The organism is Micromonospora sp. WMMD729, assembly GCF_049315225.1.
Lineage (GTDB): Bacteria > Actinomycetota > Actinomycetes > Mycobacteriales > Micromonosporaceae > Micromonospora.
In genome coordinates, this window is sequence record NZ_CP186059.1 from 1,720,035 (window position 1) to 1,777,705 (window position 57,671).

Here is a 57,671-nt window from a genome sequence, read left to right on the forward strand (position 1 = left end):
CGTGGACGCGGACGTGGTTGTCGTCGTCGGCGCCGATGGCGTGCTCGCCGACGGCGAGCGGATACCGGGTGCCGGCGCCCAGACCGCTGACCACCCGGATCTCCAACGGACCCGCCGGCCGTGCCGGTGACCCGGACGTGGGACGGTCCAGCTCGATGACGCTGCCCTGCCACAGCGGCGCGTCGGCGAGCGTCAGCCCGGGGTCCAGCGGAGCGCCGGCGACGAAGATCGTCGGCGGTCGGGAACCGGGTTCCGGACGGCGCCCGGCCAACACCTCGGCGAGCTCCGCGACGGTGGAGTCGAGGGCGGCCTCGACCTGGTAGTCGGTTTCGGGGGTGGACTGATCCGTGACGGTGAGCAACAGGCGCACGGGTATCTCCTGGTCGGACGATCCGTCGGGAACACGGTCGGGGCCGCGTGGTGAGCGATCACCACGCGGCCCCGACCGTTCGTTGCGTCAGCGGCTGAGGCTGGCGGCGGTCTGCGTGTCGGTCTCCGAGAAGGCGTCGCTGACCTGCGTGAGGTACTGGCTGATGCCTTCCATGCCGTGCAGGGTCTGGTCGACGCTGCCCTTGTACTCCTCGAAGTACGGCCCGAACTGCTGCTGCGCGCCCGGGGTGTTGTAGCCACCCTGGATCAGCGTGTCGATCTTGCTCTTGGCCTGGGTCATGCCGTCCAGCAGGGTCTGCATGTTCTGCTGCAGCCAGCTCGCGGACTCCTGGATGTCCTCGCTGACGATGTGGTACGTGGCCATGTCACCCTCCCGTTTTCCGGTGGTCTCGCGGGTCGGCGAGCCGGTCCCCTCGTGGACCGTCTTGCGCCGACGCCGCCACCCACACGGATGCTCACGCCATCCGGTTCAGGGCAGGTTCGAATCCGTCCCGGTCGTCCGTCGCGGTACGACGGTGAACCGTTTCGGGACGGAGTCCGTGTGGGTGCCGGACCTGTGCACGAGCCCGGTCCACACCGACATCGAGGTGGAGCGAACATGGTGCAGAGAGCGCGGATCGCGATCGTGGCGATCGGCCTGGTGGCGCTGACCGCGTGCGGGGAGGCCACCGGGGCGGGGGACACCGCGACGCCGACCCAGGGGGGATCCGCGGCCTCGCCGGTCACCGCGAGCGCGGACCCGAGCCCGCAGGTGATCGAGGTCAGCCCGGTGTCGCCGCCGACCGTGGCGAAGACGCAACGCCGCGTCCAGATCTTCAGCGGACCGTCCGACGTTCCCGTCCCTGGTGGTCCGGACCGTGGCCAGGGCAGCAACGTGGTGCAGTTGCGGGCCATGCAGCAGGCCGACATCGGCACGTACGTCGCGGACGGCCAGGGCCGGACGCTCTACCGGTTCGACAAGGACTCGGCGAAACCGCCGAAGGCGACCTGCGCGGGGGACTGCGCCAAGACCTGGCCTCCGCTGCTCATCTCGTCCCCCGGCCGGATCTACCCCGAGGGCGTCGACCCGCAACTCGTCGGGTACGTCGAGCGGGCCGACGGCACCTGCCAGGTGACCATCGGCGGCTGGCCGGTCTACCTGTTCGCCAAGGACACCACGCCCGGCGAGATCCGCGGCCAGGGAGTCGGCGGCACCTGGTTCGCGGTCGCCCCGACCGGTGCAAAGACCACGCCGCTACCGGAGGTCGTCGCCGTGCCGACCGCCACCGCCCGCTGAGACCGTGGAGTCGACGATGAACGCGGACGGCGCGTCCGACCGCCCGGCCCTGCTGGTGCCCCGCTGGAAGCCGGCGCCCCCGCCGCAGTGGGGGCCGGCGGCGAACGTACCGGCGGTGCGCCGCTGGCGGCTCTCGCCGAAACTCGTGCTTGCCGTCGCGGTCCCGGTCGTCCTCCTGGCGGTCGCGGGCACGGTGGTGGCGGTGACCCGGCCCGACCTCCCGCGACAGAAGGTCCTCGACACCGCCGCCCTGCAACGTCAGGTGCTGACCGTGCTCCGGACCGACTACCAGCTGAACGCGGACAGCGTCGCCTGCCCGGTCGACCAGCCGGTCATCGAGGGGCACCGGTTCACCTGCACCGCCGAGGTCGACGGGGCGACGGTCACCACCTGGGTGACGGTCCGGTCCACCGGCCAGCTGGAGGTCGCGCGCCCGAGGTAGTCGGCCGGGTCGGTAAGAGATCGTCACGAGCCTGGTAACTGGCCGGTCGTAGCGTCGGGACCCGGGCCGGTCAGCGGTGCGGTCGCAGGACCGTGTCGGTGGCGGGCCCGCTCGTAGACCCGCTCGCTAAGGACCAGGCACCAGCGATGACAACGGCTCCCCATTCGTGTACGGCGCCCGGCCGGACTCCCGCGCTGGACGAGTTGATGGCCGAGCACACCCAGCCGCTGCTCACCTTCGTCGAGAAGCTCGTGCGGGACCACCATCTCGCCGAGGACATCGTGCAGGAGACGTTCATCCACGCCTGGCAGCAGGGCACCCGCGTCCGCCTCGTCGGTGTTCCGATCCGCGACTGGTTGACGACGGTGGCGCGCAACCTGGCGGTCGCGTCGCTGCGGCAGGTCGCCGTCGGGCGGGAGCGGACCGAGCCGGAGGTCGACGTCACCCAACCGGACCACGCGGACGCGGCAGTCGCCGCCGCCGAGGCGGTCTCGATGTTGCGGCGGCTTTCCGTCGAGCATCGGGCGGTGCTGCTGCACACCTACCTGGCAGGCCGGACCACCCACGAGACGGCCCGCGCACTGGGCGTCCCGGTGCGTACCGTCCGTTCCCGGCATCACCACGCGCTGTACACCCTGCGGACGGGGCGCCGGGCAGCCTGACCGGGTGGCCGCGTGCCCGGTAGCTCAGGCCAGCGAGCGCAACCGCGTACCGGCGGCGTCGACGATCCGCTTCGCGCCGTGCACCCGTACCCCGGTCAGCCGGATGCCGCCCAGCGTGTCGGGGATGTGCGGGTCGGTGGTGAGGACGCCGTCACTGACCTCGAGCCCGAGCATCGTCCGCAGGAAGAGCAGGGGCGCCCCGCTGGCCCACGCCTGGGGGTTGCAGGCGGTGGGGTAGGGCACGGGTCGCCGGCCCAGCGAACGGTCGTACCCGGAGAACGCCTCGGGCAGGCGGTAGTCGAAGTGGGCCGCCGCTTCAAGCATCGCCAGCGCGATGCGGTTGGCCTCGTCCCGGTGGCCGTACCGGGCGAGCCCGGCCGCGATGATCGAGTTGTCGTGCGGCCACACGGTGCCGAGGTGGTAGCCGATCGGGTTGTACCCCACATCGGCGGTCGACAGCGTACGGACGCCCCAGCCGGAGAACATCTCGTCGGACATCAGGTGCCGCGCCACCACGGCGGCCCGCTCGGGTGGAACGATCCCGCTCCACAGCAGGTGGCCCATGTTCGAGGTCATCGAGTCGATGGGTCGTTTCTGCGCGTCGAGGCCGATCGCGTAGTAGCCGCCCCGCTCCGACAGCCAGTAGTCACGGTTGAACCGTTCGCGCAGATCGGCGGCCTCGCCCCGCAGCCGTCGCGCCAACGGGGCGTCGGCCCACGGCCCGTCCGCGAGCTCGGCGGCACGTACCTTCGCGTCGTAGGTGTAGCCCTGGATCTCGCAGGTGGCGACCGGCAGGTCGGGGAGCCTGCTGTCGGCGAACTGCACGCCGTCCGGTGAGTCGCGCCAGCACTGGTTGCGCATGCCGTTCGGCGAGCGGGTGCCGTACTCGACGTACCCGTCGCCGTCGCGGTCCCCGAACTCGTCGATCCACCGCAGCGCCGCGTCGGCGTTGGGCCGCAGCTGCCGCACCAACGCGTCGTCGCCGGTCCACCGCCAGTACTCGGACAGCAGGATCAGCCAGAGTTGGGTGGTGTCGGCCGCGCCGAAACAGGGGCCGTAGGGTTCGACGCCGAGCTGGGTCAGCTCACCCGAGCGGAACTCGTGCAGGATCTTCCCGGGGTCCTGGTCGCTGAAGTCGTCGACGACCGTGCCCTGGTGCGCGGCGAGAGTGACGAGCGCCCCGCGCGCGACGTCCGGGCCGCAGGTGATGCTCTGGTACGCCGTGACCAGGGTGTCCCGGCCGAACACGGTCAGGAACCAGGGCATGCCGGCGGCCAACAGCACGATCCGCTGACCGTTGATCTCCTTGACGATGCGCATCGAGACCAGGTCGACGGCCGATTTGTGGTAGACGTTGCGCAACAGTTCCGATTCCGCGCTGAGGTCCGGTTTGTTGGCCTGCCAGCGGTAAGCCGCGTCGTCGTCGTTGTCGGTGGCCGGCGCCTCGCCGAACACGCGGTGGGCCGGCTCGAAGTCCATCCCCTGACAGTTCAGCAGCACGCGCAACTCGCAACCCCAGGTGTCGCCGCGTTCCAGGCGCACGTCCCAGGCCAACGAGTCGCCCTCGACCCGGTCGGCGGGGGGCGCTGCCTCGACGGTGGTGGCGGCGGACCAGCGCGAGTTCCGGTAGGAGAAGCTGAGGGCGGAGCCGTCCGACCGGTGGCCGCGCCGGATGTCGGCCAGCCGGCTCCGGCCCGCCCGCTTGATGTCGAAGAGGTCGGCGAAGTCCGCGCCGACATCCAGCCGCAGGCGTACGGAGACCGGCTCGACGCCGAAGTACTGCAACACGATCCGCTCGTACATGCCGTCCCCGACGAACCGCTCCCGGCGCAGACCGATCCCGTTCGCCCGCAGGTCCGGCAGCTCCGGGTTGGCGAGAAAGAAGGCGGCCGAGTAGGAGTCGACAGTGCTGGCGCTGAGTACCAGCGGAGCGAGTCCGTCGAGGGTCAGCTCCCAGCGGCTGAGGTAGCGGGTGTCGTCGTGCACCAGTCCGGCGATGGAATTGTCCGGCACGTCGCCGACAGAATTGGACAACATGAAGGTTCGGCCCTCGAAAATGCCGATGGAATCGGAGCCGAGTTCGGGAGGAAGGTCACGGTTGGCGCCGCCGTGCGGGCGTTCCTGCTGTTTCGTCGGACGAGAATTCATGGCACCCGCACCTCCCCCGATGGCAGGGGGCGGCCCCCCGTACAAGCGCAGTCTAGGACCCGAGAGGGCAATGTCGCTGCCGTATCGCCTGCTGTCCACGGCGTCGGCGAAAAGGTGACGAACGGCGTCGGCGCGGCCTTTCGTCGCGTATTCGGCGCGGTGACAATTCTGTCGCCGGGTGCCGTGCTCCGCTATTTCGTCCGGATCGGGCCTCGGTGCCGGGTCGGTCTCGTCGGCACGCACGTAGACTGGGCAGCGCGGTGGCAGCCGATGGTGGCGACGGGTCAGGCGAAACAGGAGATTGAATTGTCGATTTCGACCGATGCCCGCCGCCCAGCTGAGGGACCCCGGCCGATCGACGAAACGCTGCGTTTCGAGATCCTGGGTCCGCTGCGCCTGTGGCGCGACGGTGTCGAGGTGGACGTCGGCCCCCGGCAGCAGGGTCGGCTGCTGGCCCTGCTCCTGGCCCGCGCGGGGCGACCGGTCAGTGCGACCGACCTCATCGAACTCGTCTGGGGCGAGGACGCTCCGGCCAGCGCTTCGAACGTCATCCACAAGTACGTGGGCGCGCTACGCCGCCTGATGGAACCCTCGCTCGCGCTGCGCGCGCCCGGCTCGTACCTGCGCCGGCACGGCTCCGGGTACCTCTTCATGCCCCCGCCCGGCTCGCTGGACCTGTTCCGTTTCCGGGAACTCGTCGGGGCCGTCCGGCAAAGGCTCGCGGGCGGCGACCGGCACGGGGCGCTGGACCACTACGCCCGGGCCCTGGGGCTGTGGCGCGGGCCGGCCGGTGACACCTACGCCCACGGCACCACCGCGATGTCGATCTTCGCTGCGCTCGATCGGGAATTCCTCGACGTGTGCGTGCCGGCGGCCGAACTCGCCCTGTCGCTGGACCGTCCGACGCGGGTGCTGCGGCCGTTGCGGCTGGCCGCCGCGATGGCGCCGTTCCACGAGCCGGTGCAGGCGAGTCTGATCGCCACCCTCGGGGCGGCCGGTCACCAGGCCGAGGCGCTGGAGTTGTTCCGGACCGTCCGCACCCGTCTCGCCGAGGAGTTGGGCATCGATCCGGGCGAGGCCCTTCAGTCCGCGCACCGGCGGGTGCTGGCGGGAACGGCGAGCCCGGTGGGGAGCGACCCGACCCCGGCTGACGGCGGGGCGCGGCGGGGTGCCCGGTCGTGGCCGGTGCCGCTGGTGCGGCCGGCGCAGCTCCCACCCGACCTGCCGGCCTTCGTCGGACGTACCGCCGAACTCGCGACTCTCGCCGGACTGCGTGCCGGTGTGGCCCGCGCGGGCGGGACGGCTCCGCTGGTCGTCGCGCTCGACGGGATGGGCGGGGTGGGAAAGTCCACGCTGGCCGCGCACTTCGCCCACCGGGTCGCCGAGGAGTTCACCGATGGCCAGCTCTACCTCGACCTGCGCGCGGAGCAGCCCGAGACCGACGGTCTGAGCCCCCGGGACGCGCTCGGATCCCTGTTGTCGTCGCAGGGTTTCCACATGTCCAGCGTCCCGGAGACGCTCGCCGCGCGGGTCGGCATCTACCGGAGCCTGACCGCCGGCCGGAAGATGCTCGTGCTTCTCGACAACGCGCTCGACGCCGCCCAGGTGCGTCCGCTGCTGCCCAACTCCCCGGCCTGCCTGGTGCTGGTGACCAGCCGCCGGCCGCTCGTCGATCTCGCCGTCCGCGACGGAGCCCACCTGCTGCACCTCGATCCGCCGGACATGCCGACCGCCCGTCGGCTGGTCCAGCGTCGGCTCGACGACGCGCCGAACCGCTCCCCGGTCGATGACGCTCCGACGCCGGAGACGCTCGACGAGATCATCGAGATGTGCGGCCGGCTGCCCCTCGCGTTGGCGATCCTGGCCGGCCGGCTGAGCGCGCGTCCGCGACTCGCCCTGCAGGACGTCGCCGCGGAACTCCGTGACGGCGCGCGACGACTGACCGCCTTCTCCGGCAGTCCCGGCGTGTGCGATCCGCGCGCCGCCTTCGCGTGGTCGTACCGCCAGCTCAGTCCGGACGCAGCCCGGCTCTTCCGGCTCTCCTCCGCCGCCATGCCGGCCGGCATCTCGGCCGAGGCGTTCGCCAGCATGTCGCTGACTCCGCCGACCCGGACGCGGGGACTGGTGCGGGAGATCACCGACGCCGCCCTGCTCGACGAGGACGACAGGGGACGGCTCACCTCGCACGTCCTCGTCCGGGCGTACGCGCAGGAGCTGTTCCTGGCCGAGGAGTCGGTCCACGACCGGGAAGCGGCTGTCGGCCGGCTCCTGCACCACTACCTGCACAGCAGCTACCAGGCCGCGCTGCGGCTCGTGCCGACGAGCCCGGCGGCCGCTCCCGTCCCGGCCCCGGCCGGCGTCGTCGCCGAGCGACCCGATTCGTACGACGCCGCGATGCGGTGGTTCGACGATCACCAGGAGATCCTGTTCGAGGCGGTCCGCCGTGCGGCGGAGGGCGACTTCGGCGTCCCGGCCTGGCGGCTGGCGCTCACCATCTGGCCGTGGTTGCAGCTCGCCGGGCGATTCCACGACTGGCAGGACGTGATGCGGGTGGCGCTGCGTGCTGCCAGTGACAGCGGGGACGAGGTGGGCGCGGCCCACGCCAGGTGGAGTCTGGCCGACTCCTGCTACCACTTCGCCACCTACGACGAGGCGCTCGACCTGCTCGGCCGCGCCCGAGAGATCTTCGCCGAGCGCGGCATGATCGCGGAGCTGGGCGGTGTCCACAGTGCCCTGCAACGGATCCACAGTCAGCTGGGCCGGCACGAGCGCGCACTGGCGGAGAACGAGCGGGCGCTGTCCCTCCACCGTGCCGTCGGTTTCGAGCAGGGCGAGATCTGGGCGTCGGTGGCCCGGGGCCGCTCACTGGTTCGGCTCGGTGCTCCCGGCGAGGCCATGGCGTGCCTCAACGAGGCGTTGGCCCAGAGCGAGAAGTTCGGACCGGGGACGGACGAGGCAGCGATCCGCGTCCTGATCGCCGAGTGTCTGGCGTTGCTGGGGCACCAGAGCCAGGCCCGGGACCAGCTCGAGAAGGGGCTCCGAGCGGCCGGCGAGGCGCACAGCCGGATCGGCGTCTTCGAAGCGTCCACCCGGCTCTGCGCGACACTCCTGGATCTCGACGACGTGCCCGGCGCCTGCCAGGCCTGGCGGCACGCCTGCGACGCCATGCACGCCATGCAGAACGGTGGGACCCGCGCCATGCGGGACCTGGTCTGCGACCTGGGGGACAGGCTGACCGAGGTCACCGAGTTCGGCTCCCGCTCCGCGGACACGCAGCGGTGACACCCGGACGGGCCACACTCCGGCCGGCCGTCTGACCAGCGCTGCGGCGGGTGACCGAGGGCCCGAACCGCCCGCTGTGGTCGGTTGCGCGGCACTCGGCCGGTTGAGCATGTTATCGATAACATGCTATGTTCCGGCGCGGGGAGCGAAGGGCACGCTCCCAGTCACCGCAGTCAGTCGGCGCAGGCATGCCGAGGGCCCGCCCTCCCGCCGCCTCACCGGTCGGTGACCAGTCCGGGCCGCTCCGCCACTGCCAGGCGACCGCGCGGTCGTCGGACGCCCCCTCCGGTCCGGCTGCACGCTCCGCATTCCATGCCCCGTCGCGGACAACCCCGGCAGCGACGGTACGGCCCGTACGCCACCCGTGTACGCCGCACCGGCCGCAGCAGCATGCCGGCCCGCAACGGAAGGACGTCCCCTCACCGCACCTCGCCGGTCGGCCCTCGTCCGCCCGCGCGGGCGAGTACCCCCCACCGGCACGAACCGGCTCGAGGTGCATGTCGTACGCACGATCAACGGCAAGGAGTCGAGCAATGGTCAGACGGAGACAACTACTGACGATCGTCGCGGCCGCGGCGGCTCTCGTCGTGGCGACCGGCGGCGCGTTGAGCGCCGGTTTCCGCGGCGAGGCGGTGGCCGCCACGAACGGCACCCTGGCGGCGACCGCGGGCTGCGGTAAGGCGCCCACCCTCACCAGCGGGACCCGCACGATCACCAGCAGCGGCCAGAGCCGCACCTACATCCTCCAGATCCCGAGCGGGTACGACCGGAACCGTCAGTACCGGCTGGTCTTCGGTTTCCACTGGCTGAACGGGTCGGCCAACAACGTCGCCTCGGCCGGCTACTACGGCCTCGCGCCGCTGTCGAACAACAGCACGATCTTCGTCGCGCCGCAGGGCATCAACGCCGGGTGGGCCAACACCAACGGTCGGGACCTGACCCTTTTCGACGACATCTCCCGCCAGGTCGAGAACGACCTCTGTGTCGACACGACGCAGCGTTTCGCCCTGGGCTGGAGCTACGGCGGAGCCATGAGTTACGCGGTGGCCTGCGCCCGACCGAACGTCATCCGCGCGGTCGCCGTGCTGTCCGGCGCGAACCTCAGCGGTTGCAACGGTGGCACCGCGCCGGTCCCGTACTTCGGCATCCACGGCATCTACGACAGCGTGCTGAACATCTCCCAGGGTCGGGCGTTGCGGGACACGTTCGTGCGCAACAACGGCTGCACGGCGCAGAGCCCCCGCGAGCCCAGCCGGGGCAGCCTGACCCACATCACCACCACCTACTCCGGCTGCCGCGCCGGGTATCCGGTGCAGTGGGCCGCGTTCGACGGCGACCACACCCCGAGCCCGGTGGACGGGTCGGGCAGCCCCAACGACTCGCGGACCTGGACCTCGGGTGAGATCTGGCGGTTCTTCAGCCAGTTCCAGTCGACGACCCCGCCCACCACGCCGCCGCCGACCACGCCTCCGCCCACGACGCCGCCGCCGACCACCCCGCCGCCGACGACGCCGCCGCCGACCACCCCGCCGCCGACCGGTGAGCCGGGCACCTGCGCCGCCACCTACCACGCGGTGAACAGTTGGCCGGGTGGCTTCCAGGGTGAGGTCACCGTCACCAACCGCACCAGCGGCACGATCAACGGCTGGGCGGTGGGTCTGACCCTGGCCGGCGGCCAGGCCATCAGCAGCCTCTGGAGTGGCGTCAACACGGGGACCACCGGCAACGTCACCGTTCGCAACGCCCCCTACAACGGCGCCCTCGCGCCGAACGCCTCGACGACCTTCGGCTTCACCGCCACCGGAGACGGCGCCACCCCGCCCAGCAACGTCACCTGCACCAGTTCCTGAACACCGGTGCCCCGGGTCCGGCGCCATTGGCTCCGGACCCGGGGCATCGCCCGCCGGGCGCGGCGGCGGTCCCTCGACGGGTCGCCGCGAGCACGTCGCGGCATCGGTGCGGTCGTGCCGCTTTATGGGTGAATGTCGATGTTAGCGTCGACCATTCCTGGGTGCCGGGCAGGCCGACGTGGCCGTCGGGGGGTGGCGGGGGATCGGGCGGCAGGCGTACGACCGGCGTCAATGGCCCGGCGCGCCACGCCGGCCCTCCTTTGCGCGGATGTTACGTCTTGACGAACAGCATGTTATCGCTCACAGTCGATGGTCAAGGACGACGTCGGATGCGATGTTCCGCCGGCCGACTTCGTCGACCGTGAATTCGACGTGCGTCCGCCGCCCACCGGGATCGTGTTAACGCGAACATTCCCACCGTGTGCGCCCGGTCGCGGGTCGCGGTGCGCCCAGCCTCGGGTAGCCGTTCGGCTCCCCGGTCAATGAGGAGGATCATGTCCGCCATTGGTACGTCCCCGGCGATAGCGCCACCCTCGCGACGGCGAGCGTGGTTGGTACGAGCGGCAGCCGCCAGCGCGGCGGCGGTGGTGGTCGCCGGCGCCGCCGCGATGGCGGTGTCGTCGCCCGCGGCCGCGGCGACCGTCGACACGAACGCGTGGTACGTGCTGGTGAACCGCAACAGTGGCAAGGCGTTGGATGTCTACAACCTGGCCACGAACGACGGTGCGCGGATCACGCAGTGGACGCGTAACAACGGTAACCAGCAGCAGTGGCAGTTCGTGGATTCCGGTGGTGGTTACTATCGGGTCAAGTCGCGGTTGTCGGGCAAGGTGTTGGACGTGTCCGGCCGGTCGACCGCCAATGGTGGGGCGATCGTGCAGTGGTCCGACAACGGTGGGACCAACCAGCAGTTCCGCCTGGCCGACTCGGACAGTGGTTATGTGCGGTTGATCAACCGCAACAGCAACAAGGTCATGGAGGTGCAGGGCGCCTCGACGGCCGACGGTGGCAACATCGTGCAGTACGACGACTGGAACGGCACCAACCAGCAGTGGCAGTTCGTCCGTGTCGACGGCGGGGGCAACCCGACCACGCCACCGCCCACCACGCCGCCCCCGGGTGGCACCTGTGACCTGCCGTCGTCGTACCGGTGGTCGTCGACCGGGGCGCTGGCGCAGCCGAAGTCGGGCTGGGTCTCACTCAAGGACTTCACCGTCGCCCCCTACAACGGCCAGCAACTCGTCTACGCCACCACCCACGACTTCGGTTCGTCGTGGGGCTCGATGAACTTCGGCCTGTTCAGCAACTGGTCCCAGATGGGCTCGGCCAGCCAGAACACCATGAACAGCGGCACCGTCGCACCGACCCTGTTCTACTTCGCGCCCAAGAACATCTGGGTCCTGGCCTACCAGTGGGGCGGCCCCGCGTTCTCCTACCGCACCTCCACCGACCCGACCAACCCCAACGGCTGGTCCGCCGCCCAGACCCTGTTCACCGGCAGCATCTCCGGCTCCGGCACCGGCCCGATCGACCAGACCCTCATCGCCGACGACCAGAACATGTACCTCTTCTTCGCCGGCGACAACGGCAAGATCTACCGAGCCAGCATGCCCATCGGGAACTTCCCCAGCAGCTTCGGCTCGAACTACACCACGATCATGAGCGACAGCACCAACAACCTCTTCGAAGCACCCCAGGTGTACAAACTCCGCGGCCAGAACCGCTACCTCATGATCGTCGAAGCCATCGGCAGCCAGGGCCGCTACTTCCGCTCCTTCACCGCCACCAGCCTCAACGGCTCCTGGACCCCCCAGGCCGCCACCGAGAGCAACCCCTTCGCCGGCAAGGCCAACAGCGGCGCCACCTGGACCAACGACATCAGCCACGGCGAACTGATCCGCACCAGCGCCGACCAGACCTTCACCGTCGACCCCTGCAACCTCCAACTGCTCTACCAAGGCCGATCGCCCTCCTCCAACGGCGTCGACTACGGCCTGCTGCCGTACCGCCCGGGCCTGCTCACCCTGCAACGCTGACCTGACGCACGACCAGAGGGGCGGGCCCGGCACCACGCCGAGCCCGCCCCGCTTGACGTCCATCGGCCCCCGCCTCTGCCAGGCTGGGGCATGCCCTTGAGCGCACACCACCTCAGAACATCGGTCGCCGTGTCCGACATCGCGCGGGCGGTCGCCTTCTACGAAGGCAGGCTGGGCCTGCGGTCGCTGCGGTCCGCGCCCAGCGCCCACATCCCCGACGGCAGCCGCATCTACGCCTCCGGCGGCGGGCCGGCCCTCAACGTGTACCAGTCGGTCACCGCCGGGACGACCGAGGCGACGCTGGCGACGTGGTACGTCGACGACCTCGACGAGATCGTCGACGAACTCACCGCCGCCGGCGTCGACTTCGTGCGGTACGAGCAGTTCGAGCACGACCCGAAGGGGATCACCGCACGGGCCGGCGGTGGGCGCATCGCCTGGTTCCAGGACCCGGACGGCAACACCTTCGCCATCGAGGCGGACGTCTGACCGACCGCCTGCGCCACGGACGCCGACCCGGCGGCGTCCTTCTCCCACCGTGCCGCGATGTCAGGTTCCTCGACTGAATTCGACCGTCGTGTCGATCTCGGCGGCTCGACCTTCGTCGGACCAGTGACAGCACCGGCGGTCGAGTAGGGAGATTGATGACCATGCGCAGCAGGCTGTGGGGACTGATATCCGCGCGTGCGAGCATCCTGCGCCTGATGCCCAGAGCGGGTTTCGGCCTGTTCGGCGCGCTCCTGCTGCTCAACCTCGTCCTCGCCGCGCTGCCGATCGCCTTCGTGGTCACGTCCAGCGTGGTGCTGGGCAAGGTGCCCGGCGCCGTCGAGGGGGGTCTCGACTCGACGGCCTGGCACGAACTGGTGCCGGTCTTCGCGGCTGCGGCCGGCTTCTTCGTGTTGCAACAGGTGCTCGCCCCGGCGCAGCTCTCGCTGGGCGAGCTGCTGGCGCGGCGGATCGACGGCACCGTGGTGGACGACGTGATGCGGGCGTCGATGCGCAGCACCGGCGTCGGGCCGATGGAGGACCAGGCCGTCCTCGCCGACCTGCGGTACGCCGCCCGGGAGCTGGAGCACGGCCTGCAGATGTGGGGACCGGGCAGCGCCTGCGCCGGCACGCTCGCCCTGATCGCGCGGTACGGCCAACTGGTCGGCTTCGCGGTGATCATCGGTGTCGTCTACTCCTGGTGGGCCGCGGTGGCGCTGGCCGTGACCGTGCTGTGGTTCCGCAACGTGCAGCGCGGCGGCCTGCGCCGGTATGCCGACGCCCGTTACCGCCTGATGGGTCGGCAGAACAAGGTGGAGTACGTCCGCAACCTGGCCGTGCAGTCCCCGGCGGGCAAGGAGATCCGGGTCTTCGGGCTGGCGACCTGGATGGACGGCCAGCTGCGGGCGGCGTACCACGACTGGTTCACGCCGCTGTGGGCCGCGCGACGACGCGTCTACCTGTGGCCCGGCGTGTGGTCCACCGGGTTCAGCCTGCTGGCCTGCGGGGCGATCTTCGCGACGATCGGCGCCACCGCCATCGACGCGCTGACGCTCACCGAGTTCGTGCTGATCATGCAGGCGGCGCTGGGCGCCATCCGGCTCTCCGTCTTCTACCCGGAGGCCGACCTGGAGACGTCCATCGGCACCGAGACATACCGGGCGGTACGGCGGTTCTCCGACCACATCGACAGGTACGCCGTGCTGGAGCCGGCCGGCTCGGGCGACGCGGTGCCGGAGCCGGTCAGCGAAATCCACTTCGACGACGTGTCGTTCCGGTACCCCGGTCAGGAGCGGCCGGTGCTCGATGGGCTGGACCTGCGCATCCCGGTGGGCCGCTGCACCGCGATCGTCGGGCTCAACGGTGCGGGCAAGACCACCCTGGTGAAGCTGCTGGCCCGGCTCTACGAGCCCGACCACGGCGCCGTACGCCTCGACGGCATCGACGTCCGGAGCTTCGAGCTGGCGCGGTGGCGGGCCCGGCTCGCCGTCATCTTCCAGGACTACCTGCGGTACGAGTTCTCCGCCGCGGACAACGTGGCGTTCGGCGCGGTCGGCTCGGTGGACGACCGGGAGGGCGTCCGCGAGGCGGTGGCGGCGATGGGCCTGACCGAGAAGCTGGAGTCGCTGCCCCGCGGTCTGGACACGCCGCTGGCCACGCACGTCAGCGGTGGCGGGGAGCTGTCCGGTGGCCAGTGGCAGCGGTTGGCGCTCGCGCGGGCCCTGTTCGCGCTGCGGCACGGCGCGTCGGTGGTCGTCCTCGACGAACCGACCGCGAGCCTCGACGTACGCGCCGAGGCGCAGTTCTTCGACCAGTTCGCGGCGCTCACCCAGGGCGCCACCACGCTGCTGATCTCCCACCGGTTCTCCACCGTCCGGCATGCCGACAAGATCGTGGTGCTGCACGACGGCCGGGTGGCCGAGGAGGGCTCGCACGACGAACTCCTGGCGCGCGACGGGCGCTACGCGCAGCTGTTCCGGTTGCAGGCCGACCGCTTCGCCGACAACTCCGACTCGGACCGGGACGAGGTGCTGCTGTGAGGGTCATGTTCGCCGGCATCGGCCGGCTGCTGTCCGCGGCGTGGCGCATCGACGCGCGCAAGACGGTCGTCGCCTCGCTGCTCATGCTGTCCCTGGCCGCGTCCGCCGCGCTGCTCGCCGTCGCGCTCGGCGCGATGACCGACGCGGTCATCGGCGGCCGGACCACCGAGGCCGGCGTGCTGGGCGCGGTGGTCGCCCTGCTCGCCATCCTGGCGCAGTCCTCCGGTCAGTTCGCCATGATCGCTTACTTCGAGCTGTCCGAGCTGATCGAACTGGACCTGCACCGCGAGTTGCTGGCCGTCTCGAACGGCTCCGCCGAGGTCGGCCATCACGAACGCCCGGAGCAGGCCGACGAGTTGACCGTCCTGGTCCAGGCCAGCGGGCAGTTCCGCAGCAGCATGCAGTCGCTGTTCGAGGCGGCGACCATGGTGCTGGCCGTGGTCCTGGGCGCGGTGATCCTGGCCCTGCAGAGTCCGTACCTGCTGCTGCTCCCGGTGGCCGCGGCCGTACCGCTGATCACCGGCCGCCTGGCGGAGAGCGCCCTGGAACGGGCCAAGACGACGATCGCCGAGCCGACCCGCGTCGCGCTCAACCTCCTGCACGCCACGACCACCGCCCGCTACGCCGGTGAGCTGCGGGTTTTCGGCGTCGAGAAGGAGCTACGGCGGAGGTACGCGAGCCTCTGGCGGACCGCCACCCGTGGCCTGCACGGCGCGCACCTCAGGGCGATGGCGCTCCGCGCGGCGGGTCAGGTCGTCTTCGGCCTCGCGTACGTCGGGGCGGTGTTGCTGGTCGTCCGCAACGCCATCGCCGGGCAGCAGAGCGTCGGCGAGGTGGTCCTGGTGATCGTGCTGGCCACCCAGGTCAACCAGCAGGTGACCGGCGCGGTGACCCAGTTGCAGCAACTGCAACGGCTCGCCAACACCTACGTCCGGCTGGACCGGCTGCGCGACGCGGTCGGCGGCGCGGGGCAGGTCTCCGACGAGCCCGTCCCGGACCGGCTGGTCACCGGGATCGCCTTCGAGAACGTGAGCTTCAGCTACCCGAACGCCGAGCGGCCGACGCTGCGCGACGTCAACCTGACCCTGCCGGCCGGCAGCACCGTGGCGATCGTCGGTGAGAACGGCGCCGGCAAGACGACGCTGGTCAAGCTGCTCTGCGGCTTCTACCAGCCCACCGCCGGCCGGATCCTCGTCGACGGCGTCGACCTGCGACGGCTGCCCGTCGAGCGGTGGCGCGAGCGGATGGCCGCCGGCTTCCAGGACTTCGTGCGGTACGAGTTCCGGGCGCTGGAAGCGGTCGGCGTCGGGGACGTGGCGCGGGTGTCGGACCAGGACGCCGTGCACGACGCCCTGGTGAAGGCGCACTCCACCGACGTCCTGCGCGCCCTGCCGGAGGGGTTGCCCACCCAGCTCGGCACGTCGTACACCGATGGGGCCGAGTTGTCCGGCGGGCAGTGGCAGAAGCTCGCGCTGGGCCGGGCGCTGATGCGGGACAACCCGATGCTGCTGCTGCTCGACGAGCCCACGTCCGCCCTTGACCCGCAGGCCGAGCACGAGCTGTTCGAACGCTACGCGGAGCACGCGAGACGGACCAGCGCGCAGACCGGCGCGGTCACCGTGCTGGTGTCGCACCGCTTCTCCACGGCCCGGATGGCCGACAAGATCATCGTGGTCGGTGACGGGCAACTGCTCGAGGTGGGGGACCACGACACCCTGATGCGCGCCGGCGGCTCCTACGCCGAGATGTTCGCCATCCAGGCCAAGGCGTACCGCTGACACGATCACGCGAGGGAGAGAGACATGGGCCACCGGATCCGGGTATCCGTCATCATCGCGACCTACAACCAGGCCGACCTGCTGGCGGAGACGCTGCGACACCTCGCCCGGCAGACCCTGCCGACCGACGAGTTCGAGGTGATCGTCGGGGACGACGGGTCGAGCGACCACACGACGGAGGTGGTGCGGTCCTTCGCCGACACCCTCCAGGTCAAGTACGTCTTTCAGGAGGACCGGGGTTTCCGGGCCGCCGCCGCGCGCAACGCCGCCGCCCGGCTGGCCGCCGGCGCGCTGCTGGTCACGCTCGACACCGGGTCGATGGTCGGCCCGGACTTCCTCACCGCGCACCTGGCCGCCCACGCGGGCGGCGACGGACGACGGGCGGTCATGGGCCTCAGCTACGGCTACACCCCCGACGAGCCGAAGCAGGAGGTGCAGGAACTGCTCGCGCAGATGCTGCCCGAGACGGCCGTCGAGCGGTTCCGCGACATGCCCGACTTCCAGGACGTCCGCCAGTCCTACTTCGCCGACTGTGAGCTGGACCTGAGCCGGCGACGGGTTGCCTGGCAGGCGTTCTGGACCTTGAACTCGTCGGTGCGGACGGACGACTTCCGCCGGGTGGGCGGCTTCGAGGAGAAGTTCCAGGGCTGGGGCGGCGAGGACATGGAGCTGGCGCTGCGGTTGCTGCGCGCCGGCCTGACCCTGCACGTCGCGCCGGAGGCGTGGGTCGTGGTGGCCCCGCACGACCGCGACCCCGAGGCCAACCTGGAGGCCCTGTTCGCGAACATGCGGATGTTCCTCGCCAAGTTCCCGGAACCGGTGGTCGAGCTGGGCCTGGGCGTGATGCTCGACAAGGGCGACTTCTGGGGCTGGGAGCGGACGTACGCCGAGCTTCTCGACTGGCAGCAGCGGGTCCGCGACCTCAGCGTCCGCGACGAGATCGCCAAGGCCCTGGTGGACGTACCGGCCGACGAGTCGGTCGCCGTCATCGGGTGCGGTGCCGACGTGCCCACGACGATGGCCGGCGCGGTCCTGGTCGACTTCGACGAGGAACTGCTCGCCCGCGCCGTGCGCTCCGGTGACCACAGCGGCTACCACGCGGTCGGGCTGCACACGCTGCTCGCCGACGACAGCGTCGACACGGTCGTCATCACCTCCCGGATGACCGGCCTCTGGGCCACCTGGAGCGCCGAGATCCTGGCCGAGGCCGACCGGATCGGCCGGCGGACCGTCTCGTACGCCGCCCCGGCGACCTCCTGAACCCGTAGTCCCCGACCATTCGAAGGAGAACCATGGGCCATCGGCGGCGGGTATCCGTCATCATCGCCACCTACAACTCAGCCGACCTGCTCGCCGAGACGCTGCGCCAGCTCGCCCGGCAGACGATTCCCCGAGACGACTTCGAAGTGATCGTCGGTGACGACGGCTCGACCGACCACACCGCCGCAGTGGTGCGGTCCTTCGCCGACGTGCTGCACATCGGGTACGTCTTCCAGGAGGACCGGGGTTTCCGGGTCGCCTCCGCCCGCAACGGCGCGGCCCGGACGGCGGTCGGCGCGCTGCTGGTCATCCTCGACACCGGGTCGATGGTGGGGCCGGACTTCCTCGCCGCGCACCTGGCCGCGCACAGCGGTGACGAGCGGCGGGCGGTGATCGGGCCCAGCTACGGCTACAACCCGGAGGTGCCGATGCTGGGCGTGGACGAACTCCTCGCGCAACTACCGCCCGAGGGCGTGGTGGAGCGCTACCGCCATCTCCCCGAGTTCCAGGACGTCCGGCAGCCCTACTTCGTCGGCTGTCAGATGGACCTGAGCAGGCGGACGATTCCCTGGAAGGCATTCTGGACCGGGAACTGCTCGATCCGTACCGACGACTTCCGTCGCCTCGGCGCCTTCGAGGAGCGGTTCGAGGGCTGGGGCGGGGAGGACATGGAGCTGGGGTACCGGCTGCACCAGGCCGGCCTCACGATCGCACTCGCGCCGGACGCGTGGGCGGTGGTGGCCCCGCACGACCGCGACCACAAGGCCAACTTCGACGAGTTGTTCGCGAACATGCGGATGTTCCTCGCCAAGTTCCCCGTACCCGTGGTCGAGATGGGCCTGACCGTGATGGTGGAGACAGGCCAGTTCTGGCAGTGGGAACCGATGTACCTGGAACTCCTCGACTGGCAGCAGCGGGCGCGTGACGTCGACGTCCGCGACGAGATCGCCGCCGCCCTGGCCGACCTGCCCGACGGCGAGACGGTCACCGTCATCGGGTGCGGCGGTGAGCTGCCCGCCACGCTGACCCGCGCGACCCTCGTCGACTTCGACGAGGAACTTCTCGACCGCGCGGTGCGTTCGGGGGACCACAGCGGCTACCACGCCATCGGCCTGCGCACCATGTTGGCCGACGGCAGCGCCGGAACCGTCGTCGTCACCTCCCGGATGGCCGGGCTGTGGGACAGCTGGGGCCCGCAGATCCTGGCCGAGGCCGCGCGAGTCGGCCACCGGACCATCTCGTACGCCGGCCCGGCCCCCCGGTCGGCGGATCCGCAGGAAATCCAATCGGAAGGGAGAGCCGCATGACGACCCTGGTGGTGTCACCGCATCTCGACGACGCGGTGCTGTCCTACGGCGGGCACCTCGCCCAACTGGTCGACGCCGGTGAACGCGTCGTCGTCTACACGGTCTTCGCCGCAAGCCCCGTCCCGCCGTACTCGCCGGTCGCGACCACGTTCCACGACCAGTGGGCGATCGTCGGCGACCCGGTGGCGGCGCGGCGCGACGAGAACGTCGCGGCCCTCTCCACGCTCGGCGTCGAGCCGCCGTACCTGTGCGGCCCGTTCCTCGACGCGATCTACCGCCGTTACCCGGACGGCGGCTGGGTCATCGACGACGAGAACCCGATGGACCACCACGCCGACGACGAGGACGACCTGGTCGCCGACATCGCCGCCGACATCGAGCGGGTGATCGGCGCGTACTCCGCCGATCGGGTGGTCACCTGCGCGGCGGTCGGCAACCACGTCGACCACCGCCGCACCCGCGACGCCGTCCTCGCCGCGGTGGCCCGGACCGGCTCGCCCCTGTCGCTCTGGGACGACTTCCCGTACCTCGCGTGGCCGGGGGTCAACGTCATGCCGGCGTTACCGGCGGGCGTGCGCGTGTCGGAACCGGTGGCCGTCGCCGTCAGCGACGACGACTGGGCCCGCAAGCTGCGGGCGGTCAGCGCGTACGCGAGCCAGATCGCCATGCTGGAGAGCGGCGGGCAGACCATGAGCGACCAGTACGCCGACGACTGCGCCAACCGCCGCGCCGGCCACGGGGTCGAGGGGTTCTACGAGACCGTCCGCGAGGTGCTGGCGCTCACAGATGCCGCTGCACTTCGGTCAGCCGCTCAGTGAGAAACGCACGTTCGACGTCGTTGTCGGTGAGGGTCAACGCCTCCTCGTAGGCCGTCCGGGCCTGCGGCCACTGCCCCAACTGGCGCAGGAAGTCGGCCCGGGCGGCGCTGAGGTACCCGTACGTGGCGAGGGACGGATCGGCGAGCAGTGGGTTCAGCGCGTCGAGGCCGGCCCGGGGACCGTCGCGCAGCCCGATCGCGACGGCCCGGTTGAGGTCGACCACGGGGGAGGGCCAGATCCGGAACAGCGTGTCGTAGAGCGCGACGATCTGGGTCCAGTCGGTGTCCTGCCAGGTCGGCGCCTCGGCGTGCAGGGCGGCTATCGCCGCCTCCAGCGCGTACCGGGTCGGGGGCCGGCGACGCAGCGCGTCGGCGACCAGAGCGCGGCCCTCGGCGATGAGTTGCCGGTCCCAGCGCGAGCGGTCCTGCTCGGACAGCAGCACCAGCCGCCCGTCCGCGGATCTGCGGGTGTCCTGGCGGGCGACGTTGAGCAGGAGCAACGCGAGCAGTGCGCTGATCTCGGCGTTGGTCGGCATCAGCAGGTGCAGCATGCGGGCCAGCCCCACCGCGCTGTCCACCAGGTCGTGGCGGACCAGTTGGGCGCCGAGCGGCGCCGTGTGACCGGTGGTGAAGATCAGATGGACGACCTCCAGGACGGCGCTCACCCGTTCCTCGAGCTGGTCCGGGCCTGGCACCCGGTACGGGATGCGGGCCGCGGCGATCTTCTTCTTGGCCCGGGTGATGCGGGCCGCCATGGTGGCCGGCTGCACGAGGAACGCGCGGGCCACCTCGGGCGTGGACAGCCCGCACACCAGGCGCAGCGTCAGGGCGACCTGGGCCTCCCGGGCCAGGGCCGGGTGCGAGCAGGTGAAGATGAGGCGCAGACGGTCGTCGACCAGGCCGTCCTCCGGCCCCGGCGTGGTCTCGTCGGCCACCAGCAGGGGCATCTTGCGACGGAACACCGACTCGCGGCGCAGGACGTCACGGGCCCGGTTGCGCGCGATGGTGGTCAACCAGGCGCCCGGCCGGTCCGGGATGCCGGTCTGCGTCCAGGTCTCCAGGGCCTGCGCGAACGCGTCCTGTGTGCACTCCTCGGCCAGATCGAGGTCGCGGGTCAGGTGGGCCGTGGTGCTGAACACCTGGGCCCAGTCGCGGCGGTGCGCCTGGGCGACCGCCGCGACGACCTCGTCCTTCGTCCGTGGGTCGGTCACGTCAACCGTGGTCGACCACCGGGCGGATCTCCACACCGCTGTGCGACGCGCGCACCTCGGGGAGCAGCGCCGCCAACGACAGGACGTCATCCAGGTCGGTGGCCTCGATGAGGTAGTAGCCGCCGAGCGCCTCCTTGGTCTCCAGGAACGGCCCGTCGGTCGTCTTGATCTGGCCCATCGAGTCCGAGCGCAGCGTGGTGGCCGTGGGCGACATCTCCAACTGCTGCCCGTCGATGATCTGCGTCCCGGCCTTCTCGGCGAACGCCGCGTGCGCGGCGTCGTGCGCCTTCCACTGCTCGTCGGTCATCGCGTCCCACTGCTGGGCGTCGCCGTAGATCAGAATCATGTACTTGGCCATGGCTCAAGTCCCGTCCGTGTGCCGGCCCCCTCGTGGTGGCCTCTACATTACGACGGGCCGCGCCGGCGGTAGATCGACAGCCACGCCGAAAATCTCGTCCCCGACATCGGGCCGAGGTCAGTCGCCGGCGTGGCTGAGCAGACGGTCCAGGGGTTCGAGGTCGAACGGGGTGTCCAGGCTGAGGATGACGTGGGTCGCGCCGGCCTTGAGGTAGGCGTCCACCTCGTCCACCTCCGCCTTCTGGATCATTGTGGTGCGCTCGATCTCGGCGGGGTCGCGGCCCTGCTCGGCGCACCAGCGGTCGAGGACGGCGCTCTTGTGCGCGAAGCGCTCGGCCGAACCGAAGTCGTTCCACATGTCCGCGTACCGGGCCACGATGCGCAGGGTCACCTTCTCCCCGCCACCACCGATCAGCAGCGGCACCCGTGACGCTGACGGAACCAGCGCGGCGAGGCGGGACCGTACGGTCCGGACCCCGTCCTCCAGAGCCCGCAGCCGTTCGCCGGCACTGCCGAACCGGTAGCCGAACTCGGTGTAGTCCCGCTCGAACCAACCCGCGCCCAGGCCCAGGATCACGCGACCGTCGCTGATCTGGTCGACCGTGCCCGCCATCGCCGCGAGCAGGTGTGGGTTGCGGTAACTGTTGCAGGTCACCAGCGAGCCGAACCGGGCCCGACGGGTGTCGGCGGCCAGCGCGGCCAGCGTCGTCCAGCACTCGTAGTGCGCGCCGTCCGGGTCGCCGTACAGCGGGTAGAAGTGGTCCCAGGTCCAGATGCTGTCCACACCGAGTTCGTCCGCCGCGCGCCAACTCTCGCGCAGTTGGGCCATCCGGCAGTGCTGGGGCGTGAACAGCACCCCGACCTTGAATCGAGCCATGACCATCTCCTCGACGTCGACGCGTTATCGAGTAGAGGATGCCCGCGGTGGAGTTGCAAAACCTCTTCGAAATTGCGGTGCCGGTCCAATAAGGGCACGCGTGGAGTGGACTCGCCCGCTCGGCATTCGAGAAGAAATATGCGGTCGGCGCGGTCATTAGTTTCGGCGGCAGATACCGCTCTTCGCGCCACCGGATACGGCCCGGTGCCGTGCACCCGAACCATGGAGGCCCGCGATGGGTAAATGCCCGATCATGCTCGATCCCGAGGGACGTGACATTCATGCCGAAGCGGCCCGGATCCGCGCCGAGGGCCCGGTCACCCTCGTCGAGGTTCTCGGCGGCTACCACGCCTGGTGCGTCACGTCGTACGACATCGGCAAGCAACTCCTGTCCGGCAACCAACTCTCCAAGAACGCCAAGCAGGACTGGCCCCCGTTCGTACGCGGCGAGGTGCCGCACGACTGGGAGCTGATCACCTGGGTGGCGATGGACAACCTCACCGTCCGCGACGGCGCGGACCACGACCGGCTGCGCAAACTCGTCTCGCACGCCTTCACGCCGCGGGAGGTCGAGAAGGCCCGACCGCGGGTCGAGGCGATCGTGCAGCGGCTGCTGGACGAGATGGAGGCCAACACCCGACCGGGTGAGACGGTCGACATCAAGGGCCAGTTCACGTACGCGCTGACCGCCACCCTCATCTGCGACCTCTTCGGCGTTCCCGAGGAGGTGCGGGAGGAGGCGCTCAAGGGCACCAAGCAGAACAGCCTGACCAACCACACCGGCGAGATGGCCGCCGCGAACCTCGACCAGTGGCACGACGCCATGTCCAAGCTCGCCGCCCGCCGTCGGCAGGACCCGGGGGACGACCTCACCAGCGTGCTGATCGCCGCGAACGAGGACGGCGAGACGCTCTCCAACGAGGAGCTGATCGGCAGCCTGCACGTCCTGCTCGGCGCCGGCTCGGAGACGCTGAGCAACGTGCTGGCGCACTGCATCATCGACCTGAGCACCCACCGCGACCAGTTGGAGCTGATCCGTTCCGGCCAGTACACCTGGATGGATGCCTTCGACGAGGCGGTCCGCAAGGACGCGGCCGTCGCCCAACTGCCCTTCCGGTACGCCAAGGAGGACATCCACGTCGGCGGCGTCACGATCGCCAAGGGCGATCTGGTGCTGATCGCGTACGCCGGGATCGGCCGGGACCCGGCGCTGCACGGCGACACCGCGAACGACTTCGACATCACCCGCCCCGACAAGACGAACCTGTCGTTCGGGCACGGCGAGCACTACTGCCTGGGCCGTCCGCTGGCCACGATGCAGTCGATGGTGGCCCTGCCGGCCCTCTTCGAGCGGTTCCCCGACCTGACCCTGGCCGTGCCGCGCGAGGAGTTGCCGCCGCAGGGCACGTTCATCATGAACGGCTACGACCGGGTGCCGATGTACCTCACCGCCGCGGTCCCCGCGGCCGCCTGAGCCGGTGCCGACAGACATGGCGGTGGCCACCACGAGGGTGGCCACCGCCATGCGGACGTTGACGGTGCCCGCTGCGGCGCGCGCCGAGGGCGACTCAGGGCAGCGGCGTCAGACCGGCGCCGGAGAGCAGGTGCACGTCGCTGGCGGGTTCCGCCTCGCCGCCGAGCCGCAGGAAGGCCGTACCGGCCGTCGCCGGTGTCAGCAGCGGACGCATCGGCGCCACGAACGTCTCGGCCGTGACACCGGCCCGCCCGGCGTACGCCTCGACGGCTGCCCGACCGAGGCCGGTCTCCGGGGTGAGCTGCGGCAGCACCGTGCGGAACGTGATGTCCAGTCCGGCGCGTACGGCCTCCTGGGCCGCGTAGTCGGCGAGGAACCGCACGGTCGCCTTGCCGCCGGCGTAGCCGCCGCTGAGCACGGAACCGCGCAGCGCCGCGCCGCTGCTGGTCACGATCACCCTGCTGCCGGGTGTCAGGGGCAGCCGCAACACCTCGCGCAGCCAGAGGAACGCGATGCGGACGTCGGTGTTCCACGGGGTGGAGAAGGTGTCCCAGGTCTGCTCGGTGAGCGGGCGCAGCTCGGGTGCCGCGCCGGCCATCAGGGCGAGGACGTCCGGTGACTCGCGGCGCAGCACGTCGAGGCTGGCCGGGTCGGTGGCGTCCGCGTCGACCAGACGCAGGGTGCCGGGCCGGTCGGTCAGCCCGACCAGCGGCGTCGTGTCCCGCGACAGCGCGGTCACCGTCGCGCCGGCGGCGAGGAAGGCCTCGGTCACCCCTCGGCCGAGGCCACGGCTCGCACCGACCACGAGCACCTTGCGTTCGGACCACGCACTCATAGCGTCCACCATTCGTGATGCCGTTCGTCAATTGGTCACCATAAAGCTACGAGCCGGGCCGAGGCCGTACTTCTTTCAGAGTGCGCGGTTCCCGCAGACGTTCCCGTTTGCCTTTTCCGGCCGGCCGGCAGGGGTTAACGTGACGTACCGAATTCCGGTAACCACCCTTTCGCGCTTCATGCAGCCGCCCGTTTGCGCCCTCCGCTTCCCCGCGGGGGCACGATGGGGCCGTACCCGAAGGAGACCCCGTGCAGACAACCGAGACGTCGCACCGAGCCGATCTGACGAAGAGGGCGGCCGAGATTGTTCCGGTGCTCCGGAAGAATTCGTTGTGGCAGGAGGAGAACCGGCGGCTCGCCGACGAGACCGTCGAGGCGATGACGGCCGCCGGCATTTTCCGGATGCGTACCGCGGCCCGCTTCGGCGGTTACGAGGCGGACGCGCACACCCTGTTGGACGTCGGCATCGAGTTGGGGCGCGGCGACGGCGCGGCGGCGTTCGACGTCGCCGCCTGGTGGATCACCACCTGGAACGTCGGCCTGTTCCCGGACGAGGTGCAGGACGAGATCTTCGCCGACCCGGACGCCAGGATCAGCGGGACGCTGGCGCTCAACGGCACCGGCGTTCCGAAGGACGGCGGCATCGTGGTCAACGGCCAGTGGGCCTTCAACAGCGGTGCCGCGCACAGCGGCTGGAAGCTGCTCTCCACCCTGTTCATCCCGTCCGAGGGCGAGCCCGAGCCGGTGATGGCCGTGGTGCCGATGAGCGCGCTGCGCATCGTCGACGACTGGCACGTGTCCGCGCTCTCCGGCACCGGCAGCGTCACGGCGGTCGCCGAGGACCTGTTCGTGCCCTCGGCCAACGTCATGCGGATCGCCGCGTTCACCGCCGGGGAGTACGCGTCGGTCCGCAACGCCGACCTGCCGATGTTCCAGTCGCCGCTGGTCGCGGCGGTCGCGGCGTCGACCTCCGGCAAGATGATCGGCATGGCGCGCGCCGCCGAGGAGCAGTTCTACGCCCGGATCGGTGAACGGCCGATCTCCAACACCAACTACGAGCGCCAGGCGGACGCGCCGATCACCCACCTGCAGGCGGCCGACGCCTCGCTGAAGATCGACGAGGCCGAGGGGCACGCCCGGCGGCTCGCCACCCTGGTGGACGAGCGCGGGTTGACGCGCGAGCCGTGGACGATCCGGGACCGCGCCTACGCCAGGGCGGTGGCCGGTCGGGTGCCGCAGTTGACCGCCGAGGCGGTCGACATCCTGGCCGGCGCCTGTGGGGCCTCGTCCATCTACACCCGGGAGCCGATCCAACGGATCCGGCGGGACGTGCGCGCGGTCACCCTGCACGCCCTGCACCTGCCGACGACCACCATGGAGCTGTACGGCCGGGTGCTGTGCGGCCTGGAGCCCAACACGTTCTTCATCTGACCGAGCCCGCACTCCTCGGATGCCCGCCGGCCGTGTCGGCGGGCATCCGTACGCGGGCACACCCCCGGGTGGCGGGGGCCGTTGCCCGCGGTCCCCGGCGGGCCTGTCCGGCGGCGTTTCTCGGTCCGTGCGCGGTAGCGCCCGGCGCACGCTGGAAGACGCCGAGACAGCCCGGCTGCGGCCACGATGGTGACCAGGCGCCACCGACCGACGACCGACGGAAGCGGGTAGCAGATGACCACGAAAACGGAAGCTCCAGTCCTGGGCGGCTCGGACCAGGCGGCGATCGGCGCCGTGTCGGCCCGCATGGTGAAGGCCTGGGCCGCGCACGACGCCGACGCCTTCGCCGAGCTGTTCGCCGAGGACGGCACCCTCATCCTGCCGGGCGTCTACGTCAAGGGACGCACGGCCATCCGGGACTACATGGCGGACGCCTACCGGGGCGTCTACGCGGGCACGACGGTCACCGGCGCGCCGATCGACGTCAAGCCTCTCGGGCCTGGCGCGGTAGCCCTGCTGACGGTGGGCGGCGTGATCGCGGCCGGTCGTACCGAACTGGCCGACGGGGACGCCATCCGCGCCTCCTGGATCCTCGTCAAGCGGGACGACGCCTGGCTGCTCTCGGTCTACCAGAACTGCCCGCGCGACCCGGCCTGAGCGGCGCCGTCCGGGCCGGCCCCGCGAGGGCGGCCACCATTCTCCGACACAGGCGCCGACAGGGGGCCGGCCAGCTGGCCGGCCCCCTTCCCGGTCTTTCGAGGGCCTGGGGAGCTGCCGTGTCGGGCGGCGGAACCGGCGACGGGCTGCGGGGGCCGTCGGTCCGGTCCGGGCTCGGCGGGTGGGGCGGACGTCGGCGACGTCGGTGTCACGAGTGGTCGCCGTCGTCGGCCGCTCCCGGATGGGCCGGGACAAGGCCGAAGCGGCGGGACAGGTGATGCTGCTGCCCGAGCTGGCGCATGGCCGCGAACGCCTGGTGCAGCAGGACGTTGCGCGCGAGTGCCTCGATGCGGGCTGTCTGGTCGGTCGCGATCCGGCTGACCTCGTGCCGGGCGAGCCGGTCGGCCGCGTCCCGGTAGACGTCGAGGAAATCTGGATCGCAGTCGCAGCCCAGGCGTCGCATCGCGGCGAGCGTGAGGGTGAGGTGGGAGCGGGCGGCAGCGTCCGCCGGGACCTGCCAGCCGGCCGACTCGATGATGCGGTCCGCGTCGGCGCGGGCGAGTTCGAGGCTCTCGTCCTCCTCGGCGGCGGTGTCCTTACCCGCCATCGCCACCTGGTTGAGCACCTCGAACAGCTCGATCGGCGGCAGGTGCTCGTCCTCGGCGGCGATCAGCAGTCGTCGTACCGACGTGAGGTCGAACTCACCGAGGGAGGTGAATATCTTGATCAGCCGAAGGCGTCGCAGGTGGTTCTTGTTGTAGAGCGCCTGGTTGCGTCCGGTCGGTTCCCCCGGTGGGAGGAGTTGTTCGCGCAGGTAGAACTTGATTGTCCCGACCGGCACGCCGGCCTGCCTGCTCAAGTCGGATATTCGCATCGTGGCTCCCCGTGATCAGCGTGTCAGGCCCGTGGATCGCGACCGCTCGGGCTAGCCGTGGTTGCGCCGCGGAGTCATCGCGGCGGTTGCGGCGTCGCTGCCGGCGGAGGTCGTCGTGGTTGTCCTGGGCTGGTGTGGACCGAGAAGCACGGGTGATCGGCTCCTTCCGAACCTGGTGCCGGATGCGCAAACGAGGGGCTGATGGATGCGCCGTCCGATAGGAGACTAGGAGACCCGGACATACTTCGGCAACCCTTAATTACCGCACAAACACTGATAGTAACCAAAGTTCGTGCACCAATCACCTTCGTCGGTGCTCTAGGGCTGGTTGGACGTGATCACCATCGCGCGTCGATCCCGTTGTGGCGACCTCCACCTAAATAGAACTGTCCATCGTGAAAAGCCCTGGCTGCGACGCCGATCTGAGGTCGCAACACGTCGGTCATCGTCAATCTGAGTGGCACTCCCGCGGCATCGCCGGACGGTCTGACGGCGGGTGGCGCAGGCGGACGACGCCCCTGCGGACGGTTGTGGGAGGCTTCTCGTCGGCAACCCGGTGTGACCGTCGGTCGGATACGCTCAGCAGCCAAAACAGAGATCAACAATAGCTCTGCGTCATGGTGGCCGGTTTGCTCGGGGCGATGGGGCCGCGCCGGCCGTGAGGTGGGCATACATCGGTAATACACGCTATCCATATCCAGTAGCGCCAATACCCGCCGCTTCTCCACGATTGCGTCCCGGGCTCGGCCAGGGTTGATTGCGGTCGAGGTGTCGGATAGTGTTGCCATAAGTCGGGTAGATCATCCGGCATAAATTGTTGCACTGTTTTGGCTTGGAATTCAACTGTCGGATAGGTAATCCTTATCTGATTGCCACGAGTTGAATGGTTCACCGAAACGGTTCCTGGGGGAGTGCGATGAAAGACGTTTCCGAACAGGCGGTGCTGCGCGCGGTCGCGGCGATGCACGACCGAATGGGCGAACAACTGACGGTCGACGACATGGCCCGTGCCGCGATGTTCAGCAAATTCCACTTCACCCGCCTCTTTCGGCGGGTGACCGGTGTGTCGCCGGCCCGCTTCCTCTCCGCGTTGCGGCTGCAGAAGGCGAAGGATCTCCTCGTCACCACGTCGATGAACGTGGCGGACATCAGCGTCCGGGTGGGGTACAACAGCGTCGGCACCTTCAGTTGGCGGTTCAGCCGCAGCGTCGGCATGTCGCCCACCGCGTTCCGCCGGCACGCCGGGTTCACCCAGGCCATCCACCCGCACCACGAGTGGCGCTCGGGGCGCTCGGCGACCGGCCAGGTCTCCTGCCAGATCCGTCTCGCGGACGACGACGAGGATCCGTTGATCTTCGTGGGTCTGTTCGGCGGTCGGATCCCGGAGGGACGCCCGGTGCGCTGCACCGTGCTGCAACGACCCGGCCGGGTGCACTTCGACTCGGTCCCCTCGGGCTCCTGGTATCTGCTGGCGCAGTCGGTGTCGGCCGGTGGCGCCGACGTGGCCGATCGCGCCGTGTCGGTGGCGACGTACGGCCCGCTCACCGTCCGCGCCGGCGTGAACGCCACCGCCGACGTGGTGCTGCGGCGCAGCAGCGCGCTGGACCCGCCGGTGCTGCTCGCTCTGCTCGACGCCCGCAAGTACGCCCTGAGCCGGATGCAACATGCCGGTACCGGGGTGTTGGACAGGGTGGGCATGGCCGCCTGAGCGGATCGCGGGCAGTGCGCTGGCCACACAGCATGCGGCTTGCGCCACCGGCGGGTTCCGGGGCCCGGCGAGAGCGTTCGGCGAATCCGACGCGGGAGGTTCAGATGGTGGCGAGAAAGGTCGCGTCCTCGGTCGCGCAGAAGCACGTCCGGTACCTCACCGTCGTGCCCGCCGCGACAGCGCGGGGACTGGTCGCGGCGGTGTACCGCCAGGTCGCCGAGGAATATCAGATCGTCGTGCCACCGGCGTTGCTGCACTCGCCGTCCGACGACGTCCTGGCCGCCTACTGGGCTCTGACCCGGGAGCCGCTGTTGCCCGGCGGAGCGGTCGAACGTGGGGTGAAGGAGGCGGTCGCGGCGGCGGTCTCCGTGGCCAACACCTGTCCCTACTGTGCCGACCTGCACGTCGCCGGACTCTTCGACCTCTCCGGCGAACACGACGCCGAGGCGATCGGCGCGGGCCGGCCCGACGATATCGCGGACGCCCGGCTGCGCTGCTTCGTCGAGTGGGCCCGCGACGCGCACCGTGTCGACGGGCCGCCGCTGCCACCCGGGTTGTCCGATGTGGAGCGCGCGGAGGTGGTCGGGGTCATGGTGGGCTTCCACTACCTGAGCCGCGTGGTGAACGTCTTCCTCCCCAACCCCCTGTTGCCGCAGGGCCTCGGGCCACGCTCGCGGCGACGGTTCAACCAGGGACTCGCCCGGATCCTGCGGCCCACCTTGCGCGGCCAGCACTCCGCCGGTCGGGCCACCCGTCTGCTCGAGACGGCGGTGCCGCCGTCGGACCTCGGCTGGGCCACCGGGAGTCCCCGGGTCGCGGACGCGGTGGCACGCGCGTACCGCGTGTTCGAGGCTGCCGGGGACCGATCGCTGGACCCGCTGGTCCGCAGCCTCGTGCTGACCCGACTCGACGGCTGGGACGGCGAGGACGCGGGCCTCGACACCCGCTGGTGCGAGGAGCTGGTGGCGCCGCTGGCCGCGCCGCAGCGGGCCGCGGCACGCCTCGCGCTGCTCACCGCGTTCGCGTCCTACCGGGTCGGACCCGAGGTCGTCGAGGAGTTCCGGCGACACCACCCGGCGGACACCACGCTTGTCGATGTCACCGCCTGGGCCGGGTACGCCGCGGCCCGACGAATCGGTGCCCGATACAGCGCACACGAGAAGAAGAACGACGAACGTCGACGGCGTGACAATTGCGGTGCCGCACCTCACCGGTCGTGAAGGGCGTGCGGAGTGCTGGCATCCCTGCTGCGTCTGCGGCGCGCGTGAAGCACATCCCACCGGAATAGGAGAGACGAATGGTGGTCGCACCGATTCGTACGCTCAACCATGCCCATCATCGAGCAGCTCTCACGGGCTTCCTGGTGATCACGCTCGCACACTGGGCCGAACACCTGGTGCAGGCCTACCAGATCTGGGTGCTCGGCTGGGCCCGCCCGCAGGCGCGGGGCGTGCTCGGGCAGTTCCTGCCCTGGCTGGTGACCTCGGAGTGGATGCACTACGGGTACGCGCTGGTCATGTTGGCCGGGCTCTTCCTGTTGCGTCCGGCCTTCGTCGGCCGGGCCCGGACCTGGTGGACCGTCGCCCTGGTCATCCAGTTCTGGCACCACATCGAACACTTCCTGCTGCTCCTGCAGGCACAGCTGCACACCACCTTCTTCGGCGCGGCGGTGCCGACCAGCATCCTGCAACTGGTCTACCCACGGGTCGAGTTGCACCTGTTCTACAACTCGGTCGTCTTCCTGCCGATGGTCATCGGGATGTACCTGCACCTGCGCCCGAACGAGCAGGAGCTCGAGCGGATGGACTGCAGTTGCCTGACGACGCAGACGCAGCCCACCGCCGTGGCGGCCTGAGCGCGTGTCCCGTCGGACCCGCCTGCTCGTCGCGGCCGTCCTGGTCCTGCTGCCCCTGGGCTGGCTCGTCACGGTGACCAGCCGCGCGCCGACGGTACGGCTCATGGACAGCTCACCCGCCGAGGCGCAGGCGCTGACGACAGCGCCGACCGAGGCGCGGTTGGACCTGTCGGCGGAGGCCGATCCCGCGCTGTCCCACCTCTCGGTGGTGGACAGCGCGGGTCGGCGCGTCGACGCCGGCGCCGTGACGGCCGGGCCGGGTGACGTCCTGCGCGTGCCGATGCGCATCGAGGCGGTCGGCACGTACACGGTCGTCTACCACGTCATCGGCCGCGCCGGCGGGGAGACCAGCGGCGTCATCCGCTTCGCGGTCGGTACCGGTGCGTCCGGCGCGGTACCCGCCGACGCGCCGCACGAGCACGGTGGCGTGGACGGTCTCAGCGCGATACTTCTCCTGGTCAACTTCGCCACGGTCGTCGTCCTGGTGGTCCTGCTCGTCCGTCGTCCGGCGCCCCGCCGGGCCCCGCCGCGGTGATCGCCGGGTGAGCCGCGCAACGGCGAAGGCCCCGGATGTCGGACGACATCCGGGGCCCAGGGCGTACGCGTCAGCGGCGCAGCGTCGCGAGGAACGAGCGCAGATCACCGACCAGCAGGTCCGGCTGCTCCATCGCGGCGAAGTGGCCGCCCCGGTCGAACTCGGTCCACTGCACGATGTTCGGGAAGCCACGCTCGGCGAAACGCCGTACCGGCTGTCCGGGATCGCGGGGGAAGATCGCCACGCCCAGCGGCACCGGCAGCGGGGGCGGGGGCGGCGGCGGGGTCTTGGCGATGGGCAGCAACTCGGCGTTGTCGTAGTAGAAGTGCGCCGACGACGCGCCCGCCCCGGTCAGCCAGTACAGCATCACGTTGGTCAGGATCCGGTCCCGGTCGATCGCCTCCTCGGGAACCTTCGTCGAGTCGCTCCACTCGTGCAGCTTCTCGACGATCCAGGCGAGCTGACCCACCGGCGAGTCGTTCAGGGCGTACGCCAGCGTCTGCGGTCGGGTGGCCTGGATCTTCATGTAGCCGGACTGGTCGTCGACGTAGTTCATCAGCAGCCCCAGCCGAGCGCCCTCCACCTCGGTCAGACCGGCCAGGTCGGCGGGGTCCGCCGACGGCGGCGTCGGCAGGAAGTTCACATGCGCACCGATGACGTGCTCGTGGTCGAGGCCCGCCAGCACGAGGCTGATCCACGCGCCGAAGTCACCGCCCTGGGCGACGTACCGCTCGTAGCCCAGCGTCGCCATCAGCTCGGCCCAGGCCGCGGCGACCCGCGGCATCGTCCAGCCCCCACCGGTGGGGGCCGGCGAGAAACCGAAGCCGGGAATGCTGGGAACGACCAGATGGCAGGCGGTCGCCGGGTCGCCGCCGTGCGCGCGCGGATCGGTGAGCGGCCCGATGATGTCGACGAACTCGGCGAACGAACCGGGCCAGCCGTGCGTGACGATCAGGGGAGTGGCGTCGGGTTCGGGAGAGCGGACGTGCAGGAAGTGCACGGTCGTGCCGGACACCTCCGCCGTGAATTGCGGGAACGAGTTGAGCCGAGTCTCGGCGGCACGCCAGTCGTAGCCGGTCCGCCAGTACTCGGCGAGCTCGCGCAGGTAGCCCGCCGGCACGCCCCGGCTCCAGTCCTCGGCCGGAGAATCGGCTGGCCAGCGCGTGTCTGCGAGGCGGCGGTGCAGGTCGTCGACCGCGTCCTGCGGAATGTCGATCCGGAACGGTTTCATGCGGCAATCCTCACTCTGCTGAGGGCATGGGAACGCAATTCTTCGCGACGTGCTCGATCGCGGTGGCGTCCGCGGACCATGCTAGCAATTAAAGGGTTGACCGAAAGGGTCGGACAGCACCATTTTCCACAGAGCATTCTGGAAGAAGAAATGACGCTCGTCATCGATACCATAGCTGACAGCAATTGATTCTTACCCACTCCAGGAGGCAGACGGAAATGGGCGTTCCGCAGATTGCGCACGCGGTGGTTCTCGGCGGCAGCGTCGCCGGATCACTGGCGGCCCGGGTCCTGTCGCCGGCCTGCGAGCGGGTCACCGTCGTGGACCGCGACGATCTCTTCGGGCCGGTGGAACCACGCCAGGCGGCACCGCAGGGCCATCACATCCACGCCCTGCTGGCCCGAGGCCAACAGATTCTGGACGAGCTGTTCCCGGGTTTCACCGACGAGTTGGTCTCCGGTGGCGTGCCGATCGGTGACTTCGGCACCAGCCTCAGCTGGTACTTCAACGGCCAGATGATCCGCAAGGCCGAGACCGGACTGGTCTGCGTGGCGAGTGGACGGCCGCTGCTCGAGTCGCGGGTACGCGCCCGGGTCCGGGCCCTGGGCAACGTCACCTATCGGGAGCGCACCGACATCGTGGGCCTGGTCGCCTCGCCGGACCGGCAACGGATAGCCGGCGTCCGGGTGCAGGAGCAGACACCGGGCGCGCCCGAGGAGACCCTCGACGCGGACCTGGTCGTCGACACCACCGGGCGCGGCTCGCGGACCCCGCGCTGGCTGGAGGAGCTGGGCTACCAGCGGGTGCCGGAGGAGCGGGTCAAGATGGACCTGACCTACACCACGATGGACTTCCACGGCCCGCTGTCGTTCGACCCGATCGGGGCGGACATCGCGCTGCTTCCGGTCGCCACCCCGGCGCAGCCGCGCGGCGCGATCTTCGCCCGCATGCCCGACCGGTACGCCATCTCGCTGACCGGCATCCTGGGCGACCGGCCCCCGACGGACCGCCAGGGCTTCCTGGCCTACGTGCAGTCCCTGCCCGTACCGGAGATCTACAAGGCGGTGCGCGACGCCGAGCCGATGGGCCGGGCCAACTCCTTCCGCTTCCCGGCGAGCATCCGGCGGCGCTACGAGCGACTGACGCGGACGCCGGGCGGACTGATCGTCCTGGGTGACGCCGCGTGTGTCTTCAATCCCGTCTACGGCCAGGGCATGACGGTGGCGGCGATGTCCGCCCGGCTGCTCGGCGAGCACGTACGCTCCGGCCCGCCGTCGCCGCGGGCATTCTTCCGTGACCTGTCCCGGCTCATCGACGCCCCGTGGGACATGTCGGCCGGCGCGGACCTCGGCTTCCCCGGTGTCGAAGGACGGCGGACGGCGAAGGTGCGGATGGGCAACCTCTACATCCCCCGCCTCCAGGCGGCGGCGGCGCACGACGGTGTGCTGACGACCGCCTTCCTGCGGTCCGCCGGCCTGGTCGACCCGCCGCAGGCGCTGATGCGCCCCTCGATCATCTCCCGCGTCCTGCGCTCGCGGCGCTGATCCGCGGTGTGCCCGTGACGCTGACCCCTCGCTGTGTGCTCGTGACGCGGACCCCGCGTCGCGCGCTCGCGGTCGCCGACCCCGCGCCGCGTGCTCGCGGCGCGGTGCTCCGATCCAGCCCCTCGACACGAAGGACAGCCACATGGATGCAGCTCAGCTCGCCGGCACCGACGCGCCGCCGGACTCGCGCCGTTGGTGGGCGCTCGTTCTGCTGTGTACCGCGAACTTCATGGTCATTCTCGACACGCAGATCGTCATCCTGGCGCTGCCGACGATCGGCGCCGACCTGCAACTGGCGCCCGGCACGGCGCAGTGGGTGCTCAGCGCCAACCTCGTCACCTTCGGTGGTCTGCTGCTGCTCGGTGGCCGCGCCGCCGACCTGCTCGGGCGTCGGCGGATGTTCTTCACCGGCACTGTGCTGTTCCTGTTGGTGTCGTTGGCGTCGGGCTTCGCCTGGAACGGTGAGGTGCTGATCGCGGCCCGCGCCCTGCACGGCGTCTCGGCGGCCCTGATGGCGCCCACCGCGCTGTCGATCCTCACCAGCATGTTCCCCGAGGGCCGCGAGCGGCACCTCGCGCTGGCCGGCTGGGCCGGCATCGCCGGTGTCGGCGCGACCGTCGGTCTGCTCATCGGCGGCTGGCTGACCAGCAGCTTCGGTTGGCCCGCCGTCTTCTTCGTCAACGTTCCGGTGGCGCTGCTGATGCTGGTCCTCATCCCGGTCCTGCTGCGCGAGAGCCGGGACCTGAACGCCCGGCGTACGTACGACGTCGCGGGCGCCGTCACCAGCACCGCGGCCCTGGTCCTGGTGATCTACGGACTCGTCACCGCACCGTCGGCGGGCTGGCTCAGCGTCCAGACCCTGGCGACCTTCGCCGGCGCGATCGTCCTGGCCGCCGCGTTCGTCGCCATCGAGGCCCGGTCCAGCGAGCCGTTGCTGCCGCTGCGCCTGCTGCGGTCGCCGACCCTCGTCGGCGGCAACCTCGTCATGGTCACCATGATCATGTGCGCCTTCGGGATGTCGCTGGCGATCGCCCAGTACACCCAGGGCCCGCTGGGCGACACTCCGCTGGAGTCCGGCATCCGGCAGTCGATCATGCCGCTGATGGCGTTGATCGGCTCGTACGCCGGGCAGTCCTTCATCACCCGCTACGGCTTCCGCCCGGTGGCGGCGGTCTGCCTCGTCCTGCTCGGCGGCGGCAGCCTGCTGCTGGCCCAGGCGGTGGCCGCCGGAGGGTCCTCCGTGGGGCTGTTCGTGGGGCTGTTCGTCTTCGGCACCGGGCTGGGGCTCGGCACGGTCGCGGCCTCGGCGGCGGCTCTCGCCGGTGTCGCCGAGTCCGACCTCGGCCTCGCGTCGGGGATGAACACCGCCGCCCAGCAGATCGGCGGCGGCCTGGGCATCGCCATCGTGTCGACGGTGCTGGTCTCCTTCGCCAGTGGCACCGGACCGGCGGTGCTGACCGCGGGCTTCCGTCCCGCCTTCGTCACCTGCGCGATCTTCACCGTCATCGGACTCGTCATCGCCATCGCCCTGCTGGGCGGCCGTCGGCGACTCGCGCCGACCGAACTCGCGACCGTACCCCGTCATTGAGCGCGCCACCCGCGCGTCGTCGACCCCGAGAGGCAGAACCATGAGCGAACACCACCAACCCAAGGTGATCTCCGATCTGGCGGCCGACGGCGCCGATCTCGACCGGCTGGTCAGCGGCCTCGACGCCGCCGACTGGGCGCTGCCGACCCCGGCGCCCGGCTGGACGGTGGCACACCAGGTCGCTCACCTCGCGGCCACCTTCCGGATGGCCGGCCTGGCGGCGGCGGACCCCGACAAGTTCGTCGCCATGACCGGGCGACTGGGCGCCGACTTCAACGCCAACGTGACGGCGGCGCTGTCGGGCTACCTCGCCGAGGAGCCCGCCGAACTGCTGCGGCGCTGGCGTGAGGAGCGGGCCTGGGCCGAGAAGTCGCTCGGTGACCTGCCGATGAACCAGCTCGTCCCGTGGCTGGTGCGCCCGCTGCCGGCGGCGGTGCTGGCCATGGCCGGGATGATGGAACTCTTCGCCCACGGCCAGGACATCGCCGACGCGCTCGGGGTGCGGCGTACCTTCACCGACCGGATTGGGCAGGTCGTCGGGTTCGCCGTGCGGACCTGGGACTTCGGCTACCAGGCACGCGGTCTCGAAACCCCGGACGTCGAGTTCCGGTTCGAGATCACCGCGCCGTCGGGTGCGCTGTGGCGGTTCGGTCCGGTGGACTCGCCGCAGCGGGTGACCGGGCCGGCGGAGGACTTCTGCCTCCTGGTCACCCGCCGTCGGCACCCCGACGACCTCGCGGTCCGGGCCGAGGGAGACCTCGCCACCCAGTGGCTCCAGATCGCCCAGGCGTACCGGGGCCCGGCCGGTCCGGGCCGGACGCCGGGTCAGTTCGCCGACGCGAGTCGGTGAGGCGTCGCGTCGTCGCCGGGTTCGTGCGCCCGGCGACGACGCGCGCCCGTCGAAACGCCCATGTTCAGACCCGCCGTGGACCGGAACTGACCGGGCACGTAGAGAGACGCGCAGCTCACCCGGCCCGGCGAGGATGAGAATCGCCCCGGTGACCGACACCGCGGCACCGAACGAAGGATGGCCGGTATGTCGAGAGTTTTCGGATCGATGCGCCGTATGGTCCTCGCCCCCACGCTGGAGCAGGTCTCCTTCGCCGCGCTCGGATTCCCCGTCGAGGCGTCCGCCACCACGGTCCACCTGGAGGCGATCCCGCAGGCGGTGGTCTGCGGCTTCGAGTGGGCCATCGCGGGTCCGCGCGTCGCCGAGCTGGAACGCCGGCTCGCCCTGGTGGACCCGGAACGGCGGGGCTTCGCGTACGAGGGCGCGACGATGGCCTACACCGTGCTCGACGCGACGGCGGGCGGCTCCCGTACCCGGGAACTGCTCGACGGGCCGGGCCGCCCGCACTACTTCCTGGCCTGCATCGGCATCGGCTTCGCGATGGCCCGGCTGCCCCGGGTGCTGTGGCGCAAGGTGCTGCCCGACCTCGCCGACAACCCGTACCACCCGACGATGAGCTGGCTGGCCGTCGACGGCTACGGCTTCGACAAGGCCTACTTCGACCAGGCCACCTGGATCACCGGCCAACGGCGGCCCCGGCCGTACCCCTGGCAGGGGCGGGCCGACTACTTCCCGCAGGCGTTCGACCAGGGGATCGGCCGGGCGCTGTGGTTCCGGCACGCGGCCGACCCGGCGGCGGTGGCGGCGACCGTCGACAGCTTCACCACCGCGCGCCGCGCCGACCTGTGGAGCGGGGTGGGCCTGGCCGCGACGTTCGCCGGTGGCTGCGACAGCGCGGGCTTCGAGACGCTGCGATCGCTGGCCGGGGCGTACGGGCCGCACCTCGCCCAGGGGTCGGTCTTCGCCGCCAAGGCCCGGACCTGGGCCGGCTACTGCCCGGAGCACACCGACGTCGCCGCCCGGGCGCTGACCGGACTGTCGGCGCAGGCCGCCGCCGAGCTGGCCGACGCCGCGGCCGCCGACGCGGACGCCGGCGGGCTCGCCTACGAACAGTGGCGGCGGGTGATCCGCGAGCGGATCGCCCAGCCAGCCACCGTCAGCGACTGAAGGAGTCCTGCGATGTCCATGAGCGATACCGATCCGGTGGCGCTGGCGCCTCGTGATCTCGCCATCCTCGTCAAGCGCACCCCGCTGCCCGAGGTTCGTGCGCTGATGAGCGGGGAACGGCGGGACGCCCTGCTGCGGGAGGTCTTCCGCCGGATGCCGGACGTGTTCCGGGCGGACCGGGCCGAAGGGCTCGACGCCGTCATCCACTGGGTGATCGGTGACCGGCCCGACGGGGGCGCCGACCGCTACCAACTCGAGATCGCCGACGGTGTTTGCCAGGTGTCGCCGGTCGCCGACCGCGAGCCGAGGCTCACGCTGACCATCGGTGGCGCCGACTTCCTGCTGGTGGTGACCGGAAACGCGCATCCGGTCGTGCTGACCATGAAGGGCCGGCTGCGGACCCGGGGCGACCTCGCGTTGATCGCGAAGTTCCCCTCCCTGTTCGACGTGCCGAAGGTCTGAGGAACACCGATGCGGGCCCGGCCTGAGGTGGCCGGGCCCGCATCGTGGCGCGTCGGTCAACCGGCCGCTTCGTACGCCCTGGCCAGCACGTCGCCGTGGCGTCGCGCCGCCGTCAGGGCGGCCCAGGCCGCCAGGCCGAGCACCTCAGCGTCGCCGTGCCCCCCGGCCTGCACGGCGGCCACCGCCGAGTCCGGCACCCGGTACGAGGCGAAGGCGACGAGCATCGCCAACCGCCCGCTCGGCCGGTCCGTCGGGGACAGGCCCGCCAGCCGTGCGTCGAGCCAACGCGCGGCCTGCGTGAGGTCGTCGGGGGCGGCGGTGCCGTCATGAAGGCACTCCCGGACGAGCTGCCGGACGGCAGCTGGCACCGACCGCTGGCCGGCGTCCTCGACCACCGCCGCCGCCCCCGTCATGGCGGCGGCGACGTGCGGCAGGTTCGCCGCCCACCGCAGGTCGTCCGGCAGGCGTCGCGCCGCGGCGACCGTGTCCGGCAGCAGCGGTAGGGACTGCCCGGGCGCCGCCTCCCGAGCGGCCAGTCGCCCCATCAACCGGGCCGCCGCGCCGCGGGCACCCCCGAGCAGCGCGGCCGGTACGACAGCCAGCGGCGAGTCCCGCAGGAAGACGTTCACCATCCGGTTGAGGTAGTGGAAGTCGACGGCCACCCCGATCAGCTCCGGCGACAGGACCGCTGGCAGCGCCGTCGGCGCGTTCCCGCCCCCGAGCCCGCGCACGGCGGCCTGGTGCACGTCCACGCAGTAGGGGCAGCTGTTGGCGGCCGACACCGCGGCCGCCACCGACTCGCGTTCCCGGCGGCTCGTCGTGCCGGGTACGAGCAGTGTCTCGCGCAGGATGCACCAGGCGGCGGCGAGCAGGCCGGGCGCGGCGGCGTGCAGCGCGATGGGTGGCGCGAGCAGGCCGAAGTCCCGTTCGACCTGCTCGTACACCCGGCGGACCGGCGGCGGCGCGGTCGCCGGGGGAACCGGCGCGACGTGCCGTAGGTGGGTGAAGGCCGCCCGCCTGCTGAGCCTGGCGACGGTCGAGGTCATGACCGCAGGCGGGCGACCGCGCGTCGTCCCGCGGTCTCGCCGTCCGGCGACGGCGCGCCGTAGGTCACCGCGACGCCCCGGGCCTGGGCGGCCCGGACGATGCCCGGCATGGCGCGTTCGGCCAGGGCCGCGATCGTCGAGGCCGGGTTGACCGTCAACGCGCCGGGCACCGCCGATCCGTCGGTCACGAAGATGCCCGGGTGGCCGCGGAGCTCGTGGCCGTCGTCCAGCGCCGACGTCGCCGGGTCGTCACCGATCCGGCACGACGCCAGCGGATGCACGGTGTACGCGCCCACCAGGTCGTTCGTCCACGGCATGACCCGGGCCAGCCCGTCGCGTTCGAGGATGTCCTTGACGTCGGCGTCGGCCAGCGACCAGCCGCGCCGGGTGTTCGCCGTCGGCCGGTACCGCAGCGGGCCGTGCCCGAGCATCTGCTGGGAGAAGCGGTGGGCGTTGCCCGTCTCCGGCGGCGGGCCGAAGACGCCCTCGTTGTCGTCCTCCGACATGGTGAAGATGGTCAGCCACGACTGCCAGCGACGCAGCATCTCCTTCTTACCCAGGCCGAACCAGCTGGGGCTGGCGTCGGGCACCTGCGCCAGGATGGTGCCCAGCGCGGGCGGGAAGTAGAGCTGTTCGAGGGAGTAGCGCTCGAACTCCGGCAGCGTGCCGTCGAGCCGGTCCCAGCTCGCGACCGTCGGGCCCCGCCCGATCTGGTACGCCTCATAGGCCCGACCGTCCGGACGCGACAGTTTCAGCACCTCCCGGACCCGCTCCTCGTCGAAGACGGCGGTGTTGAGCCGCTCGCCGTTGCCGGAGAAGTACCGGCCCACCGCGTGCGGCATCGGGCCCAGGTGGGGCGCCGACCGTTGCAGGATCACCGGTGTGGCCCCCGCGCCGGCGGCCAGGACGACGATCTTCGCGTCGATCGTCCCCTCGCCGTGCAGGACCCGGTAGTCCTCGTCGTCGACGATGCGGTAGTGCACCCGGTAGCCGCCGTCGGCGGTGCGGGTCAGGTGCTGCACCTCGTGCAGTGGCCGGATCTCGGCGCCGTGCGCCAGCGCCGCCGGCAGGTAGTTCAGCAACAGCGAGCGCTTGGCGTCGAACCGGCAGCCGGCCATCATCCAGTTGCAGTTCGTGCACATGTCCACGTCGACGGCCGACGGCGCCGCGTTGGCGGTACGGCCGGCGTGGTGGCAGGCGGCGGCGAACAGGCCGCCGCCGTACGGGACCCGGTCCCAGGTCTGCGGGGTGATCGGCAGCGCCTCGGCCACCCGGTCGTACCAGGGGTCGAGGGTGTCGCGGTCGATCGCGGCGGGCCACATGCGCCGGCCGATGCTGCCGTGGCGCTCGAAGACGAACCGTGGCGCCCGCGGCATCGTGGCGAAGTAGACCACGCTGCCGCCGCCCACGCAGTTGCCGCCCAGGACGCTCATGCCGTCGCCGATCACGAAGTCGAAGACCCGGGTGTACGACGCGCCCAGCTTGAAGTCGTGCTCGAAGTCGTCGGCCTTGAGCCACGGGCCGCGCTCGAAGACCTTCACCCGGGCGCCACCGGCGGCGAGGTGGTACGCGGCGATCGCGCCACCGAAGCCGCTGCCGATGACCAGAACGTCGGTGGACTCGGTGGCGGTCATGCCGGACTCCCGGTGGCAGTGGTGGACGGGTGCGGGTTGGCGAGCTGCCGGCCGTACGAGAAGGCGGGAAACCGCCAGAGGCCGTCCGCGTCGGGTGTCTCGTAGCCCATCGCCAGCAGGCCCGGATGCCCGGCGGCCAGCGCCTCCACGGTGTGCATGTGTGGCGCGCTGTCGAAGGCCATGTTGCAGAAGAGCGCGAGGCCCACCCACATCTGCTTGTCCGGATGGTCGGGGCTGGTCAGCTTCTCGACGAGCGCCGTCCGGGCGTCGAACGGCAGGCCCACGAAGGGCGGCAGGTCCGGGTCCAGGTCGAGTCCGGTGGCGGCGGCGTGCTCCCGGGCGTACTCGTCCAGCTCGACGCAGATCGTGTCGAGCGCGGGCGCGATCCCGCCGGCGGGGTGTTCGAGCAGTTCGATGGCCCCGGCCGCCACGGCGCCGCCGCCGGTGTCGACGCCCGCGATCGCGGCGTCGTCGGGACCGCGCTTTTCTCCCGGAATGATGGTGTCGGCAAATGCTTCCAGAACCATCGTGCGTATCCGGTGCTCGGCCGCTTCGTCGAATTCCACGGCACGCTCCTTCGAGGAAGTCCGGATGTCAATTCCGGAGAGGTCGTTCGGATGCCAGTCATCGTGGTATCGGTGGCCCCTGCGCGTCCATCTCTTGCGTTGCGCTAACCGGTCGGTAATGGCTATTTCTGCTGTCCACTATCCACTCGCCATCCTTGTAAAGCCTGCTAGCTGCGGATATGCGCCGCCGTCGGCAACCGCCGCAATGCAGGAGAAGTTCCGTCGCGGATAGTCGCGTAACAATGAGGTCTCACCGGGAGGGCCGACGATACGATGAGTTCACTGCACAGGCTGCGACGACGTATTTTGACCCCCGACGTGCGCGAGACCAAGCTCAGCACGCGCGGATTCCATCTCAAGAACGAGCAGGCTCGCGAGCGCCTGGAAACGGTCGGCAGCTCGTTCCTGCACGGATTCGGTGCGGCCGCCGAGGCCACCGGACCGGCCGAGGCGGCGCCCTCGGTCGAGGCGACGCCGGCGGCGTACCGGGGCTTTGCCTACGAGGGCGCGGCCATGGCCTTCGCCATCCGCGACGCCCTGCCCGGGCGTTCGCGCCATGTCGCGCGGTTCCTCGCCGACCACGACGAGCACGTCTACATGGCGTACGTCGGGGTGGGCTGGGCCATGGCCCGCCTGCCGCGGCTGCTGTGGTCCCGGCTGTACGCCCCGGATCCGCTGCTGCGCTGGCTGGTCCTCGACGGGTACGGGTTCCACGAGGCGTACTTCAAGACCGACCGGTACGTGCGCCGCAGGCAGCGATCCGCCACCTTCCCGTGGCCGGTTGACGGTCCCCGGGACTATGCGGTCCGCGCCATCGACCAGGGCATCGGACGGGCCTCCTGGTTCGTGGCCGGTACCGACCCGGTGCAGCTCCTGCGCCTGCTCGACGCGTTCCCCGCGGACCGCCGCCGGGACCTGTACGCCGGCGCCGGACTCGCCGTCTGCTACGCGGGCGGCGCGACCGAGCAGGAACTCAACTGGCTCGCCGAGTGCGCCGGACCGTACCGGTCGGACCTGGCGCAGGGCGCGTCGTTCGGCGCCGCGGCCCGGCTGCGCGCCGGTCTCGTCATGCCGCACAACGAACTGGCCACCCGCGTCCTCTGCGGCATGACGGTGAGCGACGCGACCCGGGTGACCGACGAGGCGCGGGACGGGCTGCCCCCGGACGGTGCCCTGCCCGCCTACGAGGTGTGGCGCCAGCGCATCAGGAACGCCTTCGACCCGTCGCCCGCGACACGAAAGCTGAGTGAGCAATGACCAGTATCGCCGTGGTCGGGATGGCGTGCCGCTACCCCGACGCCCGTTCACCGCAGGAGTTGTGGGAGAACGCGGTCGCCGGTCGCCGGGCCTTCCGGCGGCTCCCCGACGTTCGGATGAACTCCGCCGACTACTTCGACGCCGACCCGGCCGCGCCGGATCGCTTCTACGCCCGCAACGCGGCCGTCATCGAGGGTTACGAGTTCGACCGGGTCGGCTACAAGGTCGCCGGCAGCACGTACCGGTCGACCGACCTGGCCCACTGGCTGGCCCTGGAGACCGCTGCCACGGCCCTGGCCGACGCCGGCTTCCCGGCGGGCGAGGGGCTGCCCCAGGAGCGTACCGGCGTGATCGTGGGCAACACGCTGACCGGTGAGTTCTCCCGCGCCAACCAGATACGGCTGCGCTGGCCCTACGTGCGCCGGACGGTGGCGGCGGCGTTGCGGGCCGAGGGCTGGGACGACGAGAAGCTGTCCGACTTCCTCGCCACCTACGAGCAGCTGTACAAGAGCCCGTTCCCGCCGGTGAACGAGGACACCCTCGCCGGCGCGCTGTCGAACACGATCGCCGGGCGCATCTGCAACCACTTCGACCTCAAGGGCGGCGGCTACACCGTCGACGGCGCGTGCTCGTCGTCGCTGCTGTCGGTGGTGACCGCGTGCCGGGCACTGCTCGACGGCGACCTGGACGTCGCGGTCGCCGGTGGTGTGGACCTGTCCATCGACCCGTTCGAGGTCATCGGCTTCGCCAAGACCGGCGCCCTGGCCTCCGGCGAGATGCGGGTCTACGACCGGGCCTCCAACGGGTTCTGGCCCGGTGAGGGCTGCGGCATGCTCGTGCTGATGCGCGCCGACCAGGCCGCCGAGGCGGGTCACCGCATCTACGCCTCGGTGGCCGGCTGGGGTGTCTCCTCCGATGGCCGGGGCGGCATCACCCGTCCCGAGGTCGACGGCTACCAGCTCGCCCTGCGTCGCGCGTACGGCCGGGCCGGCTTCGGCATCGACACCGTCGGCCTCTTCGAGGGGCACGGCACCGGCACGAAGGTCGGCGACACCACCGAGTTGACGGCGTTGTCCAGCGCCCGCGCCACGGCCAACCCCGACGCGCCGCCGGCCGTCATCGGCTCGGTCAAGGGGATGATCGGTCACACCAAGGCCGCCGCCGGGGTGGCCGGTTTCATCCGCGCCGCGATGGCCGTGCACCACGAGGTGCTTCCGCCGAGCGTCGGCTCCGTCGACCCGCACGAGATCCTGACCGGCGACGGGGCCCGGCTGCGCACCCTGCGCAAGGCCGAGGCGTGGCCGAGCGAGGTCCCGGTGCGGGCCGGCATCACCGCCATGGGCTTCGGCGGCATCAACACGCACGTCGTGCTCGAACGGCACGGCCCGCGCCGATCCGTCCCGGACCGCCGCACGCGTACCCTCGCCACCTCCGCCCAGGACGCCGAACTGCTGCTGGTGGACGCGGCCTCGGCACCCGAGCTCGCCGACCGGCTCGCCGAGCTGAGCGCCTTCGTGACCGCGATCTCGTACGCGGAGCTGAGTGACCTGGCCGCGGCGCTGCACCGTGACCTGCGCGACCGGCCGTTCCGGGCGGCCGTCGTGGCCTCGTCGCCCGAGGAGGCCACGCGGCTGCTGACCGCCGCCCGCGACGCCGTCGAGTCCGGCGAGACGAGCCTGATCCGCCCCGACGGTCGGTTCCTGCTCGGGCACGTCGGCGGCCCGGCCCGGATCAGCTTCCTCTTCCCGGGGCAGGGCTCCGGACGCGGCGTCAGCGGCGGCGCGTTGCGGCGACGCTTCGCCGAGGTGGAGGACGTCTACCTGCGCGCCGCCCTGCCGACCGGCAGCGACGTGGTCGCGACCGAGGTCGCGCAGCCGCGCATCGTCACCGGATCGCTCGCCGGGCAGCACGCCCTGTCGATGCTCGGCATCCAGGCGTCCACCGCCATCGGGCACAGCCTCGGTGAGATCGTGGCGTTGCAGTGGGCCGGCGTGATGGACGAGGAGACGCTGCTGCGCGTGGCGGGCGTCCGGGGCCGGACCATGGCGGGGCACAGCCAGGCCGGCACGATGGCCGACATCGGCGCGCCCCCCGAGACGGTCGACGGGATCATCGCCGGGCTCCCGGTGGTCGTGGCGGCGTACAACGGCCCCGAACACACGGTCGTCTCCGGGTCGGTCGACGCGATCGAGGCGGTCTGCCACAAGGCGCGCACCGCCGGCCTGAGCGCGACGCGCTTGCGGGTCTCGCACGCCTTCCACTCGCCGCTTGTCGCACCGGCCGCCGACACGTTCGCCGACGCCCTCGCCGACGAGCGGTTCCACCAGGTCGGCGCGCGGGTCGTCTCCACCGTCACCGGCGAGCCGCTGCCCGCCCGCACCGACGTGCCCGGGCTGCTGCGCCGCCAGATCACCGACCCGGTCCTGTTCCACCAGGCCGTCGCGCTCGCCGCCAAGAACACCGACCTGTTCGTCGAGGTCGGACCGGGCCAGGTGCTCACCGGGCTGGCGACGACGGTCACCGACGTACCGGCGGTCGCCGTGGACACCGACAACGACTCGCTGGCGAGCCTGCTGCGGGTCGCCGGCGCCGCGTACGTCCTCGGCGCGGCCCCGGCGCCGGCCGCGCTGTTCGACGGCCGGTTCGTGCGGCCGCTGGAGATCGGCGCCGAGTTCTCCTTCCTGACCAGCCCCTGCGAGCAGGCGCCGGAGCTGGACTCGGCGATCGAGCGCGGGTCCGCCGTGTCGACCACGCCCACCGCCGCCGTCGAACCGGCGGGGGTCGGACAGGAGTCCACCGAGGACCTCATGCGGCGGCTCACCGCCGAGCGTGCCGAGCTGCCCATCGAACTCGTCCGGCCGGACAGTCGGCTCCTCGACGACCTGCACCTGAGCTCGATCACGATCGGCCAGGTGGCGAACCAGCTCGCCCAGCGTCTGCAACTGCCACCGGCGCAGATGCCGGTCAACTTCGCGACCGCCACCGTCCGGGAACTCGCCGAGACGATGGACACTCTGGCACGTACCGCCCGGGACAGCGACGCCGCCGCCACGCCGCAGGTGGCGGGGGTGGCCGCCTGGGCACGGCCCTGGCGGGTCGACCTCGACGAGGTCCCGTTGCCGGCGGTCGCCGTCGACGCCGCCGGCGCGACGGGTCCGTGGCACGTGCACGCCGCCGCGGACCACCCGTTCGCCACCGCCCTCGCCACGGCACTCGAACGGGCCGGGCTCGGCGGCGGCGTGCTCGTCTGCCTGCCGCCGGACTGCACCGAGGAGCAACTGGCACCGGCCCTGCGGGGCGCACAGCAGGCGCTCGCCACCGGCAGCACCCGCTTCGTCCTCGTCGGGCACGGCCGGGGCGCGGCGGCCATCGCCCGGACACTGCACCTCGAAGCGCCGTCCGTGCTGGTCACCGTCGTGCACCTGGCCGACACCGGCGACGCGGCCGTGGAGCAGGTGGTGCGGGAGGTCGCCGCGACGACCAGCTTCACCGAGGTGCACCACGACGACGGGGTACGGCGGGTGCCGACCCTGCGCGCGATGCCGGTACGCCCCGCCACGACGGTGTCACCGCTCGGCGCGGACGACGTGCTGCTGGTGACCGGCGGGGGCAAGGGCATCACCGCCGAGTGCGCCCTCGCGCTGGCCAGCGACAGCGGCGCGAGCCTCGCGGTGCTCGGCCGCTCCGACCCCGCCCAGGACACCGAACTGGCCGGCAACCTGGCCCGGATCGCCGCCGCCGGGGTGCGGGTGCGCTACGCCCGCGCCGACGTCACCGACGCGGCCGCCGTCGCGCGGGCGGTCCGGGACCTCAGCGCCGACCTCGGGCCGGTCACCGCCGTCCTGCACGGCGCCGGCCGCAACGATCCCGCCGGCCTGGCGAGCCTGGACGAGGCCGCGTTCCGCCGTACCTTCGCGCCGAAGATCGACGGCCTGCGGGCGGTGCTCGACGCGGTCGACGCGTCCCGGCTCCGGCTGCTCGTCACGCTCGGCAGCATCATCGGGCGAGCCGGCCTGCGCGGCGAGGCGCACTACGCCACCGCGAACGACTGGCTGGCCGAGGAGACCACCGCCTTCGCCCAGGCGCACCCGGACTGCCGCACCCTGTGCCTCGAGTGGTCGGTCTGGTCCGGCGTCGGCATGGGGGAGCGGCTGTCGGTGGTCGAGTCGCTCAGCCGCGACGGCGTCACGCCCATCACCCCGGACCAAGGCATCGCGATCCTGCGGCGGCTGGTCGCGGACACCACGACACCGACCGTGGTGGTGATCAGCGGACGCACCGAGGGCATCCACACCGTGCGGTACCACCAGCCGGCGCTGCCGCTGCTGCGCTTCGTCGACCGCGCGCTGGTCCGCTACCACCAGGTCGAACTGGTGGTGGAGACGGAACTGAACGTCGGCACGGACCGCTACCTCGAGGACCACGACCTGGACGGCAACCTGCTCTTCCCCGCCGTCTTCGGGATGGAGGCCATGACGCAGGTGGCCGCGGCCCTGTCCGGCGCGGACGTCCTGCCGGTCATCGAGCAGGCGGAGTTCCTGCGACCCATCGTCGTCGCGCCGCACGGGCACACCCGGATCCGGGTCGCCGCCCTGGTCACCGACGACGACGTCGTCGAGGTCGCGATCCGCAGCGAGGAGACCGGCTTCACCGCCGACCACTTCACCGCCCGGCTGCGCCTCGGCGCGGACACGGTGCCCGACGGTCCTCCGGACCAGGTGCCGGACGGGCTCGCGCCGGTCGCCCTCACCCCACTGGACGACCTGTACGGCGGCACCCTGTTCCAGGGCGGCCGGTTCCAGCGGCTCCGCCAGTACCACCGGGCCGCCGCCCGGCACGTCGACGCGGTGGTGCAGGCCGACGACACCACCGCGTGGTTCGCCCCCTACGTCTCCGGCACGCTGCTGCTGGGCGACCCCGGCGTCCGCGACGCGCTCATGCACGGCAACCAGGTGTGCGTGCCGGACGCCACGCTGCTGCCCGTCGGCGTGGAACGTATCCACCCCGGCGGGGAGAAGCTGTCGTCGGCCCGCGAGCTGCGGTACTGCGCCACCGAGCGGGAACGCGACGGCGACACGTACGTCTACGACATCGCCCTGCGGACCGAGTCCGGGGTGACCGTCGAGCGGTGGGAGGGGCTGCGGCTGCGCGCGGTCCGCAAGCAGGACGGCGCGGGACCCTGGGTGCCGCCGCTGCTCGGCTCCTTCCTGGAGCGTGGGCTGGGCGACCTGGGGCTGCCCGGGGTGGCCGTCGCCATCGCACCGGACGCGCCGCCCGCCGACCCGGACCCGGCGTCACCGGAGGGCGGCGACCACCTGGCCGTCCGCCGCCGCGACAGCGCGAACGCGGTCGGGCAGGCGCTCGGACGCCCGGTCGAGATCAGGTACCGGCCGGACGGTCGACCGGAGGTCGACGGGGAGCACACCGTCTCGATCGCACACGGTGCCGGGGTGACGCTGGCCGTCGCCGGGACCGGCGTCCTCGGCTGCGACCTGGAGAGCGTGGCGCGGCGCAGCCCCGAGGAGTGGCAGGGCCTGTTGGGCCCGCACGCCGCGCTGGCGGACCTCCTGGTCGCCGACCTCGACGAGGACGCCGACACCGCCGCGACGCGGGTCTGGACCGCCGTCGAGGCGATGCAGAAGGCCGGCCTGCCGATGCGCGGCCCACTCGTCCTGGGCGGTACGGCCCGTCCCGGCTGGGTGCTCTTCGCCGCCGGTGGGGCCCGGGCCGCCTCGTTCGTCACGAGCCTGCGCGGCGTCGACGGACGCGTCGTCATCACTGTTCTGGCCGGTGCGGAGGGATGAGCATGGAGAGCTACTACGAACTGCGGCACACCGTCGGGTTCGAGGAGACGAACATCGTCGGCAACGTCTACTACGTCAACTACCTGCGCTGGCAGGGCCGCTGCCGGGAGATGTTCCTCAAGGACCGGGCCCCGGCCGTCCTCGCCGACCTGCAGAACGACCTCAAGCTGTTCACCCTGAAGGTCGACTGCGAGTTCTTCGCCGAGATCACCGCGTTCGACGAGATCGCGGTCCGGATGCGACTGCTCGAACTGGCCCAGACGCAGCTCGAGTTCGGGTTCGACTACGTGCGGACCCATCCGGCGGGGGAGACGCTCGTCGCCCGGGGCGTCCAGCGTGTGGCCTGCATGCGCGGCCCGAACAACCGGACCGTGCCCACCCGGGTTCCGGAGGCGCTGGAGCGCGCCCTGGAGCCGTACGCCGCCGCCGGGGTCCGGCGATGACGACCTTCGGTACGGACGAGCCGTCGGACCCGATGCTGATGCGTCGCGTCTGTGGGACCTTCGCCACCGGCGTCACGGTGGTCAGCGTCGGCGGGGACGAACCGCACGCCATGACCGCGAACTCGTTCAGCGCGGTGTCCCTCGACCCACCGCTGATCCTGGTGTGTGTCGGCCGGGACGCGCTGATGCACCAGGTGCTCAGCAGGGCCGGCACGTTCGGTGTCTCCGTGCTGGCCGCCGACCAGGAGCCGGTGGCGCGCTACTACGCCAACCGACTCCGCCCGCTCGGCCGGGAACAGTTCGAGTTCGCCGAGTGGCGGCCGGGCGCACGGACGGAGGCGCCGCTGCTGGCCGGTGCCGTCGCCCACCTCGAGTGCGAGCTCTGGCGGTCGTACGACGGCGGGGACCACACCATCTTCCTGGGCCGTCCGTGTGGCATGCGCCGGTACGAGGAGGGTGACGGCGACGCCCTGGTCTTCCTCGGTGGCCTGTTCCGCCGGTTGGAGAGCGTGCCCGCCGCGGTGGTGACGTCATGACCGCCGTCGCGCGTCCGGCGCCGTCCCTGCCCGGCCCGTCGCGGGCCTCCGCCGTCAGCATGCTCATCACGATGGGTCGGGACCGGCTCGGCATGATGACGTCGGCGGCCGACCGCTACGGCGACGTCGCGCTGCTGCCGGTCGGTCCGAAGGCGCTGTACTTCTTCAACCACCCCGAGCACGCCAAGCACGTCCTCGCCGACAACGCGGCCAACTACCACAAGGGCATCGGCCTGGTGCACGCCCGCCGGGCGCTCGGCGACGGGCTGCTCACCAGCGAGGGCGAGCTGTGGCGCAAGCAGCGCAGGGTGGTGCAGTCGGCGTTCCAGAGCCGACGCATCGCCCAGCAGGCCGGCATCGTCGCCGAGGAGGCGGCGGCCCTCGTCGGGCGGTTACGCACCCTCGGCCGCCACGGCCCGGTGGACGTGCTCGAGGAGATGACCGGGCTGACCCTCGGCGTGCTCGGGCGCACCCTGCTCGACACCGACCTCGGGCGGTTCCCGTCGATCGGCCGTGACTTCGCCGTGGTGCAGGACCAGGCCATGTTCGAGTTGGCGTCGTTGAGCGCCGTGCCGCCCTGGGTGCCGCTGCCGCGTCAGGTGCGGTTCCGGCGGGCCCGCCGACGACTTCAGGCGATCGTCGACGAACTGGTCGCCGAGCGTGGGGACCACACCGGTGACCGCGACGACGTGTTGTCGCGGCTCATCGTGTCGGCCCGGGCCGAGCCCGACCCCCGGGTCGGCCGGCAGCGGTTGCGTGACGAGTTGGTGACCCTGCTGCTCGCCGGGCACGAGACCACCGCCAGCACGCTGAGCTGGGCGCTGCACCTCATCGACAAACATCCCGAGGTACGTGCCCGGCTGCGGGACGAGGCGGTCACGGTGCTCGGCGACCGGCTGCCGACGTTCGAGGACCTGACCCGGCTGCGGTACACCGCGATGGTCATCGACGAGGTGGTGCGGCTGTACCCGCCGGTGTGGATCCTGCCCCGCAAGGCGCTCGCCGCCGACACGGTCGGCGGGTACCCGGTGCCGGCCGGCGCCGACGTGTTGATCTGCCCCTACACGCTGCACCGCCACCCGGACTTCTGGGACCGGCCGGACCGCTTCGACCCGGAGCGTTTCGACCCGGCCCGGCCCACCGACCGCCCGCGGTACGCGTACATCCCGTTCGGCGCCGGACCACGGTTCTGCGTCGGCAACCACCTCGGCCTGATGGAGGCCGCCTTCGTTCTCGCCGTGCTGGCGCGGGACCTGACGCTCACCACGGTCCCCACGCACGACGTCGTACCGGAGCCGATGTTGTCGCTGCGGATCCGCGGCGGCATGCCGATGAACGTGCGTCCAGCCGACTGAGGACACGCCGGGTGACCGCGCGGCGGTCACCCACGACCCGTACCACCCGAGAGCTCGACCCGGTCAGGTCGGGCGTCACCCAAGGGGGAGCGTTGCCACCGAAACCAGTGGGTCCGCTACGCAGACTCATTCCCGTCGTCTTCGTCCTGGTGCTCGTCGCGGGGCTGTTCACCGTCTCGCGGCTGCCGTCCGCCTCCGCGGAGGACCGGCGCGCGATGGCGTCGCAGTTCGCGTTCACCGAACTGCCCATCGCCCTCCCACCGGGTCTGCCCGAGCGCACGATCCGTACGGTCAACCCGAAGTACCAGCACATCCGGTCCTGGATCTCGTCGGTGGGCGCGGGCGTGGCGGTCAACGATCTCGACGGCCGGGGCGGATCCAACGACCTCTGCCTCGTCGACCCGCGCAGTGACAGCGTCGTCGTCACCCCCGCGCCCGGCGGTGGCGCGAGCTACCCGCCGTTCGTGCTGGATCCGAAGCCGCTGCCGATGGGCTCGGCGATCGCCCCGATGGGCTGCACGCCCGGCGACTTCAACCTCGACGGAAGGATGGATCTGCTGGTCATCTACTGGGGACGGACGCCGGTGGTGTTCCTGCAGAAGGCCGGCGGGTCGAGCCTGAGCCTGGCGTCGTACCACCCGGTCGAGCTGATCCCGCAGCAGCAGACCGCCGACGGGCGCTACCGGGGGCCGCTGTGGAACAGCAACGCGACCGCCGTCGCGGACTTCGACGGCGATGGCCGGCCCGACATCGGGATCTTCAACTACTTCCCGGACTCGCAGGTGCTCGACGCCAAGGGCCTGCCGAACGTGCAGATGAACCACTCGATGTCCCGCGCGCAGAACGCCGGCGGCGCGCACATCCTGCGCTGGACGGCGGCCACCAGTGGCGCCGAGCCGAGCGTCACGTACGAGCAGCAGACCGCCATCGACCCCCGGTACGCCACCGGCTGGACGCTCGCCTCGGCCTCCGCGGACCTCGACGGTGACCTGCGCCCCGAGCTGTACGTGGCGAACGACTTCGGCAACGACCGCTTCTTCCACAACGCGTCCACCCCTGGACAGATCAGGTTCACGCTGGCCGAGGGCCGCCGTGGCCCGCTCGACCCCAAGTCGCTGGTGCTGGGGCACGACTCGTTCAAGGGGATGGCCGTCGACTTCGCGGACCTGGGTGGCCGGGGCCGGTTCGACGCCTTCGTCAGCAACATCACCGAGTCGTGGGGCCTGGAGGAGAGCAACTTCGTCTGGCAGAACACCGCGGCGACCCCGCAGGAGGCGCGTGACCGCCTCGCCAACGGCATCGCACCCTTCGAGAACAAGGCGTCGGCCAAGAACCTGGCCTGGGTCGGCTGGGGTTGGGACGCCAAGATGGCCGACTTCGACAACAGCGGCCGGCTCGTCGTCGTGCAGTCCTGCGGCTTCGTCAAGGGCACGGTCAACCGGTTCAACTGGCTGCAGGAACTGGCCGCCAGCAACGACCTGATGCTGCGGGAGCCGGACATGTGGCCCAACGCGCAGCCCGGTGACGACATCGCCGGCTCGAACGCGCTGGCGTTCTGGGCGCCGGAGAAGGACAACGGCCGGTACGTCGACCTCAGTCCGCAGCTCGGCCTCGACGAGCGGACCCCGACCCGCGGCGTCGCGGTGGGCGACACCGACGGGGACGGCCGCCAGGACTTCGCGGTGGCCCGCCAGTGGGGGCCGCCCGCGTACTACCACAACACCAAGGCGCAGGTCGGCGACTTCCTCGGGCTGCGCCTGCACCGACCCGCGCTGGGCACCGCGACGGGCACCGACGCCCGTACCCCGGCGTACGGCGCGCAGGCGCGGGTGACCACGGCGGACGGCCGTACCCAGGTCGCCCAGCTCGACGGCGGCGGCGGCCACACGGGCAAGCGCAGCTTCGACGTGTTCTTCGGGCTCGGTGACCAGGGCAGCGCGCCCGTCACCGTCGACCTGAGCTGGCGCGACCTCGACGGCGTCCAGCACCAGCAGACGCTGCCCCTCGCCGCGGGATGGCACGACCTCACGCTCACCGACCGAGCCCAGGAGCTGACCACACCATGACGGACGTCAAACGCGCCCCGGCGGGCGTGACCACCACGGCCGAGGTCGCCGAGGCGACCCGCAACGGCAGCGGCCCGGACCGTACGACGGTCCCCGTCGACAGTCGACCGCCCGTACCCAGGGTGGACAAGCGCGACCCCCGCTACCTGGCCCTGCGCAACTTCGCCATCTCCATGTCCATCCTCAACGTCCTCGGCTACACCATCCTCGGTTTCGAACAGCCCTGGACCTGGCCGCTGTTCGCCCTGGCGGTCGGCTACACCGTCGAGATCGCGATCGAGGCGGTCGCGGCCCGCTCCCTGGGCCGCCGGCCCGCCTACAGCGGCAACGGCGCGTGGGGCGTCTACACGTTCCTGCTGCCGACCCACATCACGGCGCTCGCCTGCAACATGCTGCTCTACGCCAACGACAAGTTCTGGCCGATCGCCTTCGCCGTGGTGGTGGCCGTCGGGCAGAAGGCCGTGCTCCAGGCGCCGATCGCCGGGCGGATGCGGCACTTCATGAACCCGTCGAACTTCGGCATCACCGTCACGCTCGTCGCGTTCTCCTGGGTCAACGTCGCGCCGCCGTACCACTTCACGGAGAACGTGCCGGACATGTTCCGGATGTTCATCCCGATGGTGATCCTCACCGCCGGCACGGTCCTCAACGCGATGCTCACCAAGAAGGTCGCCCTGATCGTGGGTTGGGTCGGTGGCTTCGTCATCCAGGCCCTGATCCGGCACTACGTCTGGGACGTCCAGCTCTGGTCGGCGCTGAGCATCATGACCGGGGTGGCGTTCGTGCTGTTCACCAACTACATGATCACCGACCCGGGCACCACGCCCGCCAAACCCCGCTACCAGTTCATGTTCGGTTCCATGGTGGCCATGGTGTACGGCGTCCTGATGCTGTTCAACGTCGTCTACACGCTGTTCTTCGCGGTCACCATCGTCTGCCTGGCGCGGGGCCTGTTCTGGTGGGGCAGGTGGCTCGCCGAACGGCGCGGGGCCCGTACCGCCGTGCAGCCCGTGCCGCCACCGGCGGCGGTGGAGCTGCCGATCGCCCGCTGACCGTTCGAATCGCACGGCCCGGTCGGCCGTCCCCTCCGCCCGCGAGAGGACGGCCGGCCGGGCACCTGATCCCCGAGAGGCTGTCATGACTGTCACTCCACCGTCGGCCGTGCGGGACGCGCCCGCCGCCACGCCGGCACGCTCCGCCCGGCGGGCACCGCTGATCGTGGGCAGTGTGCTCGCCGGAGTCGCGCTCTCCCTGCTGTGGTCGTACCAGTTCGTCGACCAGACGATCGGCGACAACGTCGCCAACACCCTGCTGGGCCACGACGCCAAGGCGACCGCGATCGGCGGGACCGCGGCCGGCCTGCTGTTCGCGTTCGTCTCGGGTCTGGCGGGTACGTTCACGGCCTGCAACATCGCCATGGCCGCGTCGATCGGACCGATGACCCATGCCGGCGCCGGCGGTAGCCCGGCGGCCGGGCTGCGTTTCATGCTCCGGCCGCTGGGCCTGCTGGCGGCGGGCATGGTCATCGTCTCCGCCACGTACGGATTCGTCGGTGTCCTGCTCGGCGACACGTTGCCGCAGCTGTCGACGGCGACGACCGCCGGCGGCATGCCCGTACGACTGGTGCAGTCCACCGTGGTCTTCGGCCTGATCGGCCTCGCCTTCAGCTACCTCGGTCTGGCCGCCCTCGGCACGGTGCCGGAACCGTTCGCGCGTCGCCCCCTCACCCGGGTCTTCGTGCTCGGCATGCTGGTCGGCGCCTTCCTCATCGGCCGGCCGTACCCCCTGTTCCACAAGCTCTTCCAGTGGGCCGCGGACGACGGCAACCCGCTGTACGGCAGCGTCGCCTTCGTGTTGCAGTCGCTGGGCAACATCGCGATCGTGGCCGCTCTGTTCGCGCTCGTCGTCCTGGTCACCCGAGGTGGGCTGATCCGCTGGCTCTCCGCGCGACCGGCACGCACCCTCGCGGTCACCGGCTCGCTGCTGCTCGCGCTGGGCGTCTTCACCCTGGTCTACTGGACCGTCCGGGTGCCCGCCATGTTCGGCTACGGCTGGTTCCCGACCATGCCCTACAACTGAGCGCCGGCGTCGGGCCCGTCCAGGATCTCCACGTACCCGTCGACGCCGTGCACGCGGATCCGCTGCCCGTCACGGATCAGCCTGGTCGCGTCCGGCACGCCGACGACGGCGGGCAGGCCGTACTCCCGGGCGATGACCGCGCCGTGGGTCATCAGGCCACCCACCTCGGTGACCAGCCCGGCGACCGCCACGAACAGCGGCGACCAGCTCGGGTCGGTGTACGCGGTGACCAGGATGTCGCCCGGTTCCAGGTCGGCCTCGGCCAGGTCGAGCAGGACACGGGCGCGACCCTCGACGACCCCGCCGGAGACGCCGAGACCGACAAGCGCGCCGGCCGGCACGTCGTCACGTCGGTACGCCCCGGAGAGGCACTCTCCCTCGGAGGTGAGCACCCGGGGCGGGGTGAGCTGCTGGTGCGCCCGGTACGCCGCCCTGCGCCGCTGGACGAGGCGATCGTCGACGACGTGCGTCCGTACGACGTCGTGCAGCTCGGCGAAGGTGAGGTAGAAGATGTCGTCCCGCTCGCGCAGCACGCCGGCCTGGACGAGGCGCTCCGCCTCCCGTACCAGGGCCTGCTTGTAGACGAAGTAGCGGCTGATGATCGCGTACTTGGGATACTCCCGGTACCCGATGAAGGTGCGGACCCGGTCGATCATCCGTGCGGTCTCGTCGGCCTTGCGTTCCCCGTCCGGCAGGGCGCGCAGGCGTTCCAGCAGCTCCGCACGTTTGCGCTCGGCCTCGGCGCGGCCCTGCGCGAAGCGCCGTCGGGCGGCGCCCGCCTCGTGCAGCCGGATGTTGTCGAGGATCAGGGGTACGAGCGTGCTGGGGCGTTCGGCCCAGCGCGGCCGGGTGATGTCGATCTCGCCGACGCAGCGCATGCCGTACCGGTCGAGATAGTCCCGGATGGCGTCGCGCGCCGCGACGCCGCCCGGCAGCCCCGGCAACCCGTCGAGGAAGCCGTCGTCGTCGACCTTCCGCAGAAAGGCCACCACCTCGGGGTACGGACGGATCGCGTCCGCGACGTCGAGCAGCGCCAGGCCCATCTCCGAGGTGACGTTGCCGGGGGCCGACAGGGTGAGGGTGTCGGCCGCGTTCTTCTCACCCAGCCAGTCGGCCAGCCGCTCGTTGAGCCACCAGGTGGCCTCCATCCCCGCCATGATCGCCTGCATGCTCACCGGATCGGCGAGCAACCGCTTGTGCTCCTCGAAGGCCGTGGGCAGGAAGTCGAACAGCGCCGGTCCGGTCACGGTCGCGATGTCGTGCCGCAGCGTGGCGAGCGAGGCCCGGCTGCGCTCGATCAACCCGGTGACGACGGCCGGATCGTTCTCGATCGTGCTGGACGCGCCGCCGAGTCGTGGGACAGCGGGAGCGTCCTGGGTGAGCGTCGGCACGAAGTCGGGGCGGGCGAGGAGCGTCTCCAGCGCGTCCCGGGTCAACGGATCGGTCCTGCCCGCCATCTCGAGGAAGCCGGCGCGGCTCGCGGGTGACGCCAGGATCCGGGTGGCGTCGACGAAGAGCCGCCCGCCGGCCTCGTGCATCGGCGCCATCGCCGTGAGCTGCCACATGGACAGCCCCAGCGGTTTCATGGCGTCGGTCATCATCTGCTGGTGCCCCACCGACAGGTAGACGTGATTCTCCTCGTCGGCGGCGGCCGGGACGGGGAACAGCGTGGTGATCGGCCGGCTCTGGACGATCTGGAGGTCGTCGTCGACCAGGCACCACTCGATGTCCTGTGGGCAGCCGAAGGCCGCCTCGATCCGCCGTCCCACCCGTACCAGGTGCAGGACCTGGTCGTCCGTGAGCGCCGGCTGCTCCTGCCGGTCCGCGCGGACCGCCTGTCGGGCGGTGCCGCCGCCCGGGAGTGCGTCGACGGTGACCCTCTTGGTGGCGATCGACCGGTCGACGATCGCGTCGTCCCGTACCCGGTAGGCGTCCGGGTTCACGAGCCCGGAGACCAGCGCCTCGCCGAGACCGAAGCTGGCCTCCACCGAGGCGACCTTCCGGTTGGAGGTGACCGGATCGGCCGTGAACAGCACGCCGGCCGCCTGCGGGAACACCATCGTCTGCACGACGACGGCGAGGTGGACCGACCGGTGGTCGATGCCGTTGCGCTGCCGGTAGGTTACGGCCCGCTCGGTGAAGAGGGAGGCCCAGCACCGGCTGATCTGCGCGCGGACGGCGGCCGTGCCGCGGACGTTCAGGTAGGTGTCCTGCTGGCCGGCGAAGGAGGCCGTCGCCAGATCCTCGGCGGTGGCGCTGGACCGGACGGCGTAGGCCGCGTCCACGCCGTGTCGGCGCAGCGCCTCGTCGATCGCCGTCACCAGGTCGTCGGGCAGGACGATCCCCTCGATCAGCCGGCGGATCGCCGCGCTGCGGTCGCGGACCGCGGTCCGGTCCTCGGACGTCAGGCGCGACAGGTGGTCGAGGTGGTCCGCCATCGCGGGCGCCTCGGCCACG

45 protein-coding genes (2 of these 45 cut by a window edge) are annotated in these 57,671 nt (G+C 71.3%); 32 read left to right on the forward strand and 13 right to left on the reverse strand.

Annotated elements, in window-relative coordinates; all coding sequences use genetic code 11:
* Positions 1–370, reverse strand: partial view of an FtsK/SpoIIIE domain-containing protein gene (locus ACN263_RS07970; protein WP_422739164.1) — the 5' portion only. The gene continues 4,001 nt to the left of window position 1, outside the view; only the first 370 of its 4,371 coding nucleotides appear in the window; its start codon is at positions 368–370; its stop codon lies off the left edge, out of view.
* A gap of 87 nt (positions 371–457) precedes the next feature.
* Positions 458–754, reverse strand: coding sequence for a WXG100 family type VII secretion target (locus ACN263_RS07975; protein ID WP_007457407.1), 297 nt, complete (start codon positions 752–754; stop codon positions 458–460).
* Between the two features lie 234 nt (positions 755–988).
* On the opposite strand from ACN263_RS07975, the gene ACN263_RS07980 reads away from it, so the two are divergent.
* The 3 genes from ACN263_RS07980 (at position 989) to ACN263_RS07990 (ending at position 2,770) form a co-directional block, all read left to right on the forward strand.
* A complete protein-coding gene (locus tag ACN263_RS07980; RefSeq protein WP_422739165.1) occupies positions 989–1,666 on the forward strand; it encodes a hypothetical protein in 678 nt (225 codons plus the stop codon).
* A 16-nt stretch (positions 1,667–1,682) separates the two neighbouring features.
* Positions 1,683–2,108 (forward strand): DUF4333 domain-containing protein, encoded by a 426-nt coding sequence (locus ACN263_RS07985; protein ID WP_422739166.1) that lies wholly within the window; start codon positions 1,683–1,685, stop codon positions 2,106–2,108.
* A gap of 146 nt (positions 2,109–2,254) precedes the next feature.
* A complete protein-coding gene (locus ACN263_RS07990) occupies positions 2,255–2,770 on the forward strand; it encodes a sigma-70 family RNA polymerase sigma factor (RefSeq protein WP_422739167.1) in 516 nt (171 codons plus the stop codon).
* 24 nt (positions 2,771–2,794) lie between these two features.
* On the opposite strand, the gene ACN263_RS07995 is transcribed toward ACN263_RS07990, so the two are convergent.
* A complete protein-coding gene (locus tag ACN263_RS07995; protein WP_422739168.1) occupies positions 2,795–4,918 on the reverse strand; it encodes a glycogen debranching N-terminal domain-containing protein in 2,124 nt (707 codons plus the stop codon).
* 306 nt (positions 4,919–5,224) lie between these two features.
* Between ACN263_RS07995 and ACN263_RS08000 the strand changes: the two genes are divergently transcribed.
* The 9 genes from ACN263_RS08000 to ACN263_RS08040 all read left to right on the forward strand — a co-directional run bounded on the left by ACN263_RS08000 (position 5,225) and on the right by ACN263_RS08040 (position 19,774).
* Entirely contained in the window at positions 5,225–8,200 is a 2,976-nt protein-coding gene (locus ACN263_RS08000; RefSeq protein ID WP_422739169.1) for an AfsR/SARP family transcriptional regulator, read from the forward strand.
* Between the two features lie 533 nt (positions 8,201–8,733).
* Positions 8,734–10,050 (forward strand): cellulose binding domain-containing protein, encoded by a 1,317-nt coding sequence (locus ACN263_RS08005; protein ID WP_422739170.1) that lies wholly within the window; start codon positions 8,734–8,736, stop codon positions 10,048–10,050.
* Positions 10,051–10,544: 494 nt separating this feature from the next.
* Entirely contained in the window at positions 10,545–12,086 is a 1,542-nt protein-coding gene (locus tag ACN263_RS08010) for a non-reducing end alpha-L-arabinofuranosidase family hydrolase (RefSeq protein ID WP_422739171.1), read from the forward strand.
* 129 nt (positions 12,087–12,215) lie between these two features.
* Positions 12,216–12,575, forward strand: a complete 360-nt coding sequence (locus ACN263_RS08015) for a VOC family protein (protein ID WP_422739172.1) — start codon at positions 12,216–12,218, stop codon at positions 12,573–12,575.
* Between the two features lie 215 nt (positions 12,576–12,790).
* A complete protein-coding gene (locus ACN263_RS08020; RefSeq protein WP_422739173.1) occupies positions 12,791–14,611 on the forward strand; it encodes an ABC transporter ATP-binding protein in 1,821 nt (606 codons plus the stop codon).
* Positions 14,612–14,616: 5 nt separating this feature from the next.
* Positions 14,617–16,389, forward strand: coding sequence for an ABC transporter ATP-binding protein (locus tag ACN263_RS08025; RefSeq protein WP_422740631.1), 1,773 nt, complete (start codon positions 14,617–14,619; stop codon positions 16,387–16,389).
* Positions 16,390–16,413: 24 nt separating this feature from the next.
* A complete protein-coding gene (locus ACN263_RS08030; RefSeq protein ID WP_422739174.1) occupies positions 16,414–17,649 on the forward strand; it encodes a glycosyltransferase in 1,236 nt (411 codons plus the stop codon).
* Between the two features lie 32 nt (positions 17,650–17,681).
* The gene (locus ACN263_RS08035; protein ID WP_422739175.1) at positions 17,682–18,956 is read left to right on the forward strand and encodes a glycosyltransferase; all 1,275 of its coding nucleotides are present in this window, start codon (positions 17,682–17,684) and stop codon (positions 18,954–18,956) included.
* Positions 18,953–19,774: a PIG-L deacetylase family protein gene (locus ACN263_RS08040; protein WP_422739176.1), complete on the forward strand. Its 822-nt coding sequence runs from the start codon at positions 18,953–18,955 to the stop codon at positions 19,772–19,774. The genes ACN263_RS08035 and ACN263_RS08040 overlap by 4 nt, the downstream gene beginning before the upstream one ends.
* Here the strand turns inward: ACN263_RS08040 and ACN263_RS08045 are convergent.
* The 3 genes from ACN263_RS08045 to ACN263_RS08055 form a co-directional block, all read right to left on the reverse strand.
* Positions 19,737–20,912, reverse strand: coding sequence for an RNA polymerase sigma factor (locus ACN263_RS08045; protein ID WP_422740632.1), 1,176 nt, complete (start codon positions 20,910–20,912; stop codon positions 19,737–19,739). The genes ACN263_RS08040 and ACN263_RS08045 overlap by 38 nt on opposite strands.
* 73 nt (positions 20,913–20,985) lie before the next feature.
* The gene (locus tag ACN263_RS08050) at positions 20,986–21,342 is read right to left on the reverse strand and encodes a YciI family protein (RefSeq protein ID WP_422739177.1); all 357 of its coding nucleotides are present in this window, start codon (positions 21,340–21,342) and stop codon (positions 20,986–20,988) included.
* A 117-nt stretch (positions 21,343–21,459) separates the two neighbouring features.
* Positions 21,460–22,218: an LLM class F420-dependent oxidoreductase gene (locus tag ACN263_RS08055; RefSeq protein ID WP_422739178.1), complete on the reverse strand. Its 759-nt coding sequence runs from the start codon at positions 22,216–22,218 to the stop codon at positions 21,460–21,462.
* A 235-nt stretch (positions 22,219–22,453) separates the two neighbouring features.
* On the opposite strand from ACN263_RS08055, the gene ACN263_RS08060 reads away from it, so the two are divergent.
* Positions 22,454–23,692 carry a cytochrome P450 family protein gene (locus ACN263_RS08060; protein ID WP_422739179.1) on the forward strand — a complete coding sequence of 413 codons (1,239 nt, stop codon included), beginning with the start codon at positions 22,454–22,456 and terminating at the stop codon, positions 23,690–23,692.
* 94 nt (positions 23,693–23,786) lie between these two features.
* Here the strand turns inward: ACN263_RS08060 and ACN263_RS08065 are convergent, their stop codons facing one another.
* On the reverse strand, positions 23,787–24,527 hold the full coding sequence (locus ACN263_RS08065; RefSeq protein ID WP_422739180.1) for an SDR family NAD(P)-dependent oxidoreductase: 741 nt from the start codon (positions 24,525–24,527) through the stop codon (positions 23,787–23,789).
* Between the two features lie 248 nt (positions 24,528–24,775).
* On the opposite strand from ACN263_RS08065, the gene ACN263_RS08070 reads away from it, so the two are divergent.
* Both ACN263_RS08070 and ACN263_RS08075 read left to right on the forward strand, forming a co-directional pair.
* Positions 24,776–25,957, forward strand: a complete 1,182-nt coding sequence (locus tag ACN263_RS08070; protein WP_422739181.1) for an acyl-CoA dehydrogenase — start codon at positions 24,776–24,778, stop codon at positions 25,955–25,957.
* Between the two features lie 234 nt (positions 25,958–26,191).
* On the forward strand, positions 26,192–26,614 hold the full coding sequence (locus ACN263_RS08075) for an SgcJ/EcaC family oxidoreductase (protein WP_422739182.1): 423 nt from the start codon (positions 26,192–26,194) through the stop codon (positions 26,612–26,614).
* A 208-nt stretch (positions 26,615–26,822) separates the two neighbouring features.
* On the opposite strand, the gene ACN263_RS08080 is transcribed toward ACN263_RS08075, so the two are convergent.
* Positions 26,823–27,488 carry a MerR family transcriptional regulator gene (locus ACN263_RS08080; protein ID WP_422739183.1) on the reverse strand — a complete coding sequence of 222 codons (666 nt, stop codon included), beginning with the start codon at positions 27,486–27,488 and terminating at the stop codon, positions 26,823–26,825.
* A gap of 916 nt (positions 27,489–28,404) precedes the next feature.
* On the opposite strand from ACN263_RS08080, the gene ACN263_RS08085 reads away from it, so the two are divergent.
* The 4 genes from ACN263_RS08085 to ACN263_RS08100 all read left to right on the forward strand — a co-directional run bounded on the left by ACN263_RS08085 (position 28,405) and on the right by ACN263_RS08100 (position 31,586).
* The gene (locus ACN263_RS08085) at positions 28,405–29,196 is read left to right on the forward strand and encodes a helix-turn-helix domain-containing protein (protein ID WP_422739184.1); all 792 of its coding nucleotides are present in this window, start codon (positions 28,405–28,407) and stop codon (positions 29,194–29,196) included.
* A gap of 104 nt (positions 29,197–29,300) precedes the next feature.
* Positions 29,301–30,416 (forward strand): carboxymuconolactone decarboxylase family protein, encoded by a 1,116-nt coding sequence (locus ACN263_RS08090; RefSeq protein WP_422739185.1) that lies wholly within the window; start codon positions 29,301–29,303, stop codon positions 30,414–30,416.
* A gap of 77 nt (positions 30,417–30,493) precedes the next feature.
* Positions 30,494–31,051 (forward strand): hypothetical protein, encoded by a 558-nt coding sequence (locus tag ACN263_RS08095; RefSeq protein ID WP_422739186.1) that lies wholly within the window; start codon positions 30,494–30,496, stop codon positions 31,049–31,051.
* 4 nt (positions 31,052–31,055) lie between these two features.
* Complete coding sequence (locus ACN263_RS08100) at positions 31,056–31,586, forward strand: copper resistance CopC family protein (protein WP_422739187.1); 531 nt, start codon at positions 31,056–31,058, stop codon at positions 31,584–31,586.
* Between the two features lie 70 nt (positions 31,587–31,656).
* Here ACN263_RS08100 and ACN263_RS08105 read toward each other — a convergent pair whose 3' ends face one another.
* On the reverse strand, positions 31,657–32,817 hold the full coding sequence (locus tag ACN263_RS08105; protein ID WP_422739188.1) for an epoxide hydrolase family protein: 1,161 nt from the start codon (positions 32,815–32,817) through the stop codon (positions 31,657–31,659).
* 218 nt (positions 32,818–33,035) lie between these two features.
* On the opposite strand from ACN263_RS08105, the gene ACN263_RS08110 reads away from it, so the two are divergent.
* The 5 genes from ACN263_RS08110 to ACN263_RS08130 all read left to right on the forward strand — a co-directional run bounded on the left by ACN263_RS08110 (position 33,036) and on the right by ACN263_RS08130 (position 38,428).
* Positions 33,036–34,361 carry an FAD-dependent oxidoreductase gene (locus tag ACN263_RS08110; RefSeq protein WP_422739189.1) on the forward strand — a complete coding sequence of 442 codons (1,326 nt, stop codon included), beginning with the start codon at positions 33,036–33,038 and terminating at the stop codon, positions 34,359–34,361.
* Between the two features lie 142 nt (positions 34,362–34,503).
* On the forward strand, positions 34,504–35,949 hold the full coding sequence (locus ACN263_RS08115; RefSeq protein ID WP_422739190.1) for an MFS transporter: 1,446 nt from the start codon (positions 34,504–34,506) through the stop codon (positions 35,947–35,949).
* Positions 35,950–35,989: 40 nt separating this feature from the next.
* On the forward strand, positions 35,990–36,799 hold the full coding sequence (locus tag ACN263_RS08120; protein WP_422739191.1) for a TIGR03084 family metal-binding protein: 810 nt from the start codon (positions 35,990–35,992) through the stop codon (positions 36,797–36,799).
* Between the two features lie 186 nt (positions 36,800–36,985).
* The gene (locus ACN263_RS08125) at positions 36,986–37,966 is read left to right on the forward strand and encodes a DUF1702 family protein (RefSeq protein ID WP_422739192.1); all 981 of its coding nucleotides are present in this window, start codon (positions 36,986–36,988) and stop codon (positions 37,964–37,966) included.
* A 12-nt stretch (positions 37,967–37,978) separates the two neighbouring features.
* A complete protein-coding gene (locus ACN263_RS08130; protein ID WP_422739193.1) occupies positions 37,979–38,428 on the forward strand; it encodes an SCP2 sterol-binding domain-containing protein in 450 nt (149 codons plus the stop codon).
* Positions 38,429–38,484: 56 nt separating this feature from the next.
* Here ACN263_RS08130 and ACN263_RS08135 read toward each other — a convergent pair whose 3' ends face one another.
* From ACN263_RS08135 to ACN263_RS08145, 3 genes are read right to left on the reverse strand one after another with little or no spacing between them, the layout of a single operon-like run.
* On the reverse strand, positions 38,485–39,474 hold the full coding sequence (locus tag ACN263_RS08135) for a carboxymuconolactone decarboxylase family protein (protein WP_422739194.1): 990 nt from the start codon (positions 39,472–39,474) through the stop codon (positions 38,485–38,487).
* The gene (locus ACN263_RS08140) at positions 39,471–41,108 is read right to left on the reverse strand and encodes a GMC family oxidoreductase N-terminal domain-containing protein (protein ID WP_422739195.1); all 1,638 of its coding nucleotides are present in this window, start codon (positions 41,106–41,108) and stop codon (positions 39,471–39,473) included. The genes ACN263_RS08135 and ACN263_RS08140 overlap by 4 nt, the downstream gene beginning before the upstream one ends.
* Positions 41,105–41,635 (reverse strand): DUF5987 family protein, encoded by a 531-nt coding sequence (locus tag ACN263_RS08145; protein WP_422740633.1) that lies wholly within the window; start codon positions 41,633–41,635, stop codon positions 41,105–41,107. The genes ACN263_RS08140 and ACN263_RS08145 overlap by 4 nt, the downstream gene beginning before the upstream one ends.
* A gap of 312 nt (positions 41,636–41,947) precedes the next feature.
* Between ACN263_RS08145 and ACN263_RS08150 the strand changes: the two genes are divergently transcribed.
* The 8 genes from ACN263_RS08150 (at position 41,948) to ACN263_RS08185 (ending at position 55,214) form a co-directional block, all read left to right on the forward strand.
* A complete protein-coding gene (locus tag ACN263_RS08150; RefSeq protein ID WP_422739196.1) occupies positions 41,948–42,931 on the forward strand; it encodes a DUF1702 family protein in 984 nt (327 codons plus the stop codon).
* On the forward strand, positions 42,928–48,735 hold the full coding sequence (locus tag ACN263_RS08155; protein ID WP_422739197.1) for an SDR family NAD(P)-dependent oxidoreductase: 5,808 nt from the start codon (positions 42,928–42,930) through the stop codon (positions 48,733–48,735). The genes ACN263_RS08150 and ACN263_RS08155 overlap by 4 nt, the downstream gene beginning before the upstream one ends.
* A 2-nt stretch (positions 48,736–48,737) precedes the next feature.
* Positions 48,738–49,178, forward strand: a complete 441-nt coding sequence (locus tag ACN263_RS08160) for an acyl-CoA thioesterase (protein WP_422739198.1) — start codon at positions 48,738–48,740, stop codon at positions 49,176–49,178.
* A complete protein-coding gene (locus tag ACN263_RS08165) occupies positions 49,175–49,714 on the forward strand; it encodes a flavin reductase family protein (RefSeq protein ID WP_422739199.1) in 540 nt (179 codons plus the stop codon). The genes ACN263_RS08160 and ACN263_RS08165 overlap by 4 nt, the downstream gene beginning before the upstream one ends.
* A complete protein-coding gene (locus ACN263_RS08170; protein ID WP_422739200.1) occupies positions 49,711–51,069 on the forward strand; it encodes a cytochrome P450 in 1,359 nt (452 codons plus the stop codon). Before ACN263_RS08165 ends, ACN263_RS08170 begins: the two co-directional genes overlap by 4 nt.
* A gap of 92 nt (positions 51,070–51,161) precedes the next feature.
* Positions 51,162–53,135, forward strand: a complete 1,974-nt coding sequence (locus ACN263_RS08175; protein ID WP_422739201.1) for a CRTAC1 family protein — start codon at positions 51,162–51,164, stop codon at positions 53,133–53,135.
* Positions 53,132–54,187 (forward strand): enediyne biosynthesis protein, encoded by a 1,056-nt coding sequence (locus tag ACN263_RS08180; protein WP_422739202.1) that lies wholly within the window; start codon positions 53,132–53,134, stop codon positions 54,185–54,187. The genes ACN263_RS08175 and ACN263_RS08180 overlap by 4 nt, the downstream gene beginning before the upstream one ends.
* Before the next feature lie 85 nt (positions 54,188–54,272).
* Positions 54,273–55,214 (forward strand): hypothetical protein, encoded by a 942-nt coding sequence (locus ACN263_RS08185; RefSeq protein ID WP_422739203.1) that lies wholly within the window; start codon positions 54,273–54,275, stop codon positions 55,212–55,214.
* On the opposite strand, the gene rph is transcribed toward ACN263_RS08185, so the two are convergent.
* A protein-coding gene (rph, locus tag ACN263_RS08190; RefSeq protein ID WP_422739204.1) for a rifamycin-inactivating phosphotransferase crosses the window boundary here: on the reverse strand, positions 55,205–57,671 show its 3' portion. 155 nt of this gene lie beyond the right edge of the window; only the last 2,467 of its 2,622 coding nucleotides appear in the window; its start codon lies beyond the right edge, outside the window; its stop codon occupies positions 55,205–55,207. The genes ACN263_RS08185 and rph overlap by 10 nt on opposite strands.

Excerpts from the sequence above, each read along its gene's own strand:
- ACN263_RS07975 (WP_007457407.1), bottom strand. The coding sequence starts at position 754 with ATGGCCACGTACCACATCGTCAGCGAGGACATCCAGGAGTCCGCGAGC.
- ACN263_RS07980 (WP_422739165.1), top strand. The coding sequence starts at position 989 with ATGGTGCAGAGAGCGCGGATCGCGATCGTGGCGATCGGCCTGGTGGCG.
- ACN263_RS07985 (WP_422739166.1), top strand. The coding sequence starts at position 1,683 with ATGAACGCGGACGGCGCGTCCGACCGCCCGGCCCTGCTGGTGCCCCGC.
- ACN263_RS07990 (WP_422739167.1), top strand. The coding sequence starts at position 2,255 with ATGACAACGGCTCCCCATTCGTGTACGGCGCCCGGCCGGACTCCCGCG.
- ACN263_RS07995 (WP_422739168.1), bottom strand. The coding sequence starts at position 4,918 with ATGAATTCTCGTCCGACGAAACAGCAGGAACGCCCGCACGGCGGCGCC.
- ACN263_RS08005 (WP_422739170.1), top strand. The coding sequence starts at position 8,734 with ATGGTCAGACGGAGACAACTACTGACGATCGTCGCGGCCGCGGCGGCT.
- ACN263_RS08010 (WP_422739171.1), top strand. The coding sequence starts at position 10,545 with ATGTCCGCCATTGGTACGTCCCCGGCGATAGCGCCACCCTCGCGACGG.
- ACN263_RS08020 (WP_422739173.1), top strand. The coding sequence starts at position 12,791 with ATGCCCAGAGCGGGTTTCGGCCTGTTCGGCGCGCTCCTGCTGCTCAAC.
- ACN263_RS08025 (WP_422740631.1), top strand. The coding sequence starts at position 14,617 with ATGTTCGCCGGCATCGGCCGGCTGCTGTCCGCGGCGTGGCGCATCGAC.
- ACN263_RS08030 (WP_422739174.1), top strand. The coding sequence starts at position 16,414 with ATGGGCCACCGGATCCGGGTATCCGTCATCATCGCGACCTACAACCAG.
- ACN263_RS08035 (WP_422739175.1), top strand. The coding sequence starts at position 17,682 with ATGGGCCATCGGCGGCGGGTATCCGTCATCATCGCCACCTACAACTCA.
- ACN263_RS08040 (WP_422739176.1), top strand. The coding sequence starts at position 18,953 with ATGACGACCCTGGTGGTGTCACCGCATCTCGACGACGCGGTGCTGTCC.
- ACN263_RS08050 (WP_422739177.1), bottom strand. The coding sequence starts at position 21,342 with ATGGCCAAGTACATGATTCTGATCTACGGCGACGCCCAGCAGTGGGAC.
- ACN263_RS08055 (WP_422739178.1), bottom strand. The coding sequence starts at position 22,218 with ATGGCTCGATTCAAGGTCGGGGTGCTGTTCACGCCCCAGCACTGCCGG.
- ACN263_RS08060 (WP_422739179.1), top strand. The coding sequence starts at position 22,454 with ATGGGTAAATGCCCGATCATGCTCGATCCCGAGGGACGTGACATTCAT.
- ACN263_RS08065 (WP_422739180.1), bottom strand. The coding sequence starts at position 24,527 with ATGAGTGCGTGGTCCGAACGCAAGGTGCTCGTGGTCGGTGCGAGCCGT.
- ACN263_RS08075 (WP_422739182.1), top strand. The coding sequence starts at position 26,192 with ATGACCACGAAAACGGAAGCTCCAGTCCTGGGCGGCTCGGACCAGGCG.
- ACN263_RS08080 (WP_422739183.1), bottom strand. The coding sequence starts at position 27,488 with ATGCGAATATCCGACTTGAGCAGGCAGGCCGGCGTGCCGGTCGGGACA.
- ACN263_RS08085 (WP_422739184.1), top strand. The coding sequence starts at position 28,405 with ATGAAAGACGTTTCCGAACAGGCGGTGCTGCGCGCGGTCGCGGCGATG.
- ACN263_RS08090 (WP_422739185.1), top strand. The coding sequence starts at position 29,301 with ATGGTGGCGAGAAAGGTCGCGTCCTCGGTCGCGCAGAAGCACGTCCGG.
- ACN263_RS08095 (WP_422739186.1), top strand. The coding sequence starts at position 30,494 with ATGGTGGTCGCACCGATTCGTACGCTCAACCATGCCCATCATCGAGCA.
- ACN263_RS08105 (WP_422739188.1), bottom strand. The coding sequence starts at position 32,817 with ATGAAACCGTTCCGGATCGACATTCCGCAGGACGCGGTCGACGACCTG.
- ACN263_RS08110 (WP_422739189.1), top strand. The coding sequence starts at position 33,036 with ATGGGCGTTCCGCAGATTGCGCACGCGGTGGTTCTCGGCGGCAGCGTC.
- ACN263_RS08115 (WP_422739190.1), top strand. The coding sequence starts at position 34,504 with ATGGATGCAGCTCAGCTCGCCGGCACCGACGCGCCGCCGGACTCGCGC.
- ACN263_RS08120 (WP_422739191.1), top strand. The coding sequence starts at position 35,990 with ATGAGCGAACACCACCAACCCAAGGTGATCTCCGATCTGGCGGCCGAC.
- ACN263_RS08125 (WP_422739192.1), top strand. The coding sequence starts at position 36,986 with ATGTCGAGAGTTTTCGGATCGATGCGCCGTATGGTCCTCGCCCCCACG.
- ACN263_RS08130 (WP_422739193.1), top strand. The coding sequence starts at position 37,979 with ATGTCCATGAGCGATACCGATCCGGTGGCGCTGGCGCCTCGTGATCTC.
- ACN263_RS08135 (WP_422739194.1), bottom strand. The coding sequence starts at position 39,474 with ATGACCTCGACCGTCGCCAGGCTCAGCAGGCGGGCGGCCTTCACCCAC.
- ACN263_RS08140 (WP_422739195.1), bottom strand. The coding sequence starts at position 41,108 with ATGACCGCCACCGAGTCCACCGACGTTCTGGTCATCGGCAGCGGCTTC.
- ACN263_RS08145 (WP_422740633.1), bottom strand. The coding sequence starts at position 41,635 with ATGGTTCTGGAAGCATTTGCCGACACCATCATTCCGGGAGAAAAGCGC.
- ACN263_RS08150 (WP_422739196.1), top strand. The coding sequence starts at position 41,948 with ATGAGTTCACTGCACAGGCTGCGACGACGTATTTTGACCCCCGACGTG.
- ACN263_RS08155 (WP_422739197.1), top strand. The coding sequence starts at position 42,928 with ATGACCAGTATCGCCGTGGTCGGGATGGCGTGCCGCTACCCCGACGCC.
- ACN263_RS08160 (WP_422739198.1), top strand. The coding sequence starts at position 48,738 with ATGGAGAGCTACTACGAACTGCGGCACACCGTCGGGTTCGAGGAGACG.
- ACN263_RS08165 (WP_422739199.1), top strand. The coding sequence starts at position 49,175 with ATGACGACCTTCGGTACGGACGAGCCGTCGGACCCGATGCTGATGCGT.
- ACN263_RS08170 (WP_422739200.1), top strand. The coding sequence starts at position 49,711 with ATGACCGCCGTCGCGCGTCCGGCGCCGTCCCTGCCCGGCCCGTCGCGG.
- ACN263_RS08180 (WP_422739202.1), top strand. The coding sequence starts at position 53,132 with ATGACGGACGTCAAACGCGCCCCGGCGGGCGTGACCACCACGGCCGAG.
- ACN263_RS08185 (WP_422739203.1), top strand. The coding sequence starts at position 54,273 with ATGACTGTCACTCCACCGTCGGCCGTGCGGGACGCGCCCGCCGCCACG.